This window comes from Amycolatopsis sp. lyj-84, assembly GCF_046549075.1.
GTDB lineage: Bacteria > Actinomycetota > Actinomycetes > Mycobacteriales > Pseudonocardiaceae > Amycolatopsis.
Genome location: NZ_JAJPWO010000008.1, coordinates 167,550 through 225,220, shown reverse-complemented (window position 1 = coordinate 225,220; position 57,671 = coordinate 167,550). Strand labels below are relative to the sequence as shown.

47 protein-coding genes and 3 tRNA genes (2 of these 50 cut by a window edge) are annotated in these 57,671 nt (G+C 66.7%); 23 read left to right on the top strand and 27 right to left on the bottom strand.

From position 1 onward, the window contains the following. On the bottom strand, positions 1-222 hold the beginning of the coding sequence (locus ACLJRM_RS24860; protein ID WP_410664417.1) for an SDR family oxidoreductase. The gene continues 435 nt to the left of window position 1, outside the view; the window shows 222 of its 657 coding nt (coding positions 1-222); its start codon is at positions 220-222; its stop codon lies off the left edge, out of view. A gap of 46 nt (positions 223-268) precedes the next feature. Here ACLJRM_RS24860 and ACLJRM_RS24855 point away from each other — a divergent pair, with 46 nt between their 5' ends. After that, complete coding sequence (locus tag ACLJRM_RS24855; protein ID WP_410664416.1) at positions 269-835, top strand: TetR/AcrR family transcriptional regulator; 567 nt, start codon at positions 269-271, stop codon at positions 833-835. Here ACLJRM_RS24855 and ACLJRM_RS24850 read toward each other — a convergent pair. Both ACLJRM_RS24850 and ACLJRM_RS24845 read right to left on the bottom strand, forming a co-directional pair. Further along, positions 832-2,031: a hypothetical protein gene (locus ACLJRM_RS24850; protein ID WP_410664415.1), complete on the bottom strand. Its 1,200-nt coding sequence runs from the start codon at positions 2,029-2,031 to the stop codon at positions 832-834. The two genes, ACLJRM_RS24855 and ACLJRM_RS24850, sit on opposite strands and share 4 nt — an antisense overlap. Further along, positions 2,028-3,491 carry an AAA family ATPase gene (locus ACLJRM_RS24845; protein ID WP_410664414.1) on the bottom strand — a complete coding sequence of 488 codons (1,464 nt, stop codon included), beginning with the start codon at positions 3,489-3,491 and terminating at the stop codon, positions 2,028-2,030. The genes ACLJRM_RS24850 and ACLJRM_RS24845 overlap by 4 nt, the downstream gene beginning before the upstream one ends. 165 nt (positions 3,492-3,656) lie before the next feature. Between ACLJRM_RS24845 and ACLJRM_RS24840 the strand changes: the two genes are divergently transcribed. Then, positions 3,657-4,664, top strand: a complete 1,008-nt coding sequence (locus ACLJRM_RS24840) for a hypothetical protein (RefSeq protein WP_410664413.1) — start codon at positions 3,657-3,659, stop codon at positions 4,662-4,664. A 395-nt stretch (positions 4,665-5,059) separates the two neighbouring features. Here the strand turns inward: ACLJRM_RS24840 and ACLJRM_RS24835 are convergent, their stop codons facing one another. The 12 genes from ACLJRM_RS24835 to ACLJRM_RS24780 all read right to left on the bottom strand — a co-directional run bounded on the left by ACLJRM_RS24835 (position 5,060) and on the right by ACLJRM_RS24780 (position 21,647). Then, a complete protein-coding gene (locus tag ACLJRM_RS24835; protein WP_410664412.1) occupies positions 5,060-9,982 on the bottom strand; it encodes an FtsK/SpoIIIE domain-containing protein in 4,923 nt (1,640 codons plus the stop codon). Continuing rightward, entirely contained in the window at positions 9,979-11,307 is a 1,329-nt protein-coding gene (locus ACLJRM_RS24830) for a hypothetical protein (protein WP_410664411.1), read from the bottom strand. Before ACLJRM_RS24830 ends, ACLJRM_RS24835 begins: the two co-directional genes overlap by 4 nt. 1 nt (position 11,308) lies before the next feature. After that, on the bottom strand, positions 11,309-13,054 hold the full coding sequence (locus ACLJRM_RS24825; protein WP_410664410.1) for a hypothetical protein: 1,746 nt from the start codon (positions 13,052-13,054) through the stop codon (positions 11,309-11,311). A 108-nt stretch (positions 13,055-13,162) separates the two neighbouring features. Then, entirely contained in the window at positions 13,163-13,570 is a 408-nt protein-coding gene (gene vsr / locus ACLJRM_RS24820) for a DNA mismatch endonuclease Vsr (RefSeq protein WP_410664536.1), read from the bottom strand. A gap of 1,076 nt (positions 13,571-14,646) precedes the next feature. After that, a tRNA-Arg gene (locus ACLJRM_RS24815) sits at positions 14,647-14,720 on the bottom strand. Between the two features lie 42 nt (positions 14,721-14,762). Beyond that, positions 14,763-14,852: transfer RNA gene (locus ACLJRM_RS24810), tRNA-Ser, on the bottom strand. 65 nt (positions 14,853-14,917) lie between these two features. Further along, positions 14,918-16,573: a phosphatidylglycerol lysyltransferase domain-containing protein gene (locus tag ACLJRM_RS24805; RefSeq protein ID WP_410664535.1), complete on the bottom strand. Its 1,656-nt coding sequence runs from the start codon at positions 16,571-16,573 to the stop codon at positions 14,918-14,920. A gap of 33 nt (positions 16,574-16,606) precedes the next feature. Next, positions 16,607-18,583 carry an acetoacetate--CoA ligase gene (locus tag ACLJRM_RS24800; RefSeq protein WP_410664409.1) on the bottom strand — a complete coding sequence of 659 codons (1,977 nt, stop codon included), beginning with the start codon at positions 18,581-18,583 and terminating at the stop codon, positions 16,607-16,609. 19 nt (positions 18,584-18,602) lie between these two features. After that, positions 18,603-19,364: an ESX secretion-associated protein EspG gene (locus tag ACLJRM_RS24795; RefSeq protein WP_410664408.1), complete on the bottom strand. Its 762-nt coding sequence runs from the start codon at positions 19,362-19,364 to the stop codon at positions 18,603-18,605. Further along, complete coding sequence (locus tag ACLJRM_RS24790; RefSeq protein WP_410664407.1) at positions 19,364-20,488, bottom strand: PPE domain-containing protein; 1,125 nt, start codon at positions 20,486-20,488, stop codon at positions 19,364-19,366. Before ACLJRM_RS24790 ends, ACLJRM_RS24795 begins: the two co-directional genes overlap by 1 nt. Further along, positions 20,488-20,967 carry a hypothetical protein gene (locus ACLJRM_RS24785; protein WP_233223067.1) on the bottom strand — a complete coding sequence of 160 codons (480 nt, stop codon included), beginning with the start codon at positions 20,965-20,967 and terminating at the stop codon, positions 20,488-20,490. Before ACLJRM_RS24785 ends, ACLJRM_RS24790 begins: the two co-directional genes overlap by 1 nt. Before the next feature lie 47 nt (positions 20,968-21,014). Then, on the bottom strand, positions 21,015-21,647 hold the full coding sequence (locus ACLJRM_RS24780) for a dienelactone hydrolase family protein (RefSeq protein ID WP_101611841.1): 633 nt from the start codon (positions 21,645-21,647) through the stop codon (positions 21,015-21,017). Between the two features lie 97 nt (positions 21,648-21,744). Between ACLJRM_RS24780 and hisC the strand changes: the two genes are divergently transcribed. Continuing rightward, positions 21,745-22,800 carry a histidinol-phosphate transaminase gene (hisC, locus tag ACLJRM_RS24775; RefSeq protein WP_101611840.1) on the top strand — a complete coding sequence of 352 codons (1,056 nt, stop codon included), beginning with the start codon at positions 21,745-21,747 and terminating at the stop codon, positions 22,798-22,800. A 48-nt stretch (positions 22,801-22,848) separates the two neighbouring features. Here the strand turns inward: hisC and ACLJRM_RS24770 are convergent, their stop codons facing one another. Both ACLJRM_RS24770 and ACLJRM_RS24765 read right to left on the bottom strand, forming a co-directional pair. Beyond that, on the bottom strand, positions 22,849-23,610 hold the full coding sequence (locus ACLJRM_RS24770; protein ID WP_101611839.1) for a sulfite exporter TauE/SafE family protein: 762 nt from the start codon (positions 23,608-23,610) through the stop codon (positions 22,849-22,851). Between the two features lie 69 nt (positions 23,611-23,679). Next, positions 23,680-24,324 carry a GNAT family N-acetyltransferase gene (locus ACLJRM_RS24765; protein WP_101611838.1) on the bottom strand — a complete coding sequence of 215 codons (645 nt, stop codon included), beginning with the start codon at positions 24,322-24,324 and terminating at the stop codon, positions 23,680-23,682. Positions 24,325-24,398: 74 nt separating this feature from the next. On the opposite strand from ACLJRM_RS24765, the gene ACLJRM_RS24760 reads away from it, so the two are divergent. Then, positions 24,399-25,091, top strand: a complete 693-nt coding sequence (locus tag ACLJRM_RS24760) for a FadR/GntR family transcriptional regulator (RefSeq protein WP_101611837.1) — start codon at positions 24,399-24,401, stop codon at positions 25,089-25,091. Between the two features lie 77 nt (positions 25,092-25,168). Next, positions 25,169-25,984 (top strand): class I SAM-dependent methyltransferase, encoded by an 816-nt coding sequence (locus ACLJRM_RS24755; protein WP_101611836.1) that lies wholly within the window; start codon positions 25,169-25,171, stop codon positions 25,982-25,984. Positions 25,985-26,266: 282 nt separating this feature from the next. Here ACLJRM_RS24755 and ACLJRM_RS24750 read toward each other — a convergent pair whose 3' ends face one another. Beyond that, positions 26,267-26,767, bottom strand: a complete 501-nt coding sequence (locus ACLJRM_RS24750) for an FBP domain-containing protein (protein WP_101611835.1) — start codon at positions 26,765-26,767, stop codon at positions 26,267-26,269. 84 nt (positions 26,768-26,851) lie between these two features. On the opposite strand from ACLJRM_RS24750, the gene ACLJRM_RS24745 reads away from it, so the two are divergent. Beyond that, complete coding sequence (locus ACLJRM_RS24745; protein ID WP_101611834.1) at positions 26,852-28,336, top strand: adenylate/guanylate cyclase domain-containing protein; 1,485 nt, start codon at positions 26,852-26,854, stop codon at positions 28,334-28,336. Here ACLJRM_RS24745 and ACLJRM_RS24740 read toward each other — a convergent pair. Then, complete coding sequence (locus tag ACLJRM_RS24740; protein ID WP_168214466.1) at positions 28,323-29,360, bottom strand: beta-ketoacyl-ACP synthase III; 1,038 nt, start codon at positions 29,358-29,360, stop codon at positions 28,323-28,325. The genes ACLJRM_RS24745 and ACLJRM_RS24740 overlap by 14 nt on opposite strands. 212 nt (positions 29,361-29,572) lie before the next feature. Between ACLJRM_RS24740 and ACLJRM_RS24735 the strand changes: the two genes are divergently transcribed. Both ACLJRM_RS24735 and ACLJRM_RS24730 read left to right on the top strand, forming a co-directional pair. After that, positions 29,573-30,046: an Lrp/AsnC family transcriptional regulator gene (locus ACLJRM_RS24735; RefSeq protein WP_101613664.1), complete on the top strand. Its 474-nt coding sequence runs from the start codon at positions 29,573-29,575 to the stop codon at positions 30,044-30,046. A gap of 205 nt (positions 30,047-30,251) precedes the next feature. Continuing rightward, positions 30,252-30,656, top strand: coding sequence for an SsgA family sporulation/cell division regulator (locus tag ACLJRM_RS24730; protein ID WP_101613663.1), 405 nt, complete (start codon positions 30,252-30,254; stop codon positions 30,654-30,656). Positions 30,657-30,768: 112 nt separating this feature from the next. Here the strand turns inward: ACLJRM_RS24730 and ACLJRM_RS24725 are convergent, their stop codons facing one another. Then, the gene (locus ACLJRM_RS24725) at positions 30,769-31,863 is read right to left on the bottom strand and encodes a S1 family peptidase (protein ID WP_410664406.1); all 1,095 of its coding nucleotides are present in this window, start codon (positions 31,861-31,863) and stop codon (positions 30,769-30,771) included. A gap of 472 nt (positions 31,864-32,335) precedes the next feature. Between ACLJRM_RS24725 and ACLJRM_RS24720 the strand changes: the two genes are divergently transcribed. The 7 genes from ACLJRM_RS24720 to ACLJRM_RS24690 all read left to right on the top strand — a co-directional run bounded on the left by ACLJRM_RS24720 (position 32,336) and on the right by ACLJRM_RS24690 (position 44,644). Further along, positions 32,336-35,293, top strand: a complete 2,958-nt coding sequence (locus ACLJRM_RS24720) for a helix-turn-helix transcriptional regulator (RefSeq protein WP_410664405.1) — start codon at positions 32,336-32,338, stop codon at positions 35,291-35,293. 212 nt (positions 35,294-35,505) lie between these two features. Continuing rightward, entirely contained in the window at positions 35,506-36,357 is an 852-nt protein-coding gene (locus ACLJRM_RS24715; protein ID WP_101611831.1) for an ESX secretion-associated protein EspG, read from the top strand. 31 nt (positions 36,358-36,388) lie between these two features. Then, the gene (locus ACLJRM_RS24710) at positions 36,389-36,802 is read left to right on the top strand and encodes a hypothetical protein (RefSeq protein WP_410664404.1); all 414 of its coding nucleotides are present in this window, start codon (positions 36,389-36,391) and stop codon (positions 36,800-36,802) included. A gap of 11 nt (positions 36,803-36,813) precedes the next feature. Next, entirely contained in the window at positions 36,814-38,835 is a 2,022-nt protein-coding gene (locus ACLJRM_RS24705; protein ID WP_410664403.1) for a hypothetical protein, read from the top strand. After that, entirely contained in the window at positions 38,832-39,161 is a 330-nt protein-coding gene (locus ACLJRM_RS24700; RefSeq protein ID WP_101611830.1) for a type VII secretion target, read from the top strand. Before ACLJRM_RS24705 ends, ACLJRM_RS24700 begins: the two co-directional genes overlap by 4 nt. Next, positions 39,158-39,670, top strand: a complete 513-nt coding sequence (locus ACLJRM_RS24695; RefSeq protein WP_101611829.1) for a YbaB/EbfC family nucleoid-associated protein — start codon at positions 39,158-39,160, stop codon at positions 39,668-39,670. Before ACLJRM_RS24700 ends, ACLJRM_RS24695 begins: the two co-directional genes overlap by 4 nt. A 33-nt stretch (positions 39,671-39,703) precedes the next feature. Beyond that, positions 39,704-44,644, top strand: coding sequence for an RHS repeat-associated core domain-containing protein (locus ACLJRM_RS24690; protein ID WP_410664402.1), 4,941 nt, complete (start codon positions 39,704-39,706; stop codon positions 44,642-44,644). Positions 44,645-44,700: 56 nt separating this feature from the next. Here ACLJRM_RS24690 and ACLJRM_RS24685 read toward each other — a convergent pair whose 3' ends face one another. From ACLJRM_RS24685 to ACLJRM_RS24670, 4 genes are all read right to left on the bottom strand, one after another. Next, complete coding sequence (locus ACLJRM_RS24685; protein WP_233223066.1) at positions 44,701-45,837, bottom strand: sensor domain-containing diguanylate cyclase; 1,137 nt, start codon at positions 45,835-45,837, stop codon at positions 44,701-44,703. Between the two features lie 293 nt (positions 45,838-46,130). Next, positions 46,131-47,393 carry an MFS transporter gene (locus ACLJRM_RS24680; RefSeq protein ID WP_101611827.1) on the bottom strand — a complete coding sequence of 421 codons (1,263 nt, stop codon included), beginning with the start codon at positions 47,391-47,393 and terminating at the stop codon, positions 46,131-46,133. Positions 47,394-47,499: 106 nt separating this feature from the next. Then, the gene (locus tag ACLJRM_RS24675) at positions 47,500-48,156 is read right to left on the bottom strand and encodes a hypothetical protein (protein ID WP_410664401.1); all 657 of its coding nucleotides are present in this window, start codon (positions 48,154-48,156) and stop codon (positions 47,500-47,502) included. 120 nt (positions 48,157-48,276) lie between these two features. After that, the gene (locus tag ACLJRM_RS24670; RefSeq protein ID WP_410664400.1) at positions 48,277-49,101 is read right to left on the bottom strand and encodes an SDR family NAD(P)-dependent oxidoreductase; all 825 of its coding nucleotides are present in this window, start codon (positions 49,099-49,101) and stop codon (positions 48,277-48,279) included. 147 nt (positions 49,102-49,248) lie between these two features. Here ACLJRM_RS24670 and ACLJRM_RS24665 point away from each other — a divergent pair, with 147 nt between their 5' ends. Both ACLJRM_RS24665 and ACLJRM_RS24660 read left to right on the top strand, forming a co-directional pair. Then, the gene (locus tag ACLJRM_RS24665) at positions 49,249-50,010 is read left to right on the top strand and encodes a trypsin-like serine peptidase (RefSeq protein ID WP_101611824.1); all 762 of its coding nucleotides are present in this window, start codon (positions 49,249-49,251) and stop codon (positions 50,008-50,010) included. A 7-nt stretch (positions 50,011-50,017) separates the two neighbouring features. Further along, on the top strand, positions 50,018-50,236 hold the full coding sequence (locus ACLJRM_RS24660; protein WP_005149665.1) for an RNA-binding S4 domain-containing protein: 219 nt from the start codon (positions 50,018-50,020) through the stop codon (positions 50,234-50,236). A gap of 95 nt (positions 50,237-50,331) precedes the next feature. Here ACLJRM_RS24660 and ACLJRM_RS24655 read toward each other — a convergent pair whose 3' ends face one another. Further along, complete coding sequence (locus ACLJRM_RS24655) at positions 50,332-51,285, bottom strand: Ldh family oxidoreductase (protein WP_410664399.1); 954 nt, start codon at positions 51,283-51,285, stop codon at positions 50,332-50,334. Positions 51,286-51,398: 113 nt separating this feature from the next. On the opposite strand from ACLJRM_RS24655, the gene ACLJRM_RS24650 reads away from it, so the two are divergent. The 3 genes from ACLJRM_RS24650 to ACLJRM_RS24640 all read left to right on the top strand — a co-directional run bounded on the left by ACLJRM_RS24650 (position 51,399) and on the right by ACLJRM_RS24640 (position 52,228). Beyond that, positions 51,399-51,686, top strand: coding sequence for a DUF2277 domain-containing protein (locus tag ACLJRM_RS24650; protein ID WP_101611822.1), 288 nt, complete (start codon positions 51,399-51,401; stop codon positions 51,684-51,686). Positions 51,687-51,714: 28 nt separating this feature from the next. Further along, complete coding sequence (locus ACLJRM_RS24645; protein ID WP_410601783.1) at positions 51,715-52,095, top strand: DUF4190 domain-containing protein; 381 nt, start codon at positions 51,715-51,717, stop codon at positions 52,093-52,095. Between the two features lie 44 nt (positions 52,096-52,139). Further along, a tRNA-Ser gene (locus ACLJRM_RS24640) sits at positions 52,140-52,228 on the top strand. Positions 52,229-52,281: 53 nt separating this feature from the next. Here ACLJRM_RS24640 and ACLJRM_RS24635 read toward each other — a convergent pair. Next, positions 52,282-54,060: an RICIN domain-containing protein gene (locus ACLJRM_RS24635; RefSeq protein ID WP_101611820.1), complete on the bottom strand. Its 1,779-nt coding sequence runs from the start codon at positions 54,058-54,060 to the stop codon at positions 52,282-52,284. A gap of 102 nt (positions 54,061-54,162) precedes the next feature. Here ACLJRM_RS24635 and ACLJRM_RS24630 point away from each other — a divergent pair, with 102 nt between their 5' ends. After that, positions 54,163-54,570 (top strand): YciI family protein, encoded by a 408-nt coding sequence (locus tag ACLJRM_RS24630; RefSeq protein WP_101611819.1) that lies wholly within the window; start codon positions 54,163-54,165, stop codon positions 54,568-54,570. An 8-nt stretch (positions 54,571-54,578) separates the two neighbouring features. Next, entirely contained in the window at positions 54,579-55,718 is a 1,140-nt protein-coding gene (locus ACLJRM_RS24625; protein WP_410664534.1) for an RNA polymerase sigma factor, read from the top strand. Here the strand turns inward: ACLJRM_RS24625 and ACLJRM_RS24620 are convergent. After that, positions 55,708-56,211, bottom strand: coding sequence for a MarR family winged helix-turn-helix transcriptional regulator (locus tag ACLJRM_RS24620; protein WP_174720492.1), 504 nt, complete (start codon positions 56,209-56,211; stop codon positions 55,708-55,710). The genes ACLJRM_RS24625 and ACLJRM_RS24620 overlap by 11 nt on opposite strands. 538 nt (positions 56,212-56,749) lie before the next feature. Between ACLJRM_RS24620 and ACLJRM_RS24615 the strand changes: the two genes are divergently transcribed. Continuing rightward, positions 56,750-57,671, top strand: the 5' portion of a protein-coding gene (locus ACLJRM_RS24615) for a neutral zinc metallopeptidase (protein WP_101611818.1). Its footprint extends 5 nt past the window's final position; only the first 922 of its 927 coding nucleotides appear in the window; it begins with the start codon at positions 56,750-56,752; its stop codon lies beyond the right edge, outside the window.

Sequence of the window (57,671 nt, the reverse complement as noted above, 5' to 3'; positions counted from 1 at the left end):
GGGCGTGTCCGTCTCGATCGGACCTGCCGGTGGCGCGGCCGCGTTGTTGACCAGGATGTCGAGGCTGTCGATGCCTTCCAGGGCTTTGTCGACGCCCTCCATGGTCGACAAGTCGGCCTGACTGCTGTCCTGCCTTCGGACTTCGACGCCGTCTCTCTCGAGCCTCCGCGCGATCGCCGCCCCGATCCCGCGTGAGGCTCCCGTCACCAATGCCGTCTTCATGCGCACCCCAGATGTTAGTGACTAACACTTTGATAGTGTCTACCACGTGAGCCTCCGAGATCGCCAGCGGGCCGAGACCCGGCTCGTGCTTCAGACACACGCCGTCCGCCTCTTCACCGACGTCGGCTACGACGCGACCACCGTCGCCGACGTCGCCGCGGCGGCCGGGGTCTCGGCGATGACGGTGTACCGGCACTTCCCCACGAAGGAGGACCTGGTCCTCTACGACGAGTACGACCCGGTGACCGCTTCTGCTGTCGCTGCTCAGCCGGCCGGTCCTTTGCCTTTGCGGATCGGGCGCGCTTTGGAGTCGACTGCTGCTTTGGGGTCCTCGTCGGAGAAGGCGTTCCTGCTGGCGCGACTGCGGCTGATGATCTCGGTGCCTGCGCTGCGGGCGCGGCATCTGGACAGCCAGTACGCGACGGCTGATGCGATCGTGGCCGCTCTTTGTGGGGCTTCGCCGGCGCCTGAGGAGGAGTTTCGGGTGCGGGCTACGGCTATGGCTTGCCTGGGGGCGGCGCATGTGGCGCTGATCCGGTGGGCTGAGACGGACGGGGAGGGGGATCTGGCGGGGTTGATCCGGCAAGCTCTCAGCAGTGTCTTTGAAGATTAGCTAGCCAACCAACCCTTGAAGACCCGCGTCAACTCGCCCTTGAGGTGTTCAGGGGCGCAGTAGATGAGCGGACCTGCCATCGTGCGCCCCACCCCCACTTTCGGCGCCGCCTCAATCGGAGCTACGACGAACGCCTCGCCTTCGTCGATGAGCAAGGTCCTAGCCTCAACCAGGTACGCCAGAGCCTGGTCGTACCCGCTACGCAAGTAGGCGCCCCTGTCGGTGTACTTGCATTCAATGACCACGCCACGCTTATTTACGTGATCTATCAAGAACAGGTCGGCACCCCGAACATAGCCACGGCGCACCAACCCGCAAGTCGCCTCAACATACGGCTCAGTTTTCTTAGTAGAACTCCAGATCTCCGCAGCTTCGAACCATAAGTCCCAACCAGCAGCGCCGGGAACCTCTACCCGGAACGCGGGGCCGTGCGAGCGTCCAGCCAAGGGACGGCGACTGACCGGCCTGCACTTGAGGTCCCGCAGCACCCCGAGCATCGTTCCCAGCACGCAAAGATGGAAAAGTCGCCACCTGAGGTCGTCGTCGGGAGCCAGTAGCTCAGCGGCAAGCTGAGCCAGGTCAGTGGTTTCTTCCTGTCGAAGCAGGTCGGACAGACCTCCGACCACTCGCCAAAGTGGTCCAGCGCGCCGAATTCCTTCCACCATCAGCAAATCCGGTGGCTCGGACTCTGCACCTTGCAGTTCCGGCCTCGCCACCAGATCTTCCAGCGTCGCCAGCTGGCCTTGCACTCTCTTTCCGATCGTTGGCCGCATCTCCTTGGCATGGAGGTGCACTTCGATGAGACGCTCAACAGTCCAACGCAAGGTGCTCAACAGCTCATCGTCCACTCCACGACGGCGAACCCGCCCGGAGAACTCGGTGGGCGGCCACCCTTGTCGGCGAGTGTTGGCCCAGTTGATGGCACCGCGCGGTGACCGACTGCGCACGGTCTCCGCCTGTGTAGCCACCGGCAGGACGTTCAACCAGTCCTGAAGGTTCTCGGGCAACTGCTCGATAAGTGGCCGACATTGCTCGAAGAGAATGAGGTGAGCGCGACGCTCAACGTCCTTCTCTGTCCACTCGAAGGCATCCTCACTGAGGACCGCGGCAAGACCAGCGTACAACTCGCCCTTGCCAGACCAGCTGCGGAAAAGTTCGACAAGACCGTCCTCGGGAAAGGACAGCTTCTTCGTCATCGAAGAGCCTTCAGGTGGTCCAGCACCCATGCCCACTGATCGCCCAGCACTTCAGCAGCTCCGAGCTCAACCCCCAGTCTGCCGAGCCTGCTTCCGTCATAACCGGACAGCCAGGAACCCACACCGGCCAGGTAGCCCTCAGCAACCAACTGTGCGAGGTCGGAGCCAGACTCTGCCAGCAACCCAGCAGCCACATAGTCCGAAACGTCGAGGAGAGCGGCGGGGCCCATAGGATCCAAGATTTCGACCTGCGCAGCGTAAATACTTTCCAGGATGCCTCGAAGGCGACCAGCTTGAGGCTCTGGAACTGGCACATCGGCTGCGGTGATCCTGTTCGTCAGCGCAGTTGAGAACTCGTCTCCTGTCGGCGCTGACACAGGAACATGGCCGAAGCGCCGACCGAGTGCCTGCCCGAACCGAAACACGCGTTGCGCATCGACGGCGTTATAAGTGCCGATGAGGCGCCAATCGGTTCCAGCCACGTAGTAGATCGGTTCATTCGACGGGCCCCCCGACCGAAGACGTTCCTCGCCGACGACGATGCTCTCCGGATCCGGGCCCCAAGTGAGGTAGATCGGGCTGGACTTCGGATCTGCACTGACGCGGCCGACCATGACCTCTTTCCCCGAGAGCCAGGTGAGCAACCCGCCGAAGATCCGGTCCAGGTCAGCTCGGTTGGCCTCGTCGAGGACCAGCCACTGGTCTTCTGCGATGGCTTCCAACACGTGTCCAGGACTGAATCGCAGACGCCCATCGTCATCGACGGTTTCCCCACCGACAAGGTCACGGGTGGTCCACGACTCATCCGGAGTGACGATGAGTGGATCGTGAACGAGCCCCATACCGAACGATTCGGGGTCTTTGCCGATCTCGTCGATCAGCTCGCCGACCAACTGCGTCTTTCCGGTACCAGGCGGTCCCACCAGCATCACCGACTTGCTGGACCGCACCGAGAGTCGAAGCATTCGGCGGATCCGCTCATCGATGACCAGCGGGTGCGCAGGCGCCCTGACCTTGCGATTTGTCACCACGACACGTTCTAGCGTCTTCCCGAAGAACTTGGCGAGCTCTTCGGCGGACGTGATCTCGGCCCCGCTCTGCATGCCGACCCACTTGACGCTCCAGTCAGCTTCCTCTTGGCCGACAAGAAGCGCGGCTGGCGTGTCACTCGAGCGGAGATACTTGCGTAGCTCGCTCACTGCGCGATCGGTGTCGACCGAAGGAACGACGACTGCGACGACTTCAGCATTCTCGACTCGCGTCGATCGTCTCAGCTGTCCGGCCAACTCGGCCGCCCTGCCGATTTGAATTGCGGCAACGCGAGTCGCCCGGATGACGCCAACGCCGGCCAAGTAATACTCGAGGCGCGAGAACCTGGTCCCGCTGGACGATTTCAGGTCGACCTCATCAAGACCGTCTCGGAGCAGCCTCTCAGGCGTCCATTCCGCCGCTTCAGTCATGACACCGACGGTACCGGCGGGCACTCAGCCCGGTCTCACGCCACGCGCAGTGACGAGCCCGCGCCCACACTTTCTCGATAACGGACACGCTTCACGCTAGTAGTTGCGCGTACGCAACCTTCGCGCCACTACACTCAGTCGTCTGCGTCACACGGAGGGGTGGTTGTGGACGAGAACGGCCTGCACGAGCAGCTTCGTCATCTTCAGACAGAGAGGGTCGGAGGGCACCACGCGCTCCACAAGCCCTTGTTGCTACTCTGGCTCTTTGGCCGATACCTCGATGAGCGATCCCACGCTACGAGTTTCGAAGCCGCGGAGGCTCCCCTCGACCACTTGATCGACCGGTTCAGTCCGCAGAAGGTGCCAACATCACGGCCCTTCTGGGAACTCGAACGGACCCTGTGGGCTCCCTTCACAGAAGACGGGTCGCCCTTGGCCGAAACTCCTCGCTCAGCGAAGTGGTTGCGAGACAACGGCGCACGAGGCGGCCTCCGTGACGAAGTGCTGAACGTCCTCGACGAGCCTCGTGGCATCTTCTCTGCTGCCGACGTGCTCTATGAATACTTCGCCCCCGGTGTCATCGATGCGGTCCGAAGTGCAGTCAGGCTCGTCCCGCCAGTGTTTCTCCGCCCTGCCGCACTGAAACGCGAAGCACCGAAGACGACCACGAAGCTTCCTCAGACAACGCGTACCAAGAGCCGTGAAGTTCCAATCGAGTTCGAACGGTCCGTGCGCAACGCAGTCTTCGAGTGGCTCGAAGACCTGACGGCCCAGAACGGTGGTCCGATCCCGTTCTCACAGATGACCAACTTCATCTTCGACGGCACGCGCATCGCGGTCCTCGATCCGCAGCGTGGAATCCATAAGCCCGCCCAGCTCGGCGCGGCATTATGTATCAAGACGGTTTACAGGAGATCAGGAGAGGCTCGCCCGTATGAGGACGAGCTCGACAGCAACGGACGCATCCTCCGCTATAAGTACCGTGGAGAAGATCCTTCACACAAGGACAACATCGCACTACGGGATGCCTTGGACAAGAAGCTACCGCTGTTCTGGCTCAAGGGAATAGATCCCAAAGCGAACTACGAAGCGCACTTCCCACTATGGCTGACCGCGGAGAGGTCAGAGCAGCACCTCTTCGAGGTGTCGTTCGAAGGACCTCCGACGGACTGAACCAAAGCGCCACGACCGCGTGTCCATCGAGCCGTGGCCGACGATCCTCCTCCCGACACGAGTAAGAGCGCCTGCCGAGGCCGTGCTCACCTCGATCTCACCCATTCGGCCCAGGCGGACCAGACACGACCGGCCTCGCCCAGCCTGCGTCAGACGTCGCCGGGCTCGACTCGCCGGCATCCGACGAACGTCTTGATCGTCGCCCAACCCAAATGGACGCCACGCCTCAATCACGTAGGCCGCGACAGCGCTCGACAGGCAAAGTCGACCGACGAGGATCGGTTATCCTCCTGGCCAACCCCTGGCTCCAAAATCAGTCAGAAATCTCAGCTCCGCCGAATTCAGTCAACACCGACGACCAACATTCAATCTGGCATACCCACGTCTTCGAACTCTCAAAGTTGCGCATGGAACGCCACCTGGATACGAGTTGTCCCGCGAGCGGTGCGTAGGAAGGCGTCCCCCTGGCCAGCAAGCGCCTCGGCTCCTGTCTCATCCATGATTATCCGACTGTCCGTGCTGGTCTTCACACGCAGAGCCAACTGTGCGGGAAAGTTCGAACGTATTGTGGTCGAGACCACATCCGCACTAGGGCGCTGGGTCGCCACTATTACGTGTATACCAGCCGCGCGAGCTTTTTGCGTCAACCGCTTCAACTGCTTTTCAATCGACGCCTTCTCATCTGGATCACTGGTGAGGTCAGCGTATTCATCCAAGACGACAACTCGCCACGGAAGCGACTCGACACCAGCAGTACGATTATACCCAGCCAGATCCCTGACTCGCACCTCTTTGAATTTCTGATACCGCATCTGCATCTCGTCCACGGATGCAGACAAGCTATCGATTGCATCTCCAGCATCCATTCCGATACCACCCACAGTGTGCGCATCATCGGCAAATTCGAGCAGCTCAGTACCCTTTGGGTCGACGATGAACAATTCAACACTTTCGGTCGAATATCGACAGAGCGCCCGAAGAAGTCCCTCCAAAGCAACCGACTTACCCGAACCAGTGGTACCAGCCACGAGAAGATGTGGCGAGTCGGGCGACGAGAAATCGAGCGATACCACGTTACCGTCAATATCTTCACCGACAGGGACCACCAGCCGATCTTCGAGCAACGGACTTCGTTGCCAAAGGTCCGAAGTGGTGACATGGTAACGCTCAGCAGGCGCCTTGGGCACCTCGAACACTATGGCCCCCCTGTCCAGCGAAGCACGGATGCGATCGCCACGAGGCAACGCCAGAGTCAACTGGATCTCATCCACGCGATTCACCACACGGTCTACAGTGACCCCTGGACGTGGAACCACTCGAAGCACATAGAATCCCGGCCCCTCGGACCAAGCACCTTCATTTGGCCGGGTCACCAAGACCTTATGCTGATCTAGAACATCCAGGAGTCGTTCGTAGCGCTCGCACAGCTTCACGTCACCCAGCCCACGTACTTCGCCGGGGAAAAATCCTTGATCCACATCTGTTGACAGCTCAGTCTGACCGACGTCCTCCGACACCTGTGTATCTGATGCAGATTCGCAGAGGTGTTCCGCCGCCAGTAAGGGTTCTGGATCCGCAGGAGGAGTCTGATCGGGCGAACACTCGTCGAGCAGTTTTCCCAGTACATCTTCCAGCTCTGGGCGATGTAGGCGGTAAGCCCTGTGTGAACCAAGCGAAGTCGGTGGTGGTGCCGAGGAAATTAAATCCGACACAATATAGACGGCGACGCCGGTTATGTCGTCGAGATTCACCTTTCCCTCGCGCACTGAGCCGACCACTTTCTCCGCAAGGCCGGGATATTCGTCGCCGAAGATCCGCCATGCCGGGAGCTCACTCGCCGGATACTTCACCTTGCTCGTTTGGTCCAGGGCACCAGCGAGCTCCTGCCACCAGAAGTCGCTGTCCTCGTAAGCTGGTTCTTCCTGACCAAAAGCCCAACGACAGAGCTCGGTGGTTCGGTCGAGCTGTTGTCTCGCAACGCTGATACCAGCATCACCGGTGCTCCGATATTTTGACTCGACAACCAGGATATCCAAGCGTATCTCGCCAGATTCATCGACCGTGAAGGTGAATCGTCCCAGATCCGCCCGCATACGTTGTCGATTGCCGAACCAATTCAAGTGCTCGTCGAAACCGATCCAGACTTCCAACCCGGAGCGGGTCTCGTCAACCGGCATCTGCCGCGCCACCTCGTACCGGCTGACGACCAAGCCGACAATCTCGTGCGCCGCCCGTCCGAGCCCCAACGCTCGCAGGACAGCGCCTGGCACGACATGCCTCCCGACCTCGTACAGCCGGGTCGCCAACAACTCAGCAGGGAGCCGACTGGTGATCTTGAGATCGTTACGGAGCTTTCGTTCAAGACGCCTCACGACAAACCGCCGGCCGGTGGTCGAGCTGACTATGAGTGTATAGGCCTCATTCTTACCGACTCCGGTACGAACAAGGATCACATCCGGGCGCTCACCGATTTCATCCAAGGCATCGATCTGGTCTCTGCCCACGAACGAGTCCAATGTGACCACCCAATGGGCGACTCGATGCAGCTCCGCGAACAGATCCTGTTGTCGATCAAACCTGACCTGTAGTGAAAAGTAGTCGGTGTTGGCCTCCTCTTGCGGCGCCACCGGCGAGTGGCCGTCTTGCCGAACACAGAGCGTCGACCACGTTTCCAGCATCGGGTCGTGTTGTTGAGGTAACAGGACCCGCACGACGTTCTGATGGCTCTCGCTCAAGTCATGAGTAGCAGCGTGCAGCCATGGATCGAACGCACCGGACAGCGCCGCACCTTTCGAGCGCGTGAGGTTCTTGAGTGACGTCCTCGTCCCGAACAATGCGGGCGCCAGGGCAACGTCGACCTTGTCGATCAGGTCGCCGAGGTGTGGCGCTACCTCCAAGTTCCAGCTCTTGAGAACAAGCTGAATACTAGGGAAGAGTTGCTCCTCAGCCGTCTCCTCGTCACCGAAAGCTTCTTCGAAACTTCGGACGATATCGTCGTGCGACGCTTGTGGTGCGAACAAGCGAAGCTCGATGCGGACTCCGGGCACCCGCTGCCTCACTCGTTGGGCGAGCCGCAACGGCAATCTTGGCGTACCGTCACGGGACAACAACAACACGACTACTCCGTCACGTTTGTACGGGTACGTCTCCAGATACGAGACGATCACGTTCACCATCTCGTCGATTGCAGTGTCGTCCACCGTGGACAACCACTCACGGCTTTCGTGTCCGCCCTGCCGCACTGCAGCGTACTCTTCGTGCCAACCGTGCTCGCGCATGGCAAGCGCCACCATTTCATCCGCACCCACGACGAAAGGCGGCAGCCCATGTGGCGATGTTCGGTCGAGGAGGTCAAAAAACAACTCTGTGTTCCCAGGGTTCAACCTGAGGCCATCAGAAAGCTCACTGGACAGGTACTTCGACATGCGAGATAAGTGTGCCTGAATCCAACGAATACGCAACGGATGAGTACCGAGCATGACTAATCGATCACCGGGAAGCTCGACGACATCGGAGAGAACGATTTCCTCAAGAGCAGGAAGCGGCGAATTGACTGGAACCAGCTGCACTCGGGCCTCGGTAACCAGTTCCTCCCATCCACTCACGTATCCGGACAAGTCCTCCTCTGTTAATCCAGTCCGCAATCTGGCGAAATATTCGACCCGATGTCGACGCAAACGAGAAGTGATCGTTTCGTCCTGCACTGGTTCATCCTGAACCATATCCCAATCGCGAGGGTCGACGAAGGAGTCACACCACTTCTCCAGGCTGTCCGGTACTCGAAGACCGTGGAAGGCCCTGTCCCGATGGAGCAGCATTGCGAACATGATGATCCCCGTGTTCGCCAGTGGCTCCCAACGCAAGCGTCGAGTACTCCCCTCTTCAAGGACAGTAAGCGCAAGCCGGAGTGGAGCCCAAGCCACTGACGGGTCGAATTCGTCTTCATCACTGGGCATGTCCGGACGAACATGAACCCGCAGCCGTTCGTCGATCCGGAGAGTCCGCTCGCCGTCTGACGAGCGATCAGCGACTTCATCGAGTACAGACCCGAACAGCAGCCAGAACAACCATCGAGTCCACACACCTTCGCTGGAGTTGCCCTCCAAGCCGAGCAGCACCTCCGCGCCCTCGGCTTCATGAAGTACATGGAGGCCGTGCAGAATTGCCCGAAGAGGGTCCGGCTCGACACGGGTATCCGGGAAAGCGAGCTTCTCGATGCGCCGGCGCAGCCGTTGTGGAAGCTCGTCGATCAGCGCGACATCCCCCTGAGTGGGTTCCGCCTTCAGCAGCCGGGCCGCAGCATCCTGTTCTCCGGCATCCAGGCCTGCCTCCACGTCGAGGGTGTCGAATTCATGCAGCCGACCAGCTGCTTCATTCTCGAAATGCAGGCGGATCTTTGCCCCCAGGCCTTGCCGCACTCTTGGGTCGAGCAAACTGAGCCAAACCTCGAACTCGACCTTTTCCCGAGCGCCCTCCTGCCCACCCGCAGTTTGGACCACGTCGCGCATGTGACGTTTAAGCTCAGCTATTTCGACGGCTCCGGCCCGGCGAAGCACATCCTCATCGAACACAATACTGTTGATGCGTTCGAGCAGCTCTTCATCACCGATCTGAGCACATGCCTTCTGATTTCTCCCGAACCGGCTTCGCGCACCTCGATCGTCGATGAAGAGAAGTGAATCAGGGAGCAATCCGAGTTTGGCCAATCGCCGACCCACGACCCGGTCGATCTCATCCGAAGTGAGAGAAGGTACGCTTGACAGATCTTCACATACTGAAGCGACAAACCCTGTCCACTTGCGCAGTGAAACTTCTTGATCACCAGAGAATGAGTCGTGAATGTATGTCAACCTTGCCCTCAAATGGGCAGGTATGTCCTGGTCGCGATCAGCCAACACCCAGGCATGGCCGGTCACCAGATCCTCGCTTCCCTGCAGGGCCAGAACGCCACGATCTTCAATGGAATGCAGCGAGTTCAACAATCCCGATTCATCACTTTGGTCTTCGTACTCCAGTACGATCAGAGCCGAGACATCTGCCCTATTGCGCCACGACGTGAGGGTCTCTCCTTGAGTCAGACGTTGATGCTCAGGAAAACCTGACCGCGGATCACGGGTACCTACCTTGACGACAACTGGTGCACGACTTCCCTCTAGGCAGAAATTGTCGAGCTCAGCGGAGATCGCAGCTACCTCATCGCGAGAAAAGCCCGTGATACGAACAGCCGGCCTCGAGGCCCCGGGCGCGTGGGCCGATTTCAGCTCACCTCGAGTGATATCCGCGACCACCTTGCCGATAATAGCAGTGATACTGTTCATCGAATCTCTCCATGCACCAGATCAGTCGCATCAGAATAGTGGGTGAGCAGACCAGCGCTTTCCAATCGCTGACGGAACTCTGAGCGATTTGCCCGAAAGTCCGCCTCGTCGATGCCACCGGTCAGTTCCGCACTACGCGCCTCGGAGGGGCCGATGACAAGTGCCAATTCTTCGAACAGTATTCGACAGTACTCTTCGAATTCGATGTCTACGCCGTCAGGAATTGTCGCAGCCAAGAGAGCCTCTAGCATCGGAGCCTTGAAGGTGAAATGGCGCTTTCCTGAAGTTGCATTGAGAGCCCCTACGGCAGCCAACGTCTCACTGAAGAAGGCTCGAGGTGACGCCGCAAACGCCGGATTCGGTTGAGTGTACTTGGCTGCAACCTCCAAGCCGTCAGATGCCTTGAGTTCGACAGCAGTCTTCGCCAGGGCTTTCACGATGTCCCAGCGATACCCCGTGAGCCTCTCTTGCGAGTTCTTCCGAATCGGGTTTGCCCTGGACAGCGCATCGACCGTGATCGACTCACGCGATTTTCCGATCTTGACCCGCGCCAGGTGCAATTGATGCCTGACGACACAGTAAGGAACCCAATGGAGGAGCTGCTCCACACGCTTAGCGCGGGGCACCGAAACCCGGTTTCCGATCTGATCACAGCCAGAGCGGAGAAGGCTCGGCCATGGACTGACGTCGCCATTGACGACCGCGTCAGATTCGGATTCGTCAGTGAAGAGCTGAGAGCTCTTCACTCGATCATGTGAATGGATGGCACCAGCAATTCGACCCAGCGCCGTGTCACTGTCCATTACCAAAGATTCGAGCATTCGCGCGACCCGATCACGCCGGCCCAGATCCGGATCGGTCCGCAATACGTGATAGGCGAAGCCGCCGGCGTTGCGAAACATGTACCTCTCGATGGAGAATCCTCCGCGACGATCAACGGCGTCATAGTGCACGAGCTCACCGACAAAGGGATAGAAGTGCGCCGCGAACCATGGCGGCCGCTTCACCCTCCGGCCCGGAACGGTGATGACGAGCGACGAGAAGAGTGCTCGCAAAGTAGTTTCCGTCGTCTCACCTTCAACCGCCTCGACCAATTCTTCCCGACTGATGCTCGTTCCCATCGCAAGTCGGCGAGCGAGGTCATGAGAGCGACGTTCGTATTCGATGGGCTCACTTGTGTTGCTCAACAGAGACCCGCCCGCGTCTATAATTCCGCGACAGATCGCCAGGAGCTCCAATGAGATGTAGAAGCCTCTGCCTTGTTCCTGGAACGTAGTGCCGAACAACTCATGGACTATCTTCGCACCCACTCGATCATTCGCCATCTCAGGCCTCCCCCGAACGAATCCGTTCGCCTACGTCGATTGACAGAGTCCTGCGCTCACTACCGACAAGCACGACGATTTCGTCCATCTCACCATGCGGGACCGCTTTGGCGAGCAAGCCGTTGATCAACCGGATCTCGGCAACGTGTTCGGTCCTTGCGCGAAGCCCTTCGGCCCACCGCTGCAGCAGTTCGAAACGAAACAGGTTCAACGGTATGCACACATAGCCGTCGATGTCGATGAATGTTAACCTACTCAACCAGTCGACGGCATCGGGGAGCTCTGGCTCGTTGTCACAACTCCATTGAGCGACCTGCCCTCGCAACGTGACCCTCCGACTCTGCACACGACGCCCGACCACGGCCGCCCGACTGCGGTGATTCACGAAAGCCGGGTCGAGTACCAACAGATCAGGAGGGTTGGCGGGACGTCGAACGCCTTGAACAGCTTCCAACCCACGCAGAAGGATATCTCGGACTTCAGTTGTCGCACGGTCCCCCAAATCGCCCGTAGCAGCTTGTTCGAAGTGTTTTCCACTCCTGAGCCCCATCCTCTCAAAAGGCTCCGGCCCTGAATCCTCATCGAAGAACTCCCTGCGACGCAAGAACCTGAGTACGTTGTGGAGCGTCTCGCTTTCACGTTGGGCGTCACGCCGAGACTTCGGCGTGACGCCTCCCAACAGAGGCATAGGCGGCAGGAAATTCGTTTTTTCCGTGGTCGGGTCCAGCAGGTCATCGACCGCACGCAACGCGGTAGAGCCGGGATCGAGGCGGCGGAACGTGGTGAAGATCGGCACCTGTGGTCGCTGCGATGCACTCAGACGATCTCCGAAGAGCGCCTGGTGAAAGAGGTGCTTGTACTGCCACTCGTCCGTCAGCGACCTCCGATGGACGTCTTTGCAGTTGAGCCCGCCGGTGAGGGAGTAGGCGACCGCGGCCAGAGCCTGCCTGATGGTGATCACCGCGCCGGTGCGCTCCGCCGTGGCGAATAGTTTCTTGATTCTTTCCCGTCTACGTTTTCCACGCTCAGGATCGGCAAGTAGTCTGTGGTTTTCGAAAATAGGGCAAGATGCTTGCGCCTTGCACTTGTTGCAGGTCCGCCAGCTCCGACCGTCGGACCCCCAAGTGTTCAGTACCCAGTCGACAAGGCCGTTGTCAGCCTCGCCGACAACTGACTGATAGTTGAGATTGACGACGTGCACAGCCGGGTCGATGGCTGCACAGACCCCGTCGACTATTCCTGCCTCCAACGTTTTCGTGAAGACATCCAACTCAGGATCAGCGCTTTTCGCGACCGCGCGACGTAGTCTACCTTCATTGGCACAGACAACTGTGACTGTGTCGTCGTCGAGCGAACGCAAGTTCGCCAGCAGCTCGCCCGCAGCAACGATCTCGATGTCGCTGAGATCTTTCACGATCCGCAGGGGACGCTTGGACACAGGAGTGAGCGTGAGATCCCTATCGCCCATGGCTTCATTTTGGATAAGGCGATGAGCTTCTCGACTCTCGAGCCCACATTTCTGCAAGAGAAGTGCGCAGAGGTGCGTCTTACCGTGCCCGGCATCCCCGGTCAGGACAACGATCCGCACTGATGGCTCGTCGACAATGTTCAAGACGTGCTGAAACGCAGCCGTCGTGAAGCTACGTTCTGTCGGGTCACCCTGTTCGTAGACGCTGTCCGCCGACTTCGCGTTGAATGGTTGGAATCTACCCATTCGCTCGACGTGGCCGTTGACCTCGAACCTCATGCACCCTCCGGCTCTGTCGTCTGTCGATCCAGTATGACCCACGCTGAATTTAGCGGGCGCGCTACGTCACCAGACAGCATTTGCCAATGCTTGGGCCAAATGGGTTGTTCAGCGCCGATCCCGTAACGTCTTGATGATGTGCTGAGCGACCGTTTCTGAGGCCTCGTGCTCCCAGAAACGGAGAACTAGCCACCCACGAGCCTTGAGTTGTCGGTCCAGCCATCGATCCCGCGCGACGTTCGCTTCTAGCTTGCCCCGCCACCAGTCAGCATTTGCCTTCGGCCAGGTCACGTGCTGAGGGCAGGCGTGCCAGAAGCAGCCTTCGAGAAAGACTACAAGTTTCCTGCCACACCAGACGATGTCGCCGCGAGCTCTGAGATCCGGCTCCAGCCGGGTATCGATGCGATAGCGAATCCCTGCAGCGTGCAATGCTCTGCGGACCGCGATCTCCATTGACGTGTCGCGACGAGATTGCCCCTTGCATCCGTCGTCGGACCTGTTCGCTCGAGGCTGCAGGTTGACGTTGTGATGGACTCACAGTTCAGTCAACTCGACATGTCGGTCGGGGTCGTCACGAACCCGAGTGCGTAGTTGAGCCACGTCTTGCCTTTCCAGTGACGTGCGGCGCCGGGTCAGCGTTACTCCAGCTGCACGGGAAGGCGTTCGAAGGTGCCCTATCAGGCCGAGAACCGACCTCCGGAGCTACTTCCTTCTGTCCCTCATATACCCCTGCAAGTACTCTGCGGCAGTGATGGGGAGGGGTGATTCGGGTGGCTTGCTCCGCACCGAGCGCCTGTACGCCGGGCTGGGAAACTTGATCGAGGTGGTTCCCTCAAGGTTTACAACAGCGCCGATGGGCCGACCTGACCCATGGTTTCCTTCTGTCCGATAGTTGCCGAAAGCCTTCTCGCCCAAGGAGATCACGAACACTGGACGGTCACATAGCTGGCCACCGGGTAGATGCGCCCCCTGTCGCGGCAGACTAAATGACCGAGAATCCACCAGCTCTGTTCGCAGGAGTACCCAGCTTTCCACGATCTCCTTCACATGCTCCACCTCGATCGAAGTGACGCATGTCGGACACGGTCTCTAGCAGCACCCGATCTGGCTTCTGGTACTGAGTTGTCTCGACGAGGTACCTCGCGAGGTCCGACGCATCACCGCCTCGTACGTCACGAAAGACGGGTGTAGCGGATACCTATGTGGCAATAGGGTCGTCAAAGAGACTCTGTTCTCGAAGAAGCCTGATATACGGTCGCGGCCGACCTCTGACAGCCCTCTCCGGTCTCGCCGACACCTGAGAACAGGCTGAGGATGGAGGCCTCGTGGTTCACAGGCTGAGTTCACCACGAAGCCAGCGTGAACCTGAGCCGACGTCCCGTACACGTTCCAGCGGTGGAAGCGCCGATGCGGGGACGTGACAGCCACACAGTATCGACGGCGATGCGCCCCTTGGCTCACGCCTCATTCGGACAAGTAAAGAAACGGAGACTTTCTGCCCGCCAGTCGCACCGACAGATGCATACCCAAGAACAGCAAGAAGCCCTCCTGCAAAGAGGAGGGCTTCTCGGTACTGCTGTCTCAACCAGACGTGCGCCCGAAGGGATTCGAACCCCTGACCTTCTGATCCGTAGTCAGATGCTCTATCCAGCTGAGCTACGGGCGCTTGTTCAGTTTTTAATCTAGCACCTGCCGGAACAGGTGCCAGCGGAGGCTCCGGGATTTGAACCCGGGAGGGGGGGTTACCCCCAACCGCATTAGCAGTGCGGCGCCATAGACCAGACTAGGCGAAGCCTCCCAGGTCGAACGACCACTGCCCAGATAGGTTACACACCCCGCGAACCCCCGCGAAAGGGACCCCCCTTAGATCCGTTGCAGCGCTCTGAGCAGCAGCGGAGAGCGCCCGCCGAGTCCTTCGGCTTCGAAGACGGCGATGCCGACGCGGGGTAGGTCGCGGGCCGCGGGGTACGCCAGATAGCGCGGGACCCAGCGGGGCTGGAACTTCGCGTTGAAGCGGTAGAGGGTTTCGATCTGGATCCAACGTGAGAAGAATCGCAGCGTCCGGGCGGACAGGCGGGCGACGGGGCCGGCGCCGATGCGTTGGCCTTGTTCCAGGACGGCGCGGAAGGCGGCGAAGTTCAGGGACACGTGGTCGACGGGGGTCGTCAGGAGCAGTTCGGAGATCATCAGCTCGTTGATGCCGTTGTCCGCGGTCCGGTCACGGCGCATGACGTCCATCGAGAGGCCTTTCTCGCCCCACGGGACGAACTGGAGCAAGCCTCGAACGCGACCCTCGTGCTCGGCGGTGACCAGGACCGAGCCCGGATCGCCCATGCGGCCGAGAGCCATCGAGAAGCCGCGTTCGGTGTCGGTGCCGCGCCAGGTGGCGGCGAGGGCGCGGAGTTCGTCGAGTTCAGCGGGAGGCACGTCTTCGGCCTTGCGGACGCGGACGGCGTACCCGGCTCGCTTCGTGCGCGAGACGGCTTGGCGGACGCCGCGCATGGTGCGGCCTTCGAGGGTGAAGGTGCCGGTGTCGACGACGGCTTCGTCGCCGATCTCCAGCACCTCCAGGCCGAAGCGGGCCCAGACGGTCGCGCCCAGTTCCGAGCAGCCCATGGTCGCCGGGGTCCAGGCGTAGCGACGGCAGACGTCGAGGTACTCCTCGATCGCGCCCGGCCACGCTTCCGGGTCGCCGAGGGGGTCCGCCGAGCACAGCGCGACACCGGCGATCACGCGATAGGTCACCGCGGCCTTCCCCGACTTCGAGAAGACCACGAACTTGTCCCTGCGTAGCGCGAAGTACCCCAGTGAGTCCCGTTCGCCCACCAGCGCCCTGAGCCGTTCGATCTCGTCATCGGTCAGCTCCGGCGCGGGTTCGGCCGAGCGGAGCAGGAAGTACGCGGCCAGCAGGACCGCGCCGATGCCGAACAGCAGGCCGACGGCCGCCGACAGGTCCTCCAGCCACAGCGCGTGGAACACCGCGGGGCCGCTGACGCCGACCAGGGCCAGGACCGACTGAGCGAGCCTGTCACCGACGTCCAGGGGCTCCAGCGCCCTGGCGACCGACAGCAGCACGAAGTTGATCGCGACCCCGGCCACCGTCAGCTGCAGGAAGACCCGGACCGCACGCCACCGTCCAGTGACCGGATCGGGGAGCGCGATGAAGTGACGCCGCGTCGCGATCAGGGCGATCAGCAGCGCGAGCGACACGAGGCCGGCGCCGAGGACGTGCCGCAGGCCGAGGTGCGACACGGTCAGCAGGACGGCGGCGGCGACCGCCAGTTGCCAGGCTCGTCGCTTCCGCCGCTTGAGGCCGGCGGCGAGCAGCACGAGCAGCACACCGGTCACCAGCGCGACCGTCGCCGCGCCGACCGTGGCCTCGTGCGGCAGTTCCAGCCATTCGGCGACGTGCCCGCGCAGGGTGCGCCGCCCGGCCGGGACCAGCACCGAGACCAGGGCCAGCAGTCCGGCCAGCCGCGTCACCCAGGTGACCACCACCACCGAGGTGGCACCCGCCACCCGCCACGCGCCCGCCAAGTCCCGCCCCTAGGTTCAGCTCCTTGCCAGCTCCACGAACGGTACAAGGGCGTCGGGGTTCAGCAGCGCATCCCGGCTGACGGCGCGGTCAGGTGAAACCCCCGAAAGGATCTTCTTGACCGGAACCTCGCATTTCTTGCCGTTGAGCGTGCGGGGTACCTCGGTCACCTGGACGAACCGGTCGGGCACGTGCCGCGGCGAGAGGGCTCCTCGCAGCTCCTTGCGCAAGGCGGGCTCGACCTCGTCGAGCGAGACGCCTTCGGCCAGGACGAGGAAGCACAGCAGTTGCCCCTCCTCGTTGCCCGCCGCCGAAGTGTCGATCACCAGCGAATCCGCGACCTGGTCGAACGACTCGACGACCCGGTAGAACTCGGCCGTGCCCATCCGGACGCCGCCGCGGTTGAGCGTCGAGTCGCTGCGCCCGTAGATGACCGCGGAGCCGCGCCCGGTGATCCGGATCCAGTCGCCGTGCCGCCAGATCCCCGGGTACATCTCGAAGTACGCCTCGCGCAGCCGCGAGCCGTCCGGGTCGTTCCAGAAGAACACCGGCATCGACGGCATCGGCTCGGTGATCACCAGTTCGCCGACCGTCTCCACCACCGGTTTCCCCTGCTCGTCGAAGGCGGCGACGGCGGCGCCGAGCGCGCGCACCGAAAGCTCGCCCAGCCAGACCGGGACGTCCGGGGCCGACGTGACGAACGCCGCGCACAGGTCCGTGCCACCGGACACCGAGCAGATCTGGACGCGTTTGCCGACCTCGTCGACGATCCACCGGAAGCCCTCGACACTCAACGGCGCACCGGTGGATCCCAAGGCGCGCAACGCGGTGAGGTCGTAGCGCTCGGCCGGTTTGATCCCGGCCTTCAGGCAGCTCTGGATGTACGGCGCCGACGTGCCGAAGTAGGTGACGCGATGCTGTTCGGCCAGATGCCACAGCACGTTGAGGTCCGGGCTGCCGGGGCTGCCGTCGAAGAGCACGATCGTCGTCCCGGTCAGCAGGCCGGAGATGAGGAAGTTCCACATCATCCAGCCGGTGGTGGTGAACCAGAAGAACCGGTCGCCCGGGCCGAGATCGCTTTGCAGGGCAAGGGCTTTGAGGTGTTCGAGGGTGATCCCGCCGTGCCCGTGGACGATGCCCTTCGGCAGCCCGGTGGTCCCCGAGGAGTACAGGACCCACAGCGGGTGGGCGAATTCGACGGGCTCGAAGGCCAGTTCCGCGCCGGCGTTGTCGGTGAGCAGCGTGTCCCAGTCGAGGGTTCCGTCGAGGCGGCCGCCCGCGTAGTCGATGAGCACGGTCGCTTCGAGCGTGGAGATCTCGTCCCGCAACGAGTTCACCGTCGAACGGCTGTCGAACCACCGTCCATTGTAGACGTACCCGTTGACCGCGATCAGCACCTTCGGCTCGATCTGCGCGAAGCGGTCGGTGATCGCGCGGACCCCGAAGTCCGGCGAGCACGACGACCAGACGGCGCCGAGGCTCGCGGTGGCGAGGAAGGCGATCAGCGTCTGCGGGCAGTTCGGCGCCAGTGCGACGACTCTGTCCCCTTTGGACACTCCCAGCTTCCGCAGGCCCTCCCTCGCGGAAGCGACGGCGGAACGCAAGGCGCCGTACGTCAGTTGTGACGAGAGGCCGTCTTCGCGGTGGAAGATCACGGCGATCTCGTCGTCGGCCTTCGCGGCGCCCGCGACGCCGGGCATGAGCGAGTGCTCGGCGTAGTTCAGCGTGCCGCCCTCGAACCACCGGGCGTTCGGCATCTCGCCGGTGAGCACTTCGCCAGGCTGATCGTGCCAGCGCAGGCCGAGGAATTCGCCGACGGCCGACCAGAACTCCGGTCCGCGCCGCACGGAGAACTCCCACAACTCGTTGTAGTCGTCGACTTCCACGCCGCGTTCGGTGCGCAGCCACTGGCGGAACGCGTCGATCTTGGTGTCGGACAGGCGGCTCGGCTCGGGGCGCCAGAGCACTTCTGGGGCGTCGGCGGTGTGCGTCACCCCGCGATGTTAACCCTCGTTAACCTACTTGGCGAGCCCCTGTGAACAGCTCGTACGCCATCGTCTTGAGGCGCCCCGCGTCGAGCGGGGTGATCGTCAGCCACCCTCGATCGCGACGGAGTCCGTAGCGGCCGTCGGGGGTGTCCACCCAGGTCAGCGTGCCTTCTCCGCGCACCCAGCGGCCCTCCCACGACTTCCTGGCCGCCCCGAGCCGCCCGCTGCCGATCCGCTGCGTCGCGATCCGCACCATCACGATGACCTCGGGTTCGCGCAGCCCGGCGTCGCGCAGGACATCGGAGAAAGCCGGCTGCCCGCCACGCTCCCCCGCCTCGCAGGCCGCCGTGTAGTCGTCGACGCGCAGGTTGACCGAGAGGCCCCGCCCCTGCTCGCATGGCGGCAACGCCTGCAGCAGGGTCGCGGCGACGAGGGGTTCCCGCAGCGCGGACAGCTCGACGTCGGTGCCCGCGACGCCGATCGCGACCGCGCCGCGATCGGACACGCAGCCGACGGCCCGGTACGCGGGATCGCCGTCGAGCCGCAGGTCCAGCGTCAGTTCGCTGTTCGCGAGGGTGTGCAGCAGCCCCACCAGTTCCGGCGCGGGGGCCTCCACCGTGCCGAGGCCGCGTTCCGACAGCGTCCGGCTCGCCGTGCCGACCAGTTCGGCGCGGAACTCCGGCGTCCGCCCGACGTGCGGAACCTCCAGCACCGCGGGCAGTTCGTCGCGCCCGTGCGCCGACCACAGGAGGAAGAGCTCGCCGATGTGCAGGCGGATCCAGTCCATCAGCGGCCGCCTCTCGGGTCTTCGCCGATGACCGGCGGGGTCACCTGCCCGCTCAGGCCCCAGATGTCGGCATCCTCGACGAGGTAGTCCGGTGCCTTGTGGTCTTCTTCGCCCTGACGTCCTTGCTGAGGCGCCATCCCCATCGGCATCCCGCCGAAGCCGCCCATACCCGCGGCCGCGGCCCGTGTCCCGGCCACCTGGCCGGATTGCCCCGACGGCCCGAAACCGCCGGCGCCGGATCGGCCGCCCTGCCCGAGTTGCTCTTGGGTTCCGCCGGAGGTTCCGGGCGGTGACGGCACGAAGGCGCCGCTGCTCGCGCCGGGCCCGCGCGGCGCCTCGGCGGGCTCCCGCACCTGGATCGGGGCGACGTCGTCGGTGCCGCTGCTGCGGGTCGTGTCGTCCGGTGGCGGCACCGGTTCCGGTTCGGGTTTCGGCCGCGGCTCCGGCTCTTCAGGCGTCTTGAGGAGCTGCGGCTGCTTGCCGTACGAAGTGAAGCGAGGGACGTTTTCGTAGACCTCGCCGGAGCTCTGCTGCATCCGCGTCATCACGTCGGCGGCCTGACGGTGCGAGTCCTGTGCCCTCTCGTCGGTCGGTTCGGCGACGATCCGCCCAGCCTCGGCGAAGCCGGGATTCGAGGGCGCCGATGCCGACATGGCTTGCGTCGAATCGGAGACCGGGATCGGGCGGCGCCTCGGCGGCTCCGGCACCTTCGGCCGAGGGGCGGCTCCCGGCGGCTCGGGCATCGTTCGCCGCGCGGTTTCGGCGATGTCCGCCTGGCGGCGTACGCAGTTCGCGACGTTCTCCGCGCGCCAGCCGGTCTCATCGGCCCAGTCGACGAGCTTGATCGCGGCGTCACGGGCCCTGTCGGCACCCTCGCCCGTCCAGCCGTCGGCGGTGGCGACGATGGCCGCCTTGAGCTCGGAAGCGGCCCTGTCCAGGAACGCGCCGATCTTCGCCCACTGTGCGGCGACGGCTTCCGCGCTCGCCAGGTCCAGCTCGTTGTGGACCATCTCGTAGAGCTCGCGGTGCGAGTAGCTCATCCAGTCGATGTCTGCGCGCAGGTGATCGGGGCCGGGTTGCGGCTCGGGCTCGGGCGGCGGCCACGGCGAGGGCAGGATGCGCATCAGTGCTCGTCCTTCCGCTCGGGTTCGACCATGTCCTCGAGGTCGAACCGGCGGGCGACCCGTTCGAGCTGCTCCTGGCCTTCCTCGTCCGCGGCGACGTACATCTTGCGCGCCGCCATCACGGTGAGCTGGAGGTCTTTGAGCACCACCGCGAAGTCCTTGAGGACGGGCAGTGCCGCTTCGGTCCCCTCGGTCGCCGCGCCCTGGAATCGTTCGCTCATCGTGTGCCCGACGAAGTTGTCGCCCAGTTTCAAGGGCGCCTTGAACTCCGTCGAGTCCTTGATCAGCGCGTTGAGCTCGTGACGCGCTTTCAGCAGCGCGTCGACGAGCTTCTTGGCGGCGTCCTCGGTGACCTTGACGGTCCCCTTCTTGGCAGCGGTCTTGGTGTCCCGGATCTGACCCGCCACCGGCGCCAAGGCCGGCGCCGAAGCACCGAACGCGGCTTGTGGCGTCACGGGCACCTTGGGTGACTGTGCCATTCGACCCTCCCCTGTCACATCTCAGGGGGATGTTAGCGCGAATGGAGTCAGCGTAGGTGGGCGTCGAACCAATTCAACGTGCGCTGCCAGGCCTCCGCGGCCGCATCCGGGTCGGCGTCGAAGCGGTGATTGGCGCCCGGGTAGTGGACGACGTTCGTCGCGACGCTCGCCGTCGCCGCCGCGTCACGCAGCTGTTCGACCTCGGCGCCGCCGGCCTCGTCGCCCGAGTCGCCGTACATGCCGAGCCACGGGCTGGTGAGCCGTCCCGCGATCTCGACGAGGACCGGCAACCCGGTGACCCCCTGCCCGCCGACGCTGACCGCCGCGCCCAGCCTGCGGTTCGACGCCACGACCAGAGCCGCCGTCCCGCCGAGGTCGAAACCGACGACACCGACGAGATCCGCCTGGACACCGCGATCACCGAGCCAGGCGAGCGTCGCGTCGGTGGCTTCGAGCAGGTCCTGCTGCGTGAGGTTGTCGCGATCGAGATGCGGGGTGACGGTGAGCCAGCCTTCGCCCGCGAGACCCGCCAGGAGCAGGCTCAAACCCTCTTCGACCTCTTCGGCTTCTTCATGCAACACCACGAGTCCGCCGCGGACGACGCCTTCCGGTTCGGCGAAGGTCAGGCGCAGCGTGTGGCCGTCGGCGTGCTGGTGTTCCACGGTGGTCGTCAGGGTCATTCCTCCATCAGACCACTCTTAGGTAAATATTCGGGGCTTGCCGTTGCGCGGGAGGATACGGTGTCGTTGCCGTCCCCCAGACGTAGGAGCGCCGAAGATGTCCCCTGTTTCGCCGCGTGCGGATCTCGAATCGTTGCCGAAGTACGTCCCTGGCCGGACAATCCAGGGCGCGATCAAGCTTGCGAGCAACGAGGTTCCCGGCGGGCCGTTGCCGAGTGTGGCGCAGGCCATAGCCGAGACGGCACAGGGCATCAACCGGTACCCGGACATCACGGCGTCCGCGCTCGTCGAGCGGCTGGCCCGCGAACTGAACGAGCCGGTCGAGCGGATCGCCATCGGCTGCGGCTCGGTTTCCCTTTGCCAGCAAATGATCCAGGCCCTGTGCGAACCGGGTGACGAGGTCGTCTTCCCGTGGCGTTCGTTCGAGGCGTACCCGATCGTCACGCAGGTCGCGAACGCCGTCAGCGTGAAGGTGCCGCTGACGACCGGGCACGGGTTGGATCTCGACGCGATGCTCGCCGCCATCACGCCGAAGACGCGGCTGGTCTTCGTGTGCAACCCCAACAACCCGACCGGGACCGTCTTGCGGCGCGCGGAGCTGGAGCGCTTCCTCGACGCCGTGCCGCCGGGTGTGCTCGTCGTGCTCGACGAGGCGTACAAGGAGTTCGTGACCGACGTCGAGGTGCCGGACGGCGTCGAACTGGCGCGTGGCAGGGACAACGTCGCGGTGCTTCGGACTTTCTCGAAGGCGTACGGCCTCGCCGGTCTCCGCGTGGGTTACGCGGTGGCGCCGGAAGCGATCACCGTCGCGCTGAAGCAGGTGTACGTCGCGTTCTCGGTGAACCTGATCGCCCAGGCGGCGGCCATCGCCTCCCTCGACGCGGCCGATGAACTGCTGGAGCGCTGCAAGGAGATCATCTCGGAGCGGACCCGCGTGCGGGATGCGCTGGTGGCCAAGGGTTACGAGGTTCCAGAGACGCAGGCGAACTTCGTCTGGCTGCCGCTGGGCGAGCGGACGACGGCCTTCGCGGAACACGCGCTGGAGCGGAAGCTGATCGTGCGCCCGTTCGCGGGCGAAGGCGCGCGAGTGACCATCGGGACGCCCGAGGAGAACGACACCTTCCTCGAAGCGGCCGCGGCTTTCCCGCGCTGACGCACACTTCGGGACAGCCCGTACTCCGTTCGCGGGGTGCGGGCTGTTCTATTTGAGGAGCAACTGCACCATCGCGGCGAGACCGACCACGACGATCACCGCGCGCAGCACGGTCGGCGAGAGCTTGCGGCCGATCTTCGCGCCGAGCTGGCCGCCGATCGTCGACCCGACCGCGAGCAGCGCGACCACGGGCCAGCTGATCGGCGCGGTGAAGGCGTAGATCGCGCCGGCGACGATGTTCACGACGGCGGAGAGCGCGTTCTTGACGCCGTTGAGCCGCTGCAGCGATTCGGACATCAGCATGCCCATCACCGCGACCATCATCACGCCCTGCGCGGCCGTGAAGTATCCGCCGTAGATGCCGATCAGGAAGATCAGGAACAGCAGGAGCGGCCCGATCTTGTGGACCTTCCCGTTCTCCTCGCGGCGCTTCGCGACCCAGGCGGCCACTCGCGGCTGGACGATCACCAGCACCACCGCGAGCCCGACCAGCGCGGGCACGACGGTCTCGAAGGCGTCCTTCGGCAGTGAGAGCAGCAGGATCGTCCCGCAGATCGCGCCGAGGAACGACGCGACGGCGAGTTTCACGACCTCGGGCCAATAGCCCTTGAGCTCATGGCGATACCCGATCGCCCCGCTGACCGTGCCGGGAGCGAGGCCGATCGCGTTGGACGTCGTCGCCGTCAGCGGCGAATAGCCGAGCGCGACCAGGACCGGGAAGGTCACGAGCGTGCCCGAGCCGACGACCGTGTTGATCGTGCCCGCCCAGAGTCCCGCGACGAAGATCAGGACCGCGTGCCACCAAGTCATAAAGCACTCACTCGCGCACCATAAGCACGGTTACCTCCTTTCGCGCTCTGGATGTGTCTCGTCGAACATTCAAGTGCCCGTTATGCCGTTTTCGGACTCCGGCAAATGCGCCGGAGTGATCTCCGCGGCGACCGTCCAGCCGAGCGTCAGGTACAGCGCCCGCCCTTCTTCCGTCGCGACCAGTACCGCCCTCTCCGCTCCGGCCGCCACCGCCACCTCGTCGAGCCTGCGCATGACGAACCGGCCCAGCCCTCGCCGCTGGTGCTCGGGCTCCGTCACCACCTGGTCGACCACCGCCGTCCCGCCGGCGATCGCGACCCGGCCGGTGGCCGCGCGCGAGCCGTCGGGCGCTCGCACCACGACGTCGGTGACCACGCCGTCGCCGACCAGTTCCGCCCGGTACGGCTCGGGCGCGGGCATCACGGGCCGCATCGCGAGCGGCGTGCTCATCAGATACTCCGGCGGGCCGACCTCCCAGTTCGGCGGCACCGTCTCCACCACCTCTTCACGCGAGCCGCTCACCTTCAGCCAGGTGCCGGGCTCGGTCAGCGCGCGAGCCCGGCGCGCGACCGATCCGGCGTCCGCCAGCACATATCGCACGCGATGCCCCGGACGCCCGACATCGAGCCGGTAGCCGTCCGATTCGGCCACCGGGACCCCGACGCCGCGGGAAAGCGCCCATCCGTGCACCCATGCTTTGATCAGCCCTGCCACCCCAGTCATCATTCGATGATGACACCGGTCACCGACATTTCCGGGCGGTTCGCCGAACCTGTCAGGATGAGGCCGTGGCCGACGACGAGCGCGAACAGGTGTGGAGCACGACGGTCGATCATCTGCGCACGATGATCGATTCGGGCAGACTCCCCGCCGGATCGAGGCTGCCGGCCGAACGCGCGCTGTGCGAACAACTCGGGATCAGCCGCGGTTCGCTGCGGCAGGCGTTGCGGGTGCTGGATTCCATCGGCTACGTGCAGGTGCGCCCGGGTTCGGGCACCTATGTCCGCGAGAACCTCGGCGAACAGCCGCTCCACACCTGGTTCTCCGAGCACGAGCAACTGGTCGAGAAGCTGTTCGACCTGCGGACCACCGTCGAACCGACACTGGCCGAGCGGCTCGCGCTCGACCACACGCCGCGGGTGCTGGAGCGGCTGGAAAGCACCGTCGACGAGATGGACCGGGCAGCGGCCGACGGCGACATGCTGCGCGTGATCGCGGCCGACGCGGAATTCCACCGGGTGATCGCGGGCAACGCGGGCAACGACGACGTCACCGATCTGCTGCGGTCGGTGCTCTCGCTGGTCGGTGAGGAACGACGGGCCGCGCTCCGGCTTCCGGGGCAGATCCGCAAGGCCGTCGACGAGCATCGCGCGATCCTCGAAGCGATCCGCCGTTCGGACGCGGAGTCCGCGCGGGAGATCACCCGGCGGCATCTGCTCGACGCCAAGACCTACGTCCACGACTACACGACCCGGGATTGACGCTTTCTTGACGGTGACGCCGCCACTGCGCGAGTATCGTTTTCAGAAGTTTGTGAAACTTCTGATGGGGGTGTGCGGTGGAGAAGGTCCGGTTCACCGAGGAGAAGGCGACGATGCTGGCCACGCTGTACGGCCGGGCGCTCGACGCCCGCAGTGAGCGGCCGGTCCTCGGTGACACGGCGGCCGACGAGGCCGTCAAGCAGATCGACTACGACTTCGCTTCGCTCGGCGTCGACGGCCAGCTCGGCTTGACCGTCGCGCTGCGGGCGAAGCCGATGGACGACTGGGCCGCGGCCTTCCTCCGGGAGCATCCGGACGCGACCGTCGTGCAACTCGGCTGCGGAATGGACAGCCGCGTGTACCGCCTCGACCCGCCGCCTTCGGTGCGCTGGTTCGACGTCGACTATCCCGATGTCGTCGCGCTGCGCGGCCGGATCTACCCCGCCCGGGAGGGATACCGGACCATCGGCTCGTCCGTGACGGACTTCGGCTGGATCGACGAGATCCCGTCGGACAAACCGGGCCTGGTGATCGCGGAGGGCCTGACGATGTATTTGCAACCGTCCGAGGGCGAAGAATTGCTGCGGCGTTTGATCGCGCATTTCCCGCAGGGCGGCGAAATGGTCTTCGACACGTTCAGCAGGCTGGGAATCAAGCTGCAGAAGCTGAATCCCGTGGTGCGCAAGGCCGGGGCGACGTTGTACTGGGGCATCGACGAGATCTCGGAGCTGGAGCGGCTCGGGCTGACGCTGGTCGCGAAGCTCGACTCGACGGATTACGCGACGCCTGAGGTGAAGGACCGGCTTTCGGGATCGATGCGGGCGCAGCTGTGGTTCGCGGGGCTTTTCCCGGCGTTCAAGAAGATGGGGCGGATCCTGCGGTTCCGATTCTGAGCCTCGTGGCCCGGAGGCGTGGCTCGCGTGATCAGGGACGGAACTCACGTGACTGGACGCCGCACTCGAGTGTTCCGCCCCCAATCACGCGAGTTCCTTGCCTGATCACGTGAGTTGCGTCCCGGGGCTCCGGAAGGTGAGCAGGGCCGCTCCCGACGTTGCGAAAGCCACTTTCTCAACCTTGAAGGTTGCGAAAGTGGCTTTCGCAACGCGCGAAGGCGAGGCGGAGGCACCACGTACCTCGGCGTCGGACCAGCTGGACCGAACGCTTACAGCAGGGTGTCAGCGTGACTCCAGTACCCGCTCCACGAACCGGTGCAGTTTGTCCTCCAGCCGGAGGACGCGTTCCTCCAGCGTCAGCGTTTCCGACGGCTGCGGCACGTCCGGCTTCAGCTCGCCGCGGATGTACTGGCTGCACGCGAGGTTCGCGCACGCGTAGATGCCGAGCGTGTTCCCCTCCCGCCCGGGCTTCCCCGCGCGGCGGCCGGAGAACAGCGCGATGTCGGACAGCGGATGTGTCGTCGTGCACAGGCCGCACATGTTGCTCAGCAGGACACGGCCCTTCGGCCGGGACGCGGCGCGAAGGGACAGTCCGACGGTTTCCCCGTGATAGGGCAGCACGAGATACGCCCTGGCGGTGGCCTTCGGATCACGCCAGCCGAGGAATTCCCTTTTCTCCCAAGGGATCTCGTCCGGGCGGGCGGGCAGGGTGACTCCCTTCGCCTCGCCGCGCGTGCAGTTCACGAAGGACGCCCTGATCTCGTCCTGTCCCAGCGGTTCCATACCGGCAAGGTAGCCACCGCACCCGGGAACCCGCCAACCGTTTTCCGCCGGAGGTCATACGATCACCGGGTGCGCGGGAAGACGATGTCGAGCCGGTTCCGGCTGGTGCTCAGGACCAGTCTCGGTTTCGCCACGCTCGGCATCGGGTCCAGTGTGTGCGGTGCCGGCGTGGTGGCGTTGCTGCTGCTCCTGCAGGGCCTGCCGAGCGAGGTCGGCGATCGCGGCTGGATCCTCGGGGTCACCGCGGCCGGGATCGTGGCGCTGTCGCTGGTGGTCGGCACCCTGTGGACGGCGTGGCTGCAGCGGCGCACGGCGGTCTGGTTCGTCTTCGGCCGCCCGCCGACGAAGGCCGAGGCCGCGCGGGCGCTCCGGCTCCCGGTCGACATGGGGATCGTGAGCGGGACGCTCTGGCTGATCGGCACGATCGTCCTCGGGGCACTCGCCAGGGTGCTCGGGTCCTGGATGGACGCGCTCGGGATGGCGCTGGTCATCGGGCTCGGCGGGCTGACCACGGTCGGCCTGACCTATCTCGCCGCGGAATGGGTCGCGCGGCCGGTGATGACGATCGCGCTCAAGGTCACCCCGCCGAAGGGGACGCTCAAGGTCACCGTGCGGACCAGGGTGATCGTCACCTGGTCGCTGGCGAGCGGCGTCCCGTTCCTCGGCGTGCTGCTGGTGGCCACGCCGCCGGACCTCGGCCAGGGCGACCACGTCGCGAGCCTGATCATGCTTTCGGTGATCGGGCTGGGCGTCGGCGCGATCGGGACGGGCCTGCTCGCGAAGGCCGTCGCGACCCCGTTGCACCGGCTCCGGGTCGCGCTCGACGAGATCGCGCGCGGCAACAAGGACATCGTGGTCGACGTCGACGACTCCAGTGAGATCGGCCTGCTGCAGACCTCGGTCAACGACCTCGCCGCCGGGCTCCGCGAACAGGAGCGGATGCGGGACCTGTTCGGCAGGCACGTCGGGGACGAGGTCGCCCGGCACGCGCTCGAGTACGGCGCCTCCCTTTCGGGTGACGTGCGCGAGGTGACAGCCCTGTTCGTCGACGTCGTCGATTCGACGGCCCTGGCCGGCCGCACGCCGCCCGAGGAGCTGGTGAAGATGCTCAACCGCTTCTTCACCAGCGTGGTCAACGCGGTCGGCGCCCGGGGCGGGCTGCTCAACAAGTTCCAGGGTGACGCCGCGCTCTGCGTCTTCGGCGCGCCGACCCGGCTCGCGGACGCGCCGACGTCGGCCCTTTCGGCCGCGCGGGCGATCCGGGACGCCGTCCAGAAGACCGGCGAGCTGGACCTCGGCATCGGGGTCGCGAGCGGGCGGGTCTTCGCCGGTCAGCTCGGGACGAGCAGCCGGTTCGAGTACACCGTCATCGGCGACGCGGTGAACGAGGCCGCACGACTGACCGAGCACGCGAAGTCCGCGGGCGGTCGCATCCTGGCCAGCGAGGCGGTGCTCAAGGCAGCGCTGGAGAGCGAGCGCTCGCACTGGGAGCCGTACGCGGAACTGGAGCTGCGCGGGCGCCAGGAACCGACGCACGCCTGGGAGGCGAGCCCGCTCAGCCCGGAATGACGTCCGGCCAGCTCAGCAGCGTCGAGCCCCAGGTCAGACCGGCCCCGAAGGCGCCCATCACGACACGGTTCCCCGGCTGGAGCGTCCCGTCCTTGACGGCGTCGGCCAGCGCGATCGGGATCGACGCGGCGCTCGTGTTGCCCACCTTCTCGATGTTCGAATACATCACGTCCTCCGCGAGCCCGAGCTGCTTCGCGCAGGTCTGCAGGATGCGGATGTTCGCCTGGTGCCCGATGAACCGGTCGATGTCGCCGACCATCCACCCGGCGGAATCCAGGACCGCGCGCGCCGACTCGGCCATCCGCGCGCAGGCGTGGCGGAAGACGGTCTGCCCCTGCATCACCAGATAGTGGTCACGCGGGTCTTCCGAGCGGCGGTTCTTCGCGCCGCCCGCCTCGACCCACAGCAGCTCCGCGAGCTCGCCTTCGCTGTGCAGGTCGAAGGCGCCGAGCGCGCCGAGTTCGCCGGGCTCACCCGCCCGCAGCAGGACCGCGCCCGCGCCGTCGCCGAAGATCGGCACCGTGCCGCGGTCGTCCGGGTCGACGAGCGAGGTGAAGACGTCCGCCCCGATCACCAGCACGCGCCGCGCGATCCCGGCGGCGATCAGCCCGGCGCCGGTGGCCAGCCCGTAGATGAACCCGCTGCACACGGCGTTGACGTCGAACGCGGCGACACCGTTCAGCCCGATCTTGGTCGCGACCTGCGGCGCGCTGGCCGGGCACAGCTGGTCGGCCGTCGACGTCGCGAGCACGACGGCGTCCGCGCCGTCCTCCCCGGCGGAGGCCAGCGCCCGGCGTCCCGCCTCGGCGGCGAGGTCCACAGTGGACGTCCCAGGGTCGACGACGCGGCGTTCGGCGATGCCGGTCCGCGAGCGGATCCACTCATCGGAGGTGTCCAGCCGCTGGGCGATCTCCTCGTTGCCCACCACGCGCGGAGGCAGCCAAGAGCCGAGACCGGCGAGAACGGCCGCCTGAGATGAGGGCACCAAGAAATCCTTTCGCGGGGAAAAAGAGAGGTCTGCCATTCACTTGTAAGCGCTACCATTCAGTAGACCCGTCAGTTGTGTTCCGGGTCACATTTCAAAGAATCCTCACCTTTCCCCGGCGCACTGTGCTCGACCGGCGCCACCTGCGGCCGAGCAGGCGGAACGGGGTCCGGAGGTGGCGTGATCCACACCGCTCGTGAGCGCGATCAAAGATCAGGCGCCCGGACGAGTCGTCCGGTTAGCCTGACCTGGTGCACACACCCGACCTCGACCGCCTGGACGTCGCCATCCTGGCCTGCCTGCAGTCCGACGCCCGCACGATCGCCGAGAGCATCGGCGCGAAGGTGGGCCTCTCCGCCGCCGCCGTGCAGCGGCGGATCAAGCGGCTGCGCGAGGCCGGGGTGATCGAACGCGAGGTGGCGGTGCTGTCGCCGCAGGCGCTCGGGCTGTCGATGACGTTCGTGGTGATGGTCGAGATGGAGCGGGAGAGCCTCGCGGTGCTCGACGGGTTCCGGCGGCAGGTGCTCGCGGACGACAGCGTCCAGCAGTGTTACTACGTCACCGGCAACGCGGACTTCGTGCTCGTGGTGACCTGCCGGGACATGGCGGACTTCGAGGCGTTCACGCGGCGGATGTTCTTCGACAACCCGAACGTGCGGCACTTCACGACGTCGGTGACGATGGACCGGGTCAAGACCGGACTGACCCTGCCGCTGGAGCCCTGAGCAGTCCAAAAAGGACACCTCGACCTCGTCACCACGGGTATCGGCCCGAACGCAAGGGGTCTGTGCCCGGCGTTACACCACTATGGACAGGTGCAGCCGATAGCGTGAACGTGGCCGGAGTCGCGTCATTCGCCCCGTGCCCGGCCATCTCCTCCCCGAGACGAAAAGTTCGCGCCGCGCGAACCACGAGCACCGAGGAGTGGCCGTGCACACCGACGCAATTCACCAGAGCCAGTTCGTTCTGCTGAACAACAGCAGCACGCCCGTTCTCTCCCGCCTGTCCTTCCACGTGGCGGAGCCGTACGCGGTCACCGTGGCGTTCCGGACCGAGCGCGGCCGGTGGGTCGAGTGGACCTTCGCGCGTGAGCTGCTCGCCGCCGGTCTCACCGACCCCGCCGGGCTCGGCGACGTCCGCGTCCGCCCCGACCTGTCCGAGGACGAGGCCATGTTGACGCTGGAAATCGAGTCACCCGACGGTTATGCGTCGTTCGAGCTCGAGCGTGAAGACGTCGAGTCCTTCCTCGGCTCGACCTTCGAGCTGGTCCAGCTGGGCTCCGAGAGCGAGTACTTCGACGTCGAGGCCCTGATCGAAGAGATCAGCAACGTGTAACCACCCGAACCACCGCTCCCGCGGTACGAAGACGAAGGGCGGCCCGAGTGCGCTGGAGGCACTCGGACCGCCCTTCGTCCTATTCGGTGGTTCTCGGCGACCGGGGGTGGAGTCAGCCGAGGACCAGGGAGGTCCCGGTCGCGGACAACGCCGGCCGGACCGGGAAGAAGTACGTCACCGAGCTGTTACCGCCGGACAGCATGCCCTGGGCCTGGTTGCCCGCGATGAACGAGCCGCCCGAGTCGCCCGCCTGGGAGCGCACGTTGGTGGCGGTCATGCCGTAGACCGTGCCTTCGGCGTAGCGGACGGTCTGGTTCTTGGCGCCGACGGTGCCGCAGGTCCAGCCGGTGGTCGAGCCCGACTTGCAGACCGAGGCGCCGGTGGCCGCCACGTTCGAGCCGCTCACGCGGGTGCCGTTGTTGATGACGCCGCGCGGCGTCCAGTTGCTGTTGACCCGGACGCTGGCGTAGTCGTTGCTCGGGAAGCTGACGCGGGAGAACGAGCCCATCGCGACCCGGTTGGAGCCGGTGACGGTGCCCGGGCCGCAGTGCCCGGCGGTGAGGAAGCCGCCGCTGACCGAGAACCCGATCGAGCACCGCGAAGAGTTGTTGATGTAGTAGGCGTCGCCACCGCGGACGTCGTACTTCAGGGTCGGCGCCGAAGTGGTCTCGACCACCGCGACGGCGGTCTTGTCGACGCCCGTCTTCTCCAGGTACGAGTCGACGACGCCGCTCTTGCCCGGCAGTACGTTCAGGGTCACGCGGTTGGTCTTGGTGTCGACGCCCCAGCCGGTGATCGCGCCGTCCGCAGCGCGCTCACCCGCGTTCAGTTTGTCCACAGTGGAATCGAGCTGGGCGGCCGAGAAGCGCACCAGTTCCGCTTCCGCGCCGCCGGCGGCGACCTGGCCCAGCTTCGCCGCGTCCGTGACACCGACGCGGAGCTTGCCGGTGGCCTCGTTGTAGCTCGCGCCGCCGAAGCTGCCGGCGAGCGCCGAGGCGAGTGACTGTTCGAGAGCGCCGGCGGCGGTCTCGCTCTGGATCCTGGCGAGTGCCTGGCCGGCGGTCAGGCCGAGGTCCCGTTGCAGGGCGGGAACCATCTCGGTGTTGAGCAGGGTGTCCGAGGACGCTGCCGCGGGGGTACCCGTGACGAGCGCACCGGTGGCCAGTGCTGCCGTGGCGGCCACACCGAGGAGCTTCGTGATCTTCATGCTTCTCCCTCGTCATCACGCACGGCTCCGGTTCGCCATGCGATAGCCCTCCCCCGACGGGTGAGAGTTCTGGAACGGGACGAGGTCCGCAATCCGGGTCGGCGCGGGATAGGTATACCCATTCTTCGGGAACCGAATCCCATGCTCCAGGGGTGGTCACCTAGAGCTGGCACCCGTACGGACACGTCCGTAAGTAGGGATTCCTGTGAATACCTTGCGTAGTCATGGCCACCCCCTGAACGTGGGATGAATCGCCGGATCGGGTTTTTCGCCGATGTTTCGAGGGTCTGGTGATTTTCCAACCGACGATCCGTCAGCCAACCGGTGACGGTGCGTTCGCGGACGGCCTAACGGGGTGCCCGTGCTGTCCGTGTTGGGTGGTTTACGACCAGGTAGGCAGTGCTTAGGCTCCGCAGGACAACGCACAAGATCGTGTCGGGCTCAGCGGGAACTCCCAACCGAGGAGCGCATGATGTGGCTTGCCACCCCTCGCCCGACCTCGGTTTCGGTCCGCGCCGGATCGACGGCACTCGTGGGCCGCGACGTCGAGGTCTCGGCGATCGTGAAGATCCTGCTGCGCCGTCCCGCCGCCGTGCTGATCGAAGGCGAACCGGGGATGGGCCGCAGCAGGTTGCTCGAAGAGTTGGCCGGACGCCGTGAGTTCGCGGCGGGCCGGGTGCTCTCGGGTGCCTGTCAGCCGATGCGCGAGCCGTTCCCGTTCGGTCCGGTGCTCGAGGCGCTGCGGTCGGCGGGCGACCGGCCGCTCGGCCCGCTCAGCCCGGTCGCCGGGGTGCTGAGACCCTTGCTGCCCGAACTCGCGGAAAGCCTTCCACCCCAACCGGAACCACTCACCGACCCGTGCGCAGAACGGCACCGCCAGTTCCGCGCCGTCCGGGAACTCCTGATCGCCTGCGGGCCCGCGCTCGTCCTGATCGACGACCTCCAGTGGGCCGACGAGGGCACTCGTGACCTGATGCGGTTCCTCGCCGCCGCCATGCCCGCCGAACTGGCCGTCGTCGCCGCGTACCGGACCGGCTCGCCGTCGAGGCACGGAAGCGCGGGCATCCCGTTCCGCACCCCGCCGAACGTCCAGACCGCCCGCGTGACGCTGGGTCCGCTCGACGTCGAGGCCGTCGGGAAGCTGGCCGAAGAGCTGCTGGACCTGCCGCGGGTTTCCGCGCCGTTCACCGCGAAACTCCACGAGAGCACCGCCGGGATCCCGTTCGTGGTCGAGGAGACCCTGCGGGCGCTGCGGGACGCCGCCGGACGGCTGCCGATCGGCGAAGTGCTTTCCGACCGGCTGCTGGAAAGCCTCGAAGTCCCGATCTCCCTGCGCGAAGCCATCACCGAACGGCTCGAAGGGCTGCCCGAACCCGCGGTCCGGCTGGCCTGCGCGGCGGCGGTGCTCGCCGTCCCGTCCGAACCCTCGGTGATCGGCGAACTCGCCTGTCTCTCCGGTGACGCGCTCCGCTCGGCCCTTCTGTCCACTTTGGATGGCGGGGTCCTCGGCGAACTCGGCGGCGACCGCTACGGCTTCCGGCATCCCTTGGCCCGCAAGGCCGTCTACGACACCGTCAGCGGTCCGGAGCGGACCCTGCTGCATTCACGCGCCATCCAGGTGCTCGCCACCCAGCCGGTCCCCCCGCTGACCCAGCTCGCGAACCACTCGCGCGCGGCGGGGCGGACGGAGCAGTGGCGCCACTACGCCGAAGCCGCCGCCGACGAGGCCATCGCCCACGGCGACACCTCACGCGCGATCGATCTGCTCCAGTCGGTCCTGGCCGAGGCCGGCCTCGGCGAGGACGACATCGCCCGGCTGGCCACGAAACTCAGCCAGGTCGCGCTGCGCGGATTCCGCCCCGACGTCATCGAGACGCTGGAGCGGATCCTCGAAGACCTCACCGAACTGCGCCCGAGCGTGCGCGGGACGATCCGGCTCAGCCTCGGGATGCTGCTGGTCCGCACGATCGGGCGGCTCGGCCGCGGCCGGGTCGAGGTGGAAAAGGCGATCACCGAACTGGTCGACGAGCCGGAACTGGCCGCCCGCGGGATCAACCTGCTCGCTCAGCCGATCGACGGGCTGACCCCGCTGTCCTGGCACGAGGTCTGGATGGAGCGCGCCCGCGAGGTCTTCGACCGGATCGAAGACCCGGAACTGCGGCTCGCGCTCCTCGGCGACCGGATCTCCACCCAGGCGCACATCGGCGACGGGGCGGCCTGGGCCGAGTTCACCCGGCTCCCGGACCAGGGCAGCGGCGTCGCCGAACGCGTCCAGCTCGCGCGGCTGTGGTGCAACCTCGCCGACGCGCAGTCCTGGGCAGGGCATCTGACCAGGGCCGAAAAGCTGGTCACCGAAGGGATCCGCCGCGCGACCGACGCCGGCGCGCTCTACGCCGCCGGGCTCGCCCAGGGCACCCGGGTCCGGCTGGACTGGGTTCGCGGCAACTGGTCCGGGCTCGCGGAGACCACCGAACAGCTCCGCGACGGCTATCCCGACCTTGGCCCGATCGTCATGGAGTCCTCGCTCGTCCTCGGCGGGCTGGCCGCCGTGCGCGGGGAATTCGCCGCCGCGCAACGCCATCTGACCGCGGCGAGCGTGCACGCCCCGGAGCACGGCCCCATCCCCGTCGTCCTTTCGGCGGCGGGAGTCCTCATCCGGGTGCTCCTCGCGACGGAAGACGTCGACGGAGCGTGCGCGGCGGCCGACAACGCCGTCGCGGCGGCCCGGCGCAAGGGTGTCTGGGTGTGGGCGGCGGGGCTGGTCCCCGCCGCGGCCGAGGCCTACACGCGGGCCGGGCGCTGGTCGGAGGCGGACGCCGTGGTCGAGGAGTTCGCCCGCGGCGTCGAGGGCAAGGACTCGCCGGTCTCCCGGGCCGCGCTGCTCGCCGGCCGGGCGATCCTGCTCGACGCGCGCGGCAAACACCCCGCCGCGGCAACGGTTTTCGACGAGGCGGCGGCGGGCTACGAGGCGCTGCCGATGCCGTACCAGGCCATCGGCGCCCGGGAGCGGGCGGCACTGTGCCGTCTCAACGCGGGCCGTCTCACCGCGGACCGGCTCACTGCGGACCGGCTCGGCGCGGGCAGCCGCCCCGCGATCGAGGAGCTCGCGGCGGCCGCGGAGGCCTACGAGCGGCTCGGCGCGACCAGGGACGCAGGCCGGTGCCGCCACCTGCTGCGGGAGCACGGCGCGTGGGCGCCCTCGCAGCGCGGGCGGCGCGGCTACGGCCAGGAGCTTTCGCCCCGTGAACTCGAGGTCGCGAAGATGCTTTCCGACGGGCGCACGAATCGGGAGATAGCGGACGGACTGTTCCTTTCCCCGCGTACGGTGGAACAGCATGTGGCGAAAGTCCTACGGAAACTCGGCGCCCGTTCGCGGACCGATGTGGCCCGCCGGATGACGACTTACGCACCGGCGACGGTCGACCGGTAGCGGCCCGCTGAGCGGCCGTTATTCCTTTAGGGGCAAGAAAAGTGCCCGATCGGGCATGGTGATCCATTCCATCGGGTTCAGCGGTGTTCGTATGGTTCCGTACAGTCATGCGCTGTGCTAGTTTGTTTTGGCCATTAACAAAGTCGGCCCCCTCTATGCAGGTCAGCCGATCGGGACGGGGTCCGACCCCCGTGAGGGAGTAGCGCAGAAGCATGGCTGAACGAGCCGATTTCGCGCTGGGGACGGTAGAGGCGACTGTGGTCGGGCAGGCGCTGGGCGTCGATGTCCGGTTGTTTCCCTTGCGCGTCCAGAACACTTCGATCGACCCGGAGCGGTACGCCGCGGTCATCCGGCGGGTCTACACCGATCTCGAGCAGCGCCGCCTGTCGATCAACGGCGAGCTGAGCCCGGCCATCCGCACCGCGTTCGAGCTGCTCTCGAACCACCGGATCACCGTTTCGATCAACGGCATCGACGGCATCGGCCAGGACATCGCCGTCCTCACCCTCACCGACGGCAGGCAGGCGCTCGGCATCACGCAGGCCCACGGCGACGACCTCCTGCAGTTCGCGCTCTTCTCGGACGAAGAGCTGGTCGAGGTCCTCTCCGGGGTCCTGCCCCGGATGCGGCCCGCGTCGACCGGCCGCCGCACGATCGTGCAGAAGGAGGAGCGCGCCGTCTCGGCGATGACCGCGCGACGCCAGGCCGAAGCCGAGTTCGACGAGGAGGAGACCGACGCGTTCGGCAACCTCCAGTTCACCGGCGTCGTCCGCGCCAGGACCGAGGCGCCGGCCCCGCGCAACGACGAGAGCGACCTCGAGGTCCTGGAGAAGGTGCTGTCCGGAACCCGTCTCGGCGGCGGGCACATCATCGTGAGCGGGATCGGCCGCCGCGGCGAGCGGCTCCGGTCGACGCCGTTGAGCTGGCTCGACACCGAAGACGGCCGGTACTTAGTCTGGACCGAGACCGACGAAGCCTCGGGCGCCGTGATCGGTCACTACGACCCGGCCAGTCAGGCGGGCGTGGCGAACTCGATCCGGGAAGCCATCGCTGACATCTACTGACCCCTCCTGAACCCGGCGAGAGGATCCTCCGTTGACTGAGGAAGCAAAAGAACTGCAGCCGACGGCCGCGTGGCAGCCGATGAAGATGCTCGCAGGCGCGCAGCTGAAGCGCATGGCGGTGCAGGGCGGGTTCGCCGTCGACGAGACCACCGGCCAGGAGATGATCCGGTCACTCCAAGGTGTGATCGACAGCCTCGAAGAGCGCTGGAGCGCGCTGACCAAGCTGCAGAAGTCGCCGCCGATGAGCGACACCGCGACCGCGCGCTGGGTCTCCCAGCACATGCAAGGCACCGCGAACGACGCGCAGGGCCTGCTCACGCAGCTCCAAGCCGCTCGCGCCGAGTTCCCGACCTACGTCGAGGCGATCGAACTCGCCAAGAAGAACTACCGCGAACGCGATGACGAGAACCAGCGCAACCTGACGCGGATCGACACCGAGATCTAGAGGAGAGACCCGTGACCGAAGCCGCGGAGAAGACCGCGAAGGTCTCCGACCCCACCTCGCCCGACTACAACAAGCTCGACCCGCACTACGACGTCACGGCCGATTCGTCGTCCGCTTATTACGTCGGGCCGCTGGCGGACGAGGCCGCCTCCGGTGACGAGATCCGGGCCGGGGCGGCGGCGGGGACCAACGTCATCTTCAATCTCCTCGGCTGGGGTGACACGGCGCTCAACGGCTTCAAGGACCAGTTCACCCAGAAGATGTACGAGGGGCAGCTGGAGAAGGCGCGCGACGGTCTCGACAAGGATCTGGAGATCCGCAAGCCCGGCGAGCCGCCGTCCACGGTCTGGAGCAACGCCACCCACGAGCAGATGCAGACCGTGATCGCGGGCAACGCGGATCCGGCCGCGGTGGGCGAGACCTCCGAGGAGTGGGTGCGGGCGGGCAACGACCTGGCCTCGCACCAGCGCAACCTGGCGAAGGCGATCAACGCGAGCACGGGCAACTGGCAGGGCGAAGGCGGCGACGCGGCCCGCGAGCACCTCGCCGGGGTCGGCAAGTGGCTCGGCTCGACCGCGAACGGCGCGACGCTGACCGGTCGTCAGCAGCAGATCCACTCGCAGACGCTGAACGAGACGCAGAAGCTGATGAAGGCGAATCCGCCGGTGGCGTTCAGCGTGCAGGAGGCCAACGCCAACCTGCAGACGATCAAAGACCCGCAGCAGTACATGTCGCAGCTCGGCAAGGATCTCGAGACCTTCAAGAAGCAGCAGGACGCGCGCGACCAGGCCGCGAAGGTGATGACCGAGTTCGACAGCACGGTCGGTTCGGCGATCGCCACCCCGGCGTTCCCGCCCCCGCCGAAGCTGCCGACGGCGCAGGCGACCAGGCAGCTGCGGGGCACTCCGATGTCCGGCGGCGGTGGCGCTTCGCCAGCCTCCCTTCGCGACCGCATGTCGCCCGAAGGCGCGGACGGCACGCAGAGCCCCAGCCCCTTCAACGCGGACTCGGACCGCACGCGCCCGGACGGCATCGCCGCTTCGATCGACGGGTCGCCGCAGGGCGGTCCCGGTGGCGGGCCCGGCACCGTGTCGCCCTTCAGCTCGCCGAACGGCGGCCCGGGCGGTGGCGGTCCCGGCGGTGGCCCCGGTGGCGGCGGCTTCAGCGGCGGCGGTTTCCCCGGTGGCGGCCCTGGCGGCGGTCCCGGTGGCGGCCCCGGCTCGAACCCGGCCATGCCCAACATCAACATCCCGAACGGGCCGGGCGGTGGCGAGAGCTACCGTGCCCCGGCGGCGACTTATCAGCCGCCGAACATGCCGAAGATCGACGAGGGCACGCACACCACGGGCTACACGCCGCCGTCGGTGACGCCCCCGTCGTTCAACCCGCCGAACATCCCCATCCCCGAGTCCGGTGGCCCGCGCCCCGGCGGCGGTCTCCCGTACAACCCGCCGAACATCGGGATGCCGAACATCCCCGGCGGCGGACCGGGACCGGTCATGCCGAAGATCCCGCCCATGCCGCGACCGGGTGGCATCGGCGAGCGGCTCGGCGGGCCGACGTTCCCGGACCCCTCGTCGGTCAAGCCCACGCCGTACACCTCGCCCAAGTTCGGCATGCCGAACATCCCGGGTGGAGGCACGGGCGGTAGCGGAATCGGTGGTACCGGCGGCTTCGGCGGCGGTACCGGCGCGGGTGGCTCCGGTGCGGGCGGCTCGGGCGCCGGCGGTCTCGGCGGCGCCGGAAGGTCGACGGGCGCGCTCGGTATGGGCGGCGCCGCGGGCGCGATGGACGCCGAGGCGGCCGCGGCCCGTGCGGCCGGTTCCGGTTCCGGTTCCGGCAAGCCGGGCACCCCCGGTGGCATGGGCCCGATGGGTGGCGGCATGGCGCCCGGTGGCAAGGGGAAGGGCGAGGACGACAAGGAGCACAAGGCCGCCGACTACCTCGAATCCGACGACCCGTCCTTCTTCGCCGCCGACGAGATCGTCGCGCCGCCGGTGATCGGTGACTGGAAGAACAAGGACTGGAAGTGACGGCTTCGTTCGAAGTCGATCCGGACGACCTGACCGCGCACGCGAGCCATCTCGAAGGGCTCGTGGACCGGTTGGACACCGCGCACGGCGCGACCGGATCGGCGATGTCGGCGGACGCGTACGGCCTGCTGTGCGCGTTCCTGCCGCCGATCGTCAACCCGACCGGCGAACGCGCGGCGGAGGCGATCAAGTCCGCCGCGGAAGGGATCCGGACGACGGCGGACAACGTCCGCACCGCCGCGAAGTCCTATGTGGAAGGCGACAAGAACAACGCGGAACCGTTCAACGCCGACTTCAAGGCCTTGGACATCGGAGGAAAGAAGTGACCCGCCCGAACGAACTCGGGGATCTCATCCGGGATCCCGACGAGGCACAACGCAAGATGGACCAGTGGGCCCAAGGGCTCGAAGACAAGGCACAGCGCTACGCGGCCGCCCAGGAGCGGACCGAGCAGTTGCGGCTGACCGCGTCCAGCTCCGACGGTGCCGTCAAGGTGACCGTCGGGGCGGACGGCGGCGTGACGGGCCTCGAATTCGGGACCAAGGCGAGGACGTACCCGCTGGAGGAGCTGTCGCGGCAGATCCTCACGACCATGCACCGGGCGCAGGCCGGGATCTCGGGTCAGGTCGCCGAGGTCATGCAGGAGACGCTCGGCGACGAGGACCAGGAGACCCGGTCGCTGATGATCGGCACCCTGCGCAGCCGCTTCCCCGAAATCGAAGAGGAAGAGCCTCCGGCGGACGACGCTCCCCCGGCTCCGTCCTCCGACACCCCGCAGGCGCCTCGTGACAAGCGCCATGAAGCACCGGACGACGAGGGCAACTCACCCTGGTGAGCACGTCGTTCCTGAACATCGAAGAAGGTCGTTTTGGGTAACCCACTGGTCGCGGACGTAAAGGACTCGACGAAGGCCTACACCGGCTCCTCTCTGCTGGAGTCGGCGTTCGATCTGAAATCGGCCATCGAAAGCGGCGACTGGGCTTCGGTGGCGCTGGGCGCGGTCGGAACCGCGCTCGACGCGCTGTCGATGGCGATGGACCCCTTCGGCGCGATCCTCGCGAACGGCGTCGGCTGGCTGATGGAGCACGTCGGCCCGCTCAAGGAAGCGCTCGACGCGCTGACCGGCAACGCCGACGAGATCAACGCGAACTCCGAGACCTGGAAGAACATCGCGACCGAACTCGGCGCGGTCGGTGCGGATCTGGCCGGGATGGTGTCCGCCGATCTGCAGAGCTGGACCGGGATCGCGGCCGACACCTACCGCGACCGGGCCAAGGACACGGTCACCCTGCTGGACGCGGCGAAGGCGGGCTGCGAAGGCGCCTCCAGCGGGGTGAAGACGGCGGGCGAGGTGGTCGCCGCCGTGCGCGCGCTGGTGCGCGACATCATCGCCGAGCTGATCGGGCACATGATCAGCTGGGCGCTGCAGGTGCTGTTCACCCTGGGCATCGGGCTGACCTGGGTGGTCCCGCAGGTGGTCAACGCCGTGGCGAAGACCGCGAGCAAGATCGCGAACCTGACGAAGAAGACCGTCAAGGCGCTCAAAGCGCTGATGCCGCTGCTGAAGCGGGCGGACGACCTGTTCGCCGACGCGGCCAAGGCGTTGAAGAAGCTGCAGCCCGGCAAGGGCGCGCCCGGGCCCAAGCCGAACAAGCTGGACGAAGGCACGACACCCAAGAGCAGCCCCAACGGCGACAAGGGCGGCGACACGTCGCCGTCCGGCGCGCCGCCCAAGAACGACCCGCCACCACCGCCGCCGCCGCCGAAGAACGACCCGCCGCCTCCGCCGAAGAACGAGACCCCGGACGGGCCGACCACGCCGTCCGGCAGCCCGCCTCCGCCCAAGGAGCGCGGCGCCCCCAAGCCGGAGCCGGACAACCGGATCAAGAACAACAACAACGATCCGGGCAACGGGGTCCCGCCCAAGAAGCGCGACGACTGCGGTGACCCTGTCGACGTCGCGACCGGCTCGATGATGCTGACGCAGGACGACGTCGTGTTCGCCGGTGTCCTGCCGCTGACCGTGTCGCGAACGCATCTTTCGTCGTACTCGCTCGGCCGGTTCTTCGGCTCGTCGTGGGCGTCCACTTTGGACCAGCGGATCGAGGTCGAAGACGACGGCCTGCATCTCGCGCTCGCCGACGGGTCGCTGCTGACCTATCCGGTCCCCCTGTCGGACGCCCCCGTCTACCCGGCTTTCGGGCAGCGCCTTCCGCTGTCCAAAGTGGACGACGGCTACGCGGTGTCCACTCCGGACGGAATGCTGCTCTTCTCCGGAGCCGGGGACACGCTCCCGCTGCGCGGGATCGGGGGCGGCGACGGGCACCGGATCTTCCTGCGCTACGACGACAACGGCATCCCGCGCGAACTGGAGCACACCGCCGGATACCGCCTGCTCGTCGAGTCGAAGGACGGTCTCGTCACCGCGCTTCGCCTGCCCGGCGCGGAAACCGCGGTCCAGAGCTACCGGTACGACGAGCGGCGCCGTCTGGTCGAGATCGTCGACGGCGCCGGTTCGCCCCTGCGGTTCACCTATGACGCCGCGGGCCGCATCGTGCGCTGGGAGGACGTCAACGGGCGCTCGTACGGGTACGGCTTCGACGCCGAAGGCCGCGTCGTCCGCGCGCAGGGCACCGGTGGCTTCCTCGACGTCGACATCGCCTACGACCGGGAAAACCGGGTCACGTCGGTCACGAACTCACTCGGCCACGTCACCCGCTACCAGCTGGACGAACTGCACCGGGTCGTCGCGGAGACCGATCCGCTGGGCAACACCACGCGGTACGAACTCGACAGCTTCGGCAAGCTGCTCAGCCGCACCGACGCCCTCGGCCGCACGACGCGGTGGGAAATGGACGACGAGGGCAACGTCGTCACCGTGATCCAGCCGGACGGCGGCCGCGCGCTCGCGGAGTACAGCGCGCTGAACCGGTGGACCAGCATGACCGGGCCGGACGGCGCGGTCTGGCGCCGCGAGTACGACGTGCGCGGGAAGGTCGTCCGCGCCACGGATCCGACCGGCGCCGCCACCACCTACGGGTACGACGACGCGGGCAACGTCGCGGTCGTGACCGACGCGCTCGGCGGGGTCACGCTGATCGAGTCCGACGCGGCGGGCCTGCCGGTCTCCATCACCGATCCGCTCGGCGGGATCACGCGGTACACCTACGACGAGTTCGGGCAGACCACCTCGGTCACCGACCCGCTCGGCGAGGTCACCAGGACGAAGTGGGACGGCTTCGGCGAAATCGCCGAACAGATCGACCCCGACGGCTCCGTGTGGCGCTGGAACCGCACCACCGAGGGCTATACCGACGAAGCGGTGGACCCCCGTGGGCTCTCGGTGCGCACCGAGTACTCGCAGTTCGACCTGCCCACCGCCGAAATCGGCCCGGACGGCGATCGGCTGTCCTACGCGTACGACACCGAGCTGCGGCTGGTTTCGGTCACCAACGAACACGGCCTTGTCTGGCGCTACGACTACGATCCCGCCGGCAACCTGATCAGCGAGACCGACTTCAACGGCCGCACCACCCACTACGGCTACGACGCGGCGGGGCAACTGGTGTTGCGCGCCAACAGTCTCGGCCAGACCGTCGCCATCGAACGCGACGCGCTCGGCCGGGTCGTCAGCCGCCGGGCGGGCGACGACGTCGCCACGTTCACCTACGACGCGGCCGACCGGATGACCTCGGCGCGCAACGCGCATTCCGAGGTCACCATCGCCTACGACGCGCTGGGCCGGATCGTCGCGGAAGCCCTCAACGGCAAGGCCCTCCTCTCGGAGTACGACGCCGCCGGCCGCCGTGTCGGCCGCCGCACCCCGTCGGGCGCCGAGTCGTTCTTCGCCTACGACGCCGCGAGCCGCCCCGTCGCGCTGCGGACCGCCGGGCGCACCATGCGTTTCGAGTACGACCCCTCCGGTCGTGAAGTGCTGCGGCGCCTCGACGGCACGCCGGTCGAGCTGCGCCAGGGCTGGGACGCCGCCGACAGGCTGACCTCCCAGACCGTTTCCAATGGCCGGGGTGTCGTTCAGCACCGCGAGTACGGCTACCTGCGGGACGGGCTCGTCTCGTCGATCTCGGACCTGATTTCGGGGCCGCGTTCGCTGCGGGTGGACCGCGCGGGCCGGGTCGTCGACGTCCAGGGGCAGGGCTGGCGGGAAAGCTACGGCTACAACCTCGCCGGCGCGATCACGCAGGCGGGCTGGCCCGGCGCGGATCCCGCCGTCGGACCGCGGCACTACCAGGGCACCCTGGTGACCGGTGCCGGTTCGACGTCGTACCTGCACGACACCGAAGGCCGCACGATCGCCCGCCGCAGGCTCGGCCGCGACTGGACCTACCAGTGGAACTCCGACGACCGGCTGACCGGCGTCGTCACGCCCGAGGGCGAGCGGTGGCTCTACCACTACGACGCGCTCGGGCGGCGGATCGCGAAACAGCACCTCGACCTCCACGGCCGGATCCTCGAACAGATCGACTTCGTCTGGGACGGCTCGAACCTCGCCGAGGAGATCCGAGGCGGCGTCGCCGTCGTCTGGGACTGGGAACCGGGCACGGAACGGCCGATCACCCAGATCGAACGGATCCCGGGACAGGACGCCCGTTTCCACGCCATCGTCACCGACCTCGTCGGCTCACCGAGCGAACTGGTCGACGAAGCGGGCAACGTCGCCTGGCACGTGCACACCTCGTTGTGGGGCAAGGTGCTTTCGCCGCCGGGGCAGGCGTACACGCCGTTGCGCTTCCCCGGCCAGTACCACGACCCGGAAACCGGGCTGCACTACAACTTCAAGCGCTACTACGACCCGGACACCGGGCGGTACCTCTCGCACGACCCGCTCGGCCTCGAACCGGCGTCGGACTCGCTGGCCTACGTCGGCAACCCGACGGACATGATCGACCCGCTCGGTCTCGTCGCGACGAAGCCGACGAAAAGCCCCTGCCCCAAGGCGCAGGCCAAGGCCGCCCTCGGCAAGAAGAAGTCGCCGGGCAACCGGGTCACCAAGCCGAAGCCGACGCCGGGACCGAAGAAGCCGCGGCGTCCGCCGCAGAGCTACGCCGACGGCACGCACGGCGCGAAGAAGCGCGAACAGAACCGGCTCACGGGGAAGTACGACAACGACCTCAAGGCCGACGGCCGGGACAAGGTCTCCGGGAAGTCCCACGAGTCCGAGCACCCGATCCCCTACGAGGCGATCGGCCGCGGCAGTGGCGGCGCACGGGGTTCGGGCCACGACCAGAAGGACATCGAGAACCACGCCTGGGCCTACCAGGAGGCCAAACCCGCGCACGCCTCGCACCAGGGCACCGGCAACAAGGGTTACGAGGGCGATTCCGGCTTCAGCGGCAAGTCCTACCGCGACGCCGAGCGCAACGCGATCGAGGCGGGCGACCCGAACACCGCGATCCAGCTCAACCAGCTCGACTACGCCTTCCAAAAGCCGTTCAAGGACACCAACAACACCCTCGACGGCAAGATCGCGGACGACTCGTACCACAAGATGATCGACGACGCGCACGCCAGCGGTAAGGGCCTCACCTATTCGACCGGCCCCGGGACGACCGCGACCACCCCGCCGCTGTCCGATCTCGACCGCAGGGAACTGCACCTGACCCGGGACACGGTCCGGGACGGCGAGTGGCCGGACCAGGTGAAGCGGACCTACGACGACGACCTCAAGGACATCCACGACGCGGCCTACAAGACGCCGACCAAGGCCGACTGGGACAAGCTGGAGGCCGGCGGCTTCGGCCCGCTCGACACCGGCAAGAAGAAGGACCCCAACGCGATGGACACCGACTGACCCCTCCCGCGTTTCGTCCTCTGGTTGCTGCAACCAGAGGACGAAACGCGGGCTGGTCAGGCGGCGGCGAGCGAGACGACGCGGTTCCGGCCGTTCCGCTTCGCCTGGTAGAGCGCGGAATCGGCGACGTGCAGCAGACGTTCCAGGACGGTCCCACCGGCCGGATAGACCGCGGCGCCGATCGAGACCGAAAGGCCTCGTACGGTCCGCGGCCCCGAAACCGTCCCGACTTCGACCTCGATGTCCATCACCGCCTGCCGGACCCGCTCGGCCACGGGGATCACTTCGGTCTCCGTCGCGCCGGGCAGGAGTACGACGAACTCTTCGCCGCCGAAGCGCCCGACAGAGTCGTAGTCGCGTACGTGCTCGGAGATCGTCGTCGCGACGACCTTGAGCACGACATCGCCCGCGAGATGGCCGTAGACGTCGTTGACCTGCTTGAAGTGGTCGAGATCGAGCATCAGCACGCCGAGTTTGCTCTTCGCCCTGGCCGCCGACGAAAGCTCCCGCTCGCTCAGCAGATGCCACGCGTGCGCGTTGAGCACCCCGGTCTTGCCGTCGATGTTCGCCGCGATCTCCAGCTGCCGCACCAGCACACTGCGGTGCAGCACCAGGACGGGCAGCAGGACGAACGGGACGAGCGCGGGCGCGTGCACGATGCCCAGCGCGGTCGACGTCCCGAGCACCAGCGTGGTGACTTCCAGCAGGTTGTCGTCACCGGTGCCGAACAGCGAACGCAGCGACCGGCCCCCGGTGTGCAGGTAGACCGAGAGCGCCACGATGACCGCGTTGGCCACGGTGAACACGGCCGCCGCCTCGACGATCCGCAGTGACCCGGTGAACCCGACGGGCAGGCCGTTCCAGCCCGCGACGATGGCTCCCGAAGCCAGGCAGGACAGCACTATCGCCGCCGCGCAGTACACGACGCGGTAGGCCGGGCGGTGGCTCATCCCCCGCCATACCCGGAGCCAAAGGTGCAGGTAGATGAGCAGTCCTAGGGCGAGCGCGAGCCCCGGCGGCAGGACGAGCACCCCCGCGAACGTCCACACCGAAGTCATGTTGATGTGCGGCCGGTCACAAAGCGTGCGCCGCAGCCGTTCCACCGAACGCGAAAGCTCGGCCTGCAGGAAGGCGAGGCCGAGCAGTGATCCAAATCGGACGAATTCCGTAGTCTCGTAGTTCGATCGGAGCAAGGCGATTACGGCGAGTGCCGCCGCAAGTCCTTCCACAATAAGAAAAACCGCAGGTACGCCACGTGGTCCGGACCATAACTCCCAGCGTCCCACCCAGGCTCTCAGACGTGTGCCGGCCCCTTCTCCGGCGAGTTCCGCATCCCCCATAATCATCGTCACCGGTCCCCCTTCCGTACACATTTCAATGTATCCGAGGTAGTACTGAGGGTGGCTCGCGTTATTTTCGGAACACACAGATGGAGCAGTGGGAGGGAGGATCATCATGAACGGTCGCGAGGACTGATCCCACCAATTCAGCCGGTCCGGCTCCCGGCCGGGAGCCATACATCGGGCCCGGTGGCGATGGTGCGTTTCCACGCCATCGCCATCGGGCCCGCCGTGGCGACGGCGACCGCCGCGGCCACTCCGACGGCCACGAACGGACCGGTCAACTGGGCGAGACCGCCCGCGAGCATGATCCCGATTCCTTGCACCGTCACCAAACTCGTCGAGGTCAGGCCCATCACCTGTGCCCGGACGCCGTCCGGCACCGCGCGGGCCATCAACGCGATGGCCTGCAGGTGGTACGGCGCCGCGCAGGCCCCGCTGAGCACGATCAGCGCGAGGCAGACCGGCAGCGACGGACGAAAGAAGACGAAAAGCAGAGGAACAACGGATGCAATGGCGAGAATGCCGACCATTCGCGTTTTCCGCCGAGCGGGAACCCATTTCGTGAAGATCCACGATCCGATTACCGAACCGACCGGATCCGCCGCGAGAATAAGTCCGACCGCGAAAGTCCCCGCCCCGAGTCCGACGGCGAGCGGGGCCGCGAGCCCTTCCGGCGCGATGGCGAACCCGGCGAGCATCTTCAGCCCGAACAGCACCCGGATTCCCTTGCCACGCCACAGTTCCCTGGCACCTTCACCACTGAAAGCCCGTGCCACCCGGCTTTTCACCGATGATTCCGCGGCGGCGGGCCTCCGGCGACGAACCCCTGTGGACACGAGCAGCGCCGAGACCACAAAGGTCATCGCGTCGATCACCAGTCCCCAGTAGGGCGTCACGAGCCCGATCACCAGTCCGCCACCGCCGAAGCCCGCCAGCTGCGCCGTTTGGATGGTGATCGTCCGCACCGCGAGCCCCGCGACGTACCGTTCGCCCTCGAGGACGTCCGGAAGCAACGCGAGTTGCGCCGCCCGGAACGGACCGCCCGCCATCGTCAGGATCACCAGCAGCCCGGCCAGCACCGGCAGCGGTGTCCCCGGAATTGCCATCAGCGCCGCGATCCCCGCGCGCAGCAGATCGCAGACGATCATCACCGTCCGCCGCGAATACCGGTCGGCCAGCCCGGCGAACAGGGTGCCGCCGATCAGCGTCGGCAGATACGTCAGCCCGTAGGCGAGCCCGGTCAACCCGGCCGAAGCCGTTCTTTCCCAGACCAGCACCGACAAAGCGACCCTGGCCAGCTGGTCACCGGCCTGCGAAAGCGCCTCGGCCGCCCACAACGCCCGGAACTCGCCAACGGCGAAAGCCGCCATGAACGCGGTGCTCCGAGCGGAATCCCCCTTTTCCATGAGCCCCTCCCCTTGGCTCACGGTAGTCGATCACTTCCGTTGTGTCAGCGACCATCCGGCCCACGACGACGGTGAGTGTCCACTGTGGAGAGACGATTCCGCGTGGTCAGCGACCTGCGCCGTAGCCCATCATCCCCTGTGCCATTTCCATCGCCAGCGAGCTCGCCACGGCGGGATCCATCATGTTCCGGAAGCCCTCCGTGGTCTTGTCGCGCGATCCGGTGTCGGAGCGTGGTTGCTCCGTCGGCCGGGTCTCGGCGGGCGGCAGGGCGACGACCTGTTCCCTGGCGGGCTTCCTCTTCGTCGTCGCGGGCGCCTGCTGCTTCACGGTGACCGGGACATAGACGGTCACCGGGGCGGCCTGCGGCGCGGGCGGCGCGACCGGCGGGGTGGGCTGCTGGGTCACCACGGCGGGCAGCGGCTGCTCGGGCAAGGCGGTGTCGTTGACCGGTGCGAGGGTGAACGTGCCGGCGAACCAGCCGATCGCGAGCAGGGCCACACCCGCTCCGCCGACCAGCCAGGACCGGGCGCGGCGGTGGATGACGACGGCCTTGGGCCGCAGATCCTTGTCGACGACCGGATCGCAGACCGGGGTCCGGACCGGCATCGGCTCGGGAACGGGCTCGTTCTCCGGGCTGCGCCGCCGTTTCGGCAGACTCGCCGCGATGATCCCCGTCCGGTCCAGCAATTCGGCGGTCTCGACGGGCACGCTCGCACAGAGCGCGGCGTCGGTCGGCGTACGGCGCTGGGCGGCGCGCGGCATGGGGACCTCCGGAAGGGGAATCACGAACTTGAGCATTGTGGTGCATTTCCGACGCCGCCGTAAGTAACGCACCCCGATCGAGTTATCCCGAGCCGTCCGGACCACGGAGGGTTACTCCATTCAGAGGTTCCTCATCCCCAAGCGCCCCAGCAGTGCCAACGGCCGCTGGTAAAAGGAGCCGAGAACCCGGGGAATCGCGTCGATGACATAGGCGTCGGGGCCGATCAGGATGCGCGGCGTCCCCCGTTCGATACCGCGCACGATGGTCTGCGCGGCCTTCGCGGGTGTCGTCTTCGCGATCTTTTCGAAGCCCTCCGCGGCTTTGTCGATGTCCCGCTCGACGCCGCCCCGCGCGTCGCGGGCGATATTCGTCTTGATGCCACCGGGATGCACGCAGCTGACCTTGACCGGATGCCGGGCGATCAGCATTTCCTGCCGCAGTGCCTCGGTGAACCCCCGCACCGCGAATTTCGCCGCGTTGTAGGCACTCTGCGTGGGCACGCCGATGAAGCCGAACACGCTCGAAAGGTTGACGATGTGCCCGTCACCCGAAGCGATCACCTGCGGCAGAAAGGCTTTCGTCCCGTTGACCACTCCGCCGAGATTGATCCCCATCAGCCAGTCGTAGTCGTCCCAGGTCATTTCTTCGACCGTCGCGCCGAGCGCGACCCCGGCGTTGTTCACCACGACGTTGGCGCCCCCGAAATCGACGGCGACCTCCTCGGCGTGCGCGAGAACGGCGTCACGGTCCGCGACGTCCAGCTCGTACGCCTTCGCGGTCGCGCCCGCTTTTTCACACAGCGCGACGGTGCCGGCCGCGCGGACGGCGTCGACGTCGGACAGCGCCAGCCTGGCCCCGCGCCCCGCCAGGTCGACCGCGAGCGCCTGACCGATTCCCGACCCCGCGCCCGTGATCACCACGACCTTGTCCGTGAACGACTTCATACCCGCTCCCATCCAGCTCGACTGTTACCGGAGGTAACACATACTACGGCTGTGAGCTTGCTGTGCGTTGATCGATTCGGGCTGTGTTCGTGGACCGCTTATGGTGATCTGTAGCCAGGACAGCCGTGGACGAGCGAAAGGAAGGCGATGCGCCGCGCCCTGTTACTCGCTCTTTGTGTCGTTCTGACCGGTTGCTCCGCCGCGTCGGATCCCGACGGGACCGACGCCGACACCGCCGCCGCGGCGACCGTGGCGGCCACTCCCGCTTCGCCCCTCAACCCGGCGATCGGCGCGCTCTTCATCGAAGGATCGCATTTCTGCACGGCCAGCGTCGTCCACAGTGGCCCGGGAGATCTCCTGCTCACCGCGGCACATTGCCTCCACGACGGCGAAGGCGGCGAGTACGCGACCGGGATCTCGTTCGCGCCCGGCTATCACGACGGCGTCGCGCCCTACGGCTATTGGGACGTCTCGGATCCGCAGGTCCCCGAAGGCTGGGCCGATTCGTCCGATCCGGACTTGGATGTCGGATTCGCGACCGCGCGTCAGGCAGGCAACCCGAAGACTCTGGAAAGCGTCACCGGTGCCAACAACCTGGTGGCCGGCGGCGGGTTCGCCCACACGATCACCCTGACGGGGTATCCGGACGAACGAGAGGCGCCGGTCGTCTGCCACGGCGCCAGCGAGCAGGCCGACACCTACCAGATGCGCGTCTCGTGCCCCGGCTTCACGACCGGCACCAGCGGCGGCCCGTGGGTGGTCGACCCCGATCCGAAGACCGAACTCGGCACCGTCGTCGGCGTGATCGGTGGCTATCTGTACGGCGGGGACGATCCGGACACGTCCTACAGCAGCTATTTCGACACCGACGTCGCCACCTTGTACCGGAAGATGGACACGCGGGGATGATCTCCCCATGAGCATCCACGACGTCCCGATCACCGGCGAGCCGATCCGCCTCGGCCAGTTCCTCAAATTGGCCAACCTCGCCGAAGACGGCTCGCACGCCAAAGACCTCCTCGACGCCGAAGAGGTCACGGTCAACGGCGAGGTGGAGGTCCGGCGCGGACGTCAGCTGACGAACGGCGACGTCGTGGAGGTCGGCGGCGAAGGCGGCCGCGTCGTCCTGGCCTAGGCGGGAGCTGAAGGGGACTTTCCCCGCATCACATGCGGCGAAAGCTCCCTTCACCGCGTCTCACGCGGGGAAAGTCCCCTTCAGCTCGTCCCGGCCTAGCGGCCCTGCAGTGGCGCCAGGCGCAGCGCCTTGGCGAGTTCTTCGAGCTCCCGGTGCACCGGCTCGTTCAGCGGGACACCCAGCGCCTGGCACTGTTCGAGATACTGCGCCTCGCGCCAGCCGGGGTAGCGGACCGGGGTCCCGCCTTCCCAGCCGAGCAGGCTGCCGAACAACGCGCTCGCGGCCTTGTAGAAACCGTCCGCGCTGCGCAGCGTCGTCGGCGCGATCGCCATCACCATGAGCCCGGTGTCGTGATCGTGGTCGCCGACGCCCGACAGGACCCCGGCGAAGATCTCGACCAGCAGGGAAAAGCCGGCGATCGAGGCGCTGGCCGCACCGGCAGTGTCCGCGAGAGTGTCCAGGTCGAGGACGAATTCGGGGTACGCGCCGGCGGGGGCGGCCATGCCGAGCGGGTTCGCGGCCGTCCCGCGCTCCCCGCCCGCCGCCATGACGAGCCCGATCATGGTGTGCGGCAACGCCCTCGCGGCGTGGTGCCCGGCGCGGCCGAACGGCCCGACGCCGCGCACCGACATGAGCCCGACGCCGTACCGGCCCGCGCGGGACACCGCCCGGTCCATCGCGTCACCGACGGCCCAGAGCCCCGGCGCGCGGCGGTAGTCGATCAGGGCGGCGGCGCCGCGGTCGGCGATCATCAGCGGTTCGGCGCGCGGCCGCACCATGCCGTTGACCAGCATCGGCAGATGCAGCCGCGTCAGTTCGGCGACCCCCGATTCGGGGGTTCCGATGAGGTCGCCGTGGCACAACGCCTCGGCGGCCATGCGGGCGCGCGACCACGGCAGATCGTGCGAGGTGAAGACCTCGGTGACGAGGTCGATCAGGGCGTCGATCGGGACGCGCTGCCAGACCTGTTCCGGGATCGGGGAGGGTTCGGCCGGTTCGGGGATCGGCTCGACGGGCGCACGGCGGAGGGAGCGAGGTCTGAGGGGCACTCCGCCGAGGGTGCCTAAACGCGTTTTTCGGCGTCAACGAACCTGACCACCTTCTAACCGACTGTGTGATCGAAGTGCCCGGAAGCGTCGGTGGGCGGACGTACGATCGGGGCATGTGCCGGAACATCACCACGCTTCGAGGCCTGGAGCCGGCGGCGACGCCGGACGAGATCGAGGCCGCCGCCCGCCAATACGTCCGCAAGGTGTCCGGGGTGCAGAGCCTCTCCGACGCCACGCGCGAGCCCTTCGAGGCCGCCGTCGCCGAGATTACGGCGATCACCAGGCGGTTGCTCACCGAACTGCCCGCCCGCCGTCAGCCGCCGACGACGGTGCCGCCGTTGCGCCGTCCCGAGGTCCAGGCGCGCATCGCCGCGAAGGCCGCCAAGACTCAGGCGTCCTGAACCAAGCATCGGCGGTTACGGTGAGCCGGTGACATATCCGCAGGACCCCTACGGTCAGCAGCAGCCCTACGGACAGCAGCCCACTTACGGGCAGCAACCTCCGTACGGGCAGCCGTACCAGCAGCCGGGCTATGGCTACGGCCCCGCCATGCCGCCGCAGGACCAGGGCCTGGCGATCGCGGCACTGGTCGTGTCGATCGCCAGTCTGGTCGTCTGCACCGGGCTGCTGTCGGTCATCGGCGTGATCATGGGGCATATCGCGCACTCGAAGGCCAAACGCGGCGAAGCCGGCGGCCAAGGGATGGCGCTCGCGGCGATCATCATCGGCTATATCGGCGTCGCGATCATCGTCGGTCTCGTGCTGTTGTTCGTCATCATCGGTGTCGCGACCGACTGGGACTTCGACTAGATCCGAAGCGTTCCCCACAAAGACAGTCGGATATCCTCGGTGGCGGTAGCGTGTCCGAGCGGCCGAAGGAACATGTCTTGAAAACATGCGAGGGCTCTGTCCTCCGTGGGTTCGAATCCCACCGCTACCGCCAGTCTTGAGAAAGCGAAGCTCCCCAGATCGGCTGACCTGGGGAGCTTCGCGGGGTCACGCGGGCACGAGGGCCCAGACGGTCTCGTCGCTACGACCGCCCACGAACGGCCGTTGCTCCAGGATCGAAGCCGTGCCGTTGTTGACCTGCCGCACCGCGAAGTTGCTGGCCCGGTTCACCAGCCCGTAGCGCGAGTCTGCGCTCCGGAGCAGCTTCCACTGCTGATTCGTGGACGAGCCGCAGTGCGTCTGTTCGAGGAGCGCGCCGTCCGCGGTGCTGCCGGAAACCGGCCGCACGCACTGGCCACTCCGCTCGTTCACGATCTTCCAGTACCCGCCGCCCGCGTCGGTGAGCTTCCACTTCTGGCCGTTGTCGTTCTGCCTGGCCACATTGGTGATCTTCGCGCCGGCGGACGTCGAACCGTCGACCACGGCCGCGCTGTTGCCGTTGGTGGCGACGGAAAGGTAGTACTTCTTGCCCGCCTGCGGACCGGGATCGGCGATGGGGTTCAGGGTCCACTGCTGGTTGGCCGCCCCGGTGTAGGGCTGCTGGACGAGCGGGGCCGGGTACGCGCCGCCGTCGGTGATCGCGTAGCCCGTCAGGTAGTTGAAGATCGCCACCTTGCCGTTGCCGAGCGGCTGGAACGCCCACCGCATGCCGTTCTGGCCGTTGCAGTTGTACTGCAGGATCTGCGTGCCGGGCGCCGTCCCGCTCTGGGCGCTGTCGGCGCACAGCTGGCTGTTGGCGTTGACGAGTTGCAGACCGGTGTTGTAACCCAGGATCCATTTCTGGCTCTGGGAGTCGGTCCGGGCGCGGTGGCTGAGGTTGGCGAGACCGCCGGTCGAGGAACCCACGACGTCGATGGCGTTGCCGCTCGCGCCGGTGATGACGTAGGTCTTCCCGCCTTGGGCATGGCCGTCGTCGTTGTCCGGAGTGTCCTTTTTGATCAGGAAGGCGCTGTTGGCGACGTTCCAGTGCGTGGCGAGCCAGCTTCCGGGGACGGGATTCGTGCTGAAGTAGTCGTCGTTGCCGCAGTCCAGCAGCCGGTCGAAATCACGCTGCGTGCAATCGAAGGACTGGGTGTCGCCGTAACACATCAGGTCCCATTCCTGGGAGCAGTGGCCGCCGCCCTGGTAGTGCGGGGCGCCCGGCAGGACCGCGCCGAGCATGTGGCCCACCTCGTGGGCGACGGCGTTGACCCCCCAGCAGGGCACGGCGATCTCGGTGTAGTGCCTGCCGTTGTTGAAGGCGTTGGCGGGACCGGGCTGGTCGTCGCTGTCGCCCCAGGTACCCGCGCAGGTGTGGGGGTTGTCGGAGAACAGGATGTAGTCGCGGTCGGCGTTGTAGTGGCCCGCCTGGATGGCCCGGTCGCGGATCGCGCCGGACAGGTACGTGCCGTCGGGCACCACCAGGTTGGCGACGGCGACCTGGCAACCGGCGCCTGCGGTCGTCACGTACCGGACGTGCCTGCTGGCGCCCGTCAGCGCGGCGCTGTCGTTGAACGAGTCGTCCATCCCGGACGCGTAGGCGCGCAGGGACGGCACGACGGTGGAGTACCGGTCGGGTTGGCCGGCTTCACGGACGTAGACCAGCTCGATGCGTTTACCGGAGACCCCGTCGCCCTCGCAGACCACCGGGTTGGCGGCGATCTGCGCTTGAGCGACGGAGAGAGCGAGTGGGGCCACCGGGGTCGCGCCGGGCGGCAACGGCCGGCTGTGATCCGTGGCGGCGAAATCATCGGAGGCGGAGGCTCCGGCTGTTTCACCCACGAGCAAGCCGCAGATGAGGCCGATGGTCACCAGCAGGCCGGCGGAGCGCCTTCTTGCTTTGGACAAGTGCTCTTCCTTTCGCGATGGAGGAACGCGATAAGAAGGCTAGAGATCGGATGTATAGACCACCAGGCAGAAGCACCGGCAGACTGCCATTACCCTTCCGCCATGGCCAAGTACTTGCTGCTCAAGCACTACCGGGGCGCACCGGCGTCGGTCAACGACATCCCGATGGACCAGTGGGCCCCGGAAGAGATCACGGCGCACGTGCAGTACATGCGGGACTTCGCGAACCGGCTCGTGGAGACCGGCGAGTTCGTCGAGGAGCGGGCTCTCGCCCCCGAAGGCACCTTCGTCCGCTACGACGGCGAGGGCAAGCCGCCGGTCACCGATGGCCCCTTCGCCGAGACCAAGGACCTCATCGCCGGTTTCATGCTGATCGACGTCGACAGCCACGAGCGCGCGCTCGAACTCGCGGGCGAGCTGTCGGCCGCTCCGGGAGCGGGTGGGAAACCGATCCACGAGTGGCTCGAACTGCGTCCGTTATGGGGCGAGCCGCTGGTCATCACGGAGTGACCGCCGAAGTGGACGAGACCCTGCTCCGGAGCCTCACGCCGAACGTCCTCGGGATCCTCGTCCGCCGCGGGGCCGACTTCGCCGCGGCCGAGGACGCCGTGCAGGAAGCGCTGATCGAGGCCGTCCGCGTCTGGCCGGGAGACCGGCCGAAGGACCCGAAGGGCTGGCTCGTCACCGTCGCCTGGCGCAAGTTCCTCGACGCGGCCCGGTCGGACGCCGCCCGGCGCCGTCGCGAGGACCTCGTCGACGAGGAGCCGGAGCCCGGGCCCGCCCCTGACTCGGACGACACGCTGCAGCTCTACTTCCTGTGCGCCCACCCGTCGCTGACGCCGTCGTCCGCGGTCGCGCTCACCCTGCGCGCCGTGGGCGGGCTGACCACCCGCCAGATCGCGCAGGCGTATCTGGTGCCCGAGGCGACCATGGCGCAGCGCATCAGCCGGGCCAAGCGCACCGTGTCCGGGGTGCGGTTCGACCAGGCGGGCGACGTCGCCACCGTGCTCCGCGTGCTCTACCTGGTCTTCAACGAGGGCTACTCCGGCGACGTCGACCTCGCCGCCGAAGCCATCCGGCTCACCCGCCGGCTGGCGGCCTCGATCGACCATCCCGAGGTCGCGGGGCTGCTCGCGCTCATGCTGCTGCACCACGCCCGGCGCGCCGCCCGGACGTCCGGCGGCGACCTCGTCCCGCTGGCCGAACAGGACCGCGGCCTCTGGGACACGCGCCTGATCGCCGAAGGTGTCGAGATCCTGCAAGCGTCGTTGGCCCGCGACAAGCTGGGCGAGTTCCAGGCGCAGGCCGCCATCGCGGCGCTCCACGCCGACGCGCCCGCCGCCGGGGAGACCGACTGGGTGCAGATCGTCGAGTGGTACGACGAACTCACGCACCTGACCGGCAGCCCGGTCGTGCGGCTCAACCGCGCGGTGGCCGTCGGCGAGGCGGACGGACCGCGGGCCGGCTTGGCGGCGCTCGCGGAACTGGACGACTCGCTCCCCCGGTACACCGCGGTGGCCGCGTACCTCCACGAGCGCGACGGAGACCTGGCGAAAGCGGCGCGGCTGTACAGCGAGGCCGCCGAGAAGGCGGCGAACCTGGCCGAGAGCGCCCACCTGACCCGTCAGGCCGCGAGGATCAACGCCCTCAAGAAGTGACCGGCGGCAGCCGCGGCAGGCCGTCGATCTCCGACAGGTGCTCCAGCACCCGTCCGAAGGCCTGTCCCAATACCTGCTGCTCTTCCGGGCTCAGGAGGTCGATCAGGTGCTCCCGGACGCCCTCGACATGCGTCGGCGCCGCGCCCTCCAGCAGTTCCGATCCACGTTCCGTCAGTTCCGCGACGACGCCGCGTTTGTCCGCCGGGTCGCGAGTGCGGCGGATGATGCCTTCGGCTTCCAGCCGGACCATCTGGTGCGAAAGCCTGCTCTTGGTCGAGCCGAGCATGCTCGCCAGCTCCGTCATCCGCATCCGGCTGTCGGGCTGGAGCGAAAGGCAGACCAGGACCTCGTAGTCGGCGAGGGTGACTTCGTGACGCTCGGAAAGTTCCCGGTGCAGCCGCTGCCGCAGGCGCATGGTGGCGACGATGTACGAGCGCCACGCGACCATCTCCGACTCGGACAGCCAGCGCACTTCTTTTTGCTCCACCGCCATCCACGCAGGGTAGATCGTTGATCGCACGAGGCGCATACCCACCGGTCACTTTTCGGCCCCTGAAAAATCCGGCGGAACATTCGCCCGAAGGAGGGTTACGAAAAGGTTGAGACTCGGCGAGAAAAGGCGCATTCTGCTTGTCAGCGGATGGTCGGGCAAGTATCGGGCGAGCCATCGGATGGCCGTCGGACCTGCCTCCCAGCCGGGAAGGGTCAGGTGGTGGTATGGCGGGTGATTCTCGCGGTTGACCGCCTGCTGTGTCCCCGCGACCGGAACGGAAAGGACCGGGTCGGTCGCGACTGTGAACAGCGACGAGCGCGGGCATCTCGGATGCGCTCGACAATTCTCGCGCATTCGGCGTCACTCCGGCCTGTTTCGGGTTAGCGGCCTCTTCGACCGCCTCGGCAGCGCCAGGCGCCGGCCCGGTGATCGCGGCCAACCGGCGATCGGAACAAGACAACCTCGGTAGTTCTGGGTGCGGCCACTTCGCGTGGCCGCACCCAGGCATATCCGGGCCTCTCCGGCTACGCTTCCCCCCGTGCGATTCGACGAAGGCGCGGGCCTGGACACCTCCGAAGTCGAGGACCTGCGCGGCGGTGGCGGTGGTGGCGGTATCGGCGGCCGGGTGGCACTCGGCGGCGGCGGGCTCGGCGTGGTGGGCCTCGTCATCTACTTCCTCCTCTCCCAGTTCGGCGGCGTGGACCTGAACCCGTCCTCGGGCGGGCTCGGCGGCCTCGGCGCCGTGGGTTCCGGGCAGCAGACGGACAACACGTCGCTGTCGCAGGAATGCAAGACCGGCGCGGACGCGAACCGGAAGCACGACTGCGCGATCGTCGCCATCATCAACTCGATCCAGGACTACTGGGGGCAGGAGTTCCAGCGGTCCGGGTCGACCTACCGCAAGGCCGTCACCAACTTCTTCAGCGGCGGCGTGAACACGGCCTGCGGCAACGCGACTTCCGACGTCGGGCCGTTCTACTGCCCCGGCGACTCCGAGGTCTACATCGATCTCGGGTTCTTCAACGAACTCCGCACCAGGTTCGGCGCGCAGGGCGGGCCGTTCGCGGAGGCGTACGTGCTGGCCCACGAATACGGTCACCACGTGCAGAACCTCACCGGAGTGTCCAAAAAGGGCACCGGGAGCGGGCCGACGTCGGGTTCGGTGCGGCTCGAACTGCAGGCCGACTGCTACGCCGGGGTCTGGGCGAACCACGCCACGACCGCACCGACCGAGACCGGGCGTCCGCTGATCACCGAGATCAGCCAGGAAGACATCGACTCCGCGCTGGACACCGCTTCGCGCATCGGTGACGACTACATCCAGACCAAGCTGGGCGGTGGCCGGGTCGACGAGTCGAAGTTCAGCCACGGCACTTCGGCGCAGCGGAAGAAGTGGTTCACCACCGGCTTCCAGACCGGCCAGCCGGCGCGGTGCGACACCTTCGCGACCAACAGCCTGG

Excerpts from the sequence above, each read along its gene's own strand:
- ACLJRM_RS24850 (WP_410664415.1), bottom strand. The coding sequence starts at position 2,031 with ATGACGAAGAAGCTGTCCTTTCCCGAGGACGGTCTTGTCGAACTTTTC.
- ACLJRM_RS24845 (WP_410664414.1), bottom strand. The coding sequence starts at position 3,491 with ATGACTGAAGCGGCGGAATGGACGCCTGAGAGGCTGCTCCGAGACGGT.
- ACLJRM_RS24835 (WP_410664412.1), bottom strand. The coding sequence starts at position 9,982 with ATGAACAGTATCACTGCTATTATCGGCAAGGTGGTCGCGGATATCACT.
- ACLJRM_RS24830 (WP_410664411.1), bottom strand. The coding sequence starts at position 11,307 with ATGGCGAATGATCGAGTGGGTGCGAAGATAGTCCATGAGTTGTTCGGC.
- ACLJRM_RS24825 (WP_410664410.1), bottom strand. The coding sequence starts at position 13,054 with ATGAGGTTCGAGGTCAACGGCCACGTCGAGCGAATGGGTAGATTCCAA.
- ACLJRM_RS24795 (WP_410664408.1), bottom strand. The coding sequence starts at position 19,364 with ATGGACTGGATCCGCCTGCACATCGGCGAGCTCTTCCTCCTGTGGTCG.
- ACLJRM_RS24790 (WP_410664407.1), bottom strand. The coding sequence starts at position 20,488 with ATGCGCATCCTGCCCTCGCCGTGGCCGCCGCCCGAGCCCGAGCCGCAA.
- ACLJRM_RS24785 (WP_233223067.1), bottom strand. The coding sequence starts at position 20,967 with ATGGCACAGTCACCCAAGGTGCCCGTGACGCCACAAGCCGCGTTCGGT.
- ACLJRM_RS24780 (WP_101611841.1), bottom strand. The coding sequence starts at position 21,647 with ATGACCCTGACGACCACCGTGGAACACCAGCACGCCGACGGCCACACG.
- hisC (WP_101611840.1), top strand. The coding sequence starts at position 21,745 with ATGTCCCCTGTTTCGCCGCGTGCGGATCTCGAATCGTTGCCGAAGTAC.
- ACLJRM_RS24770 (WP_101611839.1), bottom strand. The coding sequence starts at position 23,610 with ATGACTTGGTGGCACGCGGTCCTGATCTTCGTCGCGGGACTCTGGGCG.
- ACLJRM_RS24750 (WP_101611835.1), bottom strand. The coding sequence starts at position 26,767 with ATGGAACCGCTGGGACAGGACGAGATCAGGGCGTCCTTCGTGAACTGC.
- ACLJRM_RS24745 (WP_101611834.1), top strand. The coding sequence starts at position 26,852 with ATGTCGAGCCGGTTCCGGCTGGTGCTCAGGACCAGTCTCGGTTTCGCC.
- ACLJRM_RS24740 (WP_168214466.1), bottom strand. The coding sequence starts at position 29,360 with ATGGCAGACCTCTCTTTTTCCCCGCGAAAGGATTTCTTGGTGCCCTCA.
- ACLJRM_RS24725 (WP_410664406.1), bottom strand. The coding sequence starts at position 31,863 with ATGAAGATCACGAAGCTCCTCGGTGTGGCCGCCACGGCAGCACTGGCC.
- ACLJRM_RS24720 (WP_410664405.1), top strand. The coding sequence starts at position 32,336 with ATGTGGCTTGCCACCCCTCGCCCGACCTCGGTTTCGGTCCGCGCCGGA.
- ACLJRM_RS24715 (WP_101611831.1), top strand. The coding sequence starts at position 35,506 with ATGGCTGAACGAGCCGATTTCGCGCTGGGGACGGTAGAGGCGACTGTG.
- ACLJRM_RS24680 (WP_101611827.1), bottom strand. The coding sequence starts at position 47,393 with ATGGAAAAGGGGGATTCCGCTCGGAGCACCGCGTTCATGGCGGCTTTC.
- ACLJRM_RS24675 (WP_410664401.1), bottom strand. The coding sequence starts at position 48,156 with ATGCCGCGCGCCGCCCAGCGCCGTACGCCGACCGACGCCGCGCTCTGT.
- ACLJRM_RS24670 (WP_410664400.1), bottom strand. The coding sequence starts at position 49,101 with ATGAAGTCGTTCACGGACAAGGTCGTGGTGATCACGGGCGCGGGGTCG.
- ACLJRM_RS24665 (WP_101611824.1), top strand. The coding sequence starts at position 49,249 with ATGCGCCGCGCCCTGTTACTCGCTCTTTGTGTCGTTCTGACCGGTTGC.
- ACLJRM_RS24660 (WP_005149665.1), top strand. The coding sequence starts at position 50,018 with ATGAGCATCCACGACGTCCCGATCACCGGCGAGCCGATCCGCCTCGGC.
- ACLJRM_RS24650 (WP_101611822.1), top strand. The coding sequence starts at position 51,399 with ATGTGCCGGAACATCACCACGCTTCGAGGCCTGGAGCCGGCGGCGACG.
- ACLJRM_RS24630 (WP_101611819.1), top strand. The coding sequence starts at position 54,163 with ATGGCCAAGTACTTGCTGCTCAAGCACTACCGGGGCGCACCGGCGTCG.
- ACLJRM_RS24620 (WP_174720492.1), bottom strand. The coding sequence starts at position 56,211 with ATGGCGGTGGAGCAAAAAGAAGTGCGCTGGCTGTCCGAGTCGGAGATG.